This is a genomic window from Cytophaga hutchinsonii ATCC 33406, from assembly GCF_000014145.1.
Lineage (GTDB): Bacteria > Bacteroidota > Bacteroidia > Cytophagales > Cytophagaceae > Cytophaga > Cytophaga hutchinsonii.
The window spans coordinates 57,672-115,342 of the sequence record NC_008255.1 but is presented as its reverse complement, the minus strand read 5'-3'; the positions used below and the strand labels follow the sequence as shown (position 1 = coordinate 115,342).

Here is a 57,671-nt window from a genome sequence, read left to right as displayed (position 1 = left end):
CGATTGCCTGCCTTATGGCTGTTGACGAACAGGAAACGTTGTCTTGTATACTTCAGCTAAATTTACCTTCCTCCTTTATTATAGGTACAGGAATGCCTAAAGAATCCAGTAATTTATATGTAACAGGTTCCTTTCTGGCTTTAAGCGACTTCCCTATTGTGGCTTCGCCCACATTGACTACGTTATCTTATACTGTTCAGGATATTCCGTTTTATATTCATTCAACGGTTGATGCGTCTCACTTCCCGTCAACTATGGTTGATGACTTTAAACTGTTTACAGTTGCTCAGATCAACGACTTTGGGACGTTCCCCGAAAAGGAGTATCATTTTCAGTTGTTGATTGTGCCATACCAGCATTACCATGGTGTCGAACATCGAAATTCTACCGTAATCTGTTTGGGACCCGCTTCTGATGTGAAAGAAAAACTATATCCGGAATTGATCGGTATCTGTTCGCATGAACTATATCATACCTGGAACATATGTAAAATCAGGCCTTCCGAAATGCTTCCGTATAATTTATTTGAAGCGCAATATTTTAATACCGGTTTTGTAGCGGAAGGAATCACGACATATCTGGGTGATTTTTATGTTGCACTTACAAACGTTTTTTCTAAAAAATGGTATCAGGAAGAATTTAATATTTTACTGAAGCGTCATTTTTATTCTTTCGGTAATCATCATCTTTCCATAGCAGACAGTTCGTTTGATCTATGGGTTGACGGTTACGAAGCAGGCATTCCCAACCGTAAAGTTTCTATTTATGTAAAAGGTGCTATCGTTGCATTCCTTATGGATACAGCGATCCGTAAGGCGACAGCAAATGTCTCAACGCTGCGTGACATGATGCTGATACTATGGAATTCTTATAAAACTGACGGCAATGGCTATACTGAAGATTCCATTACAGCGCTTTTTCATTCCATTACTTCTAATCAATACGTTGAAAAATTCCCGCACTGGATCTATGGGCTGGGCGATTTAAAAGAAGATCTACTTGATGCTTTTGCTCATCTGCAAATGCCTGTAGATGAAGTTTCCCATAGTAATTTCTTTGCACGTCATTTTGGATTTCTTTGTGATACATCCTTCACAATTCAATCTGTTGATCCTGATTCTCCTTATATTCATTTACTGGGCAAAGGCGATAAAATTCTTCGTATAAATGATTTGCCGGCAACAGAATTTTCTGCGGAACAAATTCATGAACCTGCATCTGTTTTTATTGCCTATACGAATGGTATTCATATAAAGGAAATTGATCTGAATATTTCTGATGTGCTTTATTTTAAGACTTTGCAGATTGAACTTACAGAAGATTCGAAATTGGTTTAATAATCCATCCATTGAAAGGGACGGCAATGAAGCGCAACAGCGCCTATTATTCGACTTGCATGAACTTATTTTGCGAAATAATTGCCGTGTTGAAAACTTTTGAATATCTCTTTTTTGTTATTGGGTAACTTGGAGTTCTTACCCAAAATACGAATATGCCTGATTTCGCACATTTACATGTCCATTCACAGTTTTCTTTATTAGATGGTGCTGCCAGCATAAAAGGTCTGGTTGGCAAAGCGGTTAAAAATGAAATGAAAGCTCTTGCGCTTACAGATCATGGAAACATGCATGGCATTTTTCAATTTGTTGCCGAAGCGGTTAAAAATAACATCAAGCCAATTGTTGGTTGTGAATTCTATCTTGTTGAGGATCGTTTTAAGAAGAACTTTACGAAAGACAATAAAGATGTCCGTTATCACCAGTTACTATTAGCAAAAAACCCGGAAGGATATAAAAATCTGATCAAGCTTTGTTCTCTAGGCTACATCGAAGGTCAGTATGGAAAGTACCCGCGTATTGATAAAGAACTTATACTGCAGTATCACAAAGGTTTGATTGCGACTACGTGTTGCCTGGGAGCTGAAGTGCCGAGAACAATTCTGGCTAAAGGTGAAGAGGCTGGTGAAAAGGCTTTCAAATGGTGGCTGGATTTATTTGGTGAAGACTATTATGTAGAGCTGCAGCGCCACGATATCAAAGAACAGAATATTGTAAACGAAGTGCTGATCAAGCTTGCACGTAAGTATCAGGTACCAATTATTGCTTCGAACGATTCGCATTATGTGGATCAGAAAGATTCGAACGCGCACGACATTCTTTTATGTATCAATACCGGTGAAAAGCAAAGCACCCCGACCATGAAAGATTTTTCGGATGATGAATCGATGATGAAGGGTCGTCGCTTTGCATTTGCGAACGATCAGTTTTATTTCAAAACGAAAGAGGAAATGTCAACGCTATTCAGCGACATTCCCGAAGCGATCGACAATACGATGCAGATTGTTGACAAAGTAGAAATACTGAAGCTGAAGCAAGACATCCTTTTGCCTAATTATGAAATCCCTTCAACATTTTTAGACCAGGATAATTATTTACAGCATTTAACATACGAAGGTGCCCGCAACCGATACGTTGATGTAACACCAGAAATTAAAGAGCGACTGGATTTTGAATTACATACCATCCGCACGATGGGCTTTGCCGGCTACTTTCTGATCGTGCAGGATTTCATTAACAAAGGCCGCGAGATCGGTGTGTTAATCGGGCCTGGCCGTGGTTCAGCTGCCGGCTCTGCTGTTGCATATTGTATTGGTATCACCAACATTGACCCTATTAAATATAATCTCCTGTTTGAGCGTTTCCTGAATCCGGATCGTAAGAGCATGCCCGATATTGATACAGACTTTGACGACGAAGGCCGTCAGAAAGTGATTGATTATGTGGTAGAGAAATATGGCAAAAAACAAGTAGCGCAGATTGTAACCTATGGTACAATGGCAGCGAAGATGAGTATTAAGGATGTGGCGCGTGTACTGGATCTTCCGTTACAGGAATCAAATGCGCTGGCCAAACTTGTACCCGACAAACCAGGCATTGAATTGAACTGGGTAATGAAAGGCCCGATGAAGGCGTCGGATAAAAAGAACGAAAAAGACAAAACGCTTACAGAAGAACTAACGCCGGAAGATATAGAGAATGTAAAGAAGCTTCGTGAAATGCTGGATGACGAAGGCACACTTGCTTCTGACGTATTGAAGGAGGCATTGATATTGGAAGGCTCTGTACGCGGCACGGGTATTCACGCGGCAGGTATCATCATTGCGCCAAAAGACCTGTATGATATTATCCCCGTATTCACCGCAAAGGATTCGGAGTTGTTGGTTACACAGTTTGACGGCAAAGTAATTGAAGATGCAGGTGTAATCAAGATGGACTTTTTGGGTTTGAAAACCCTTACCATCATTCGTGATGCGTTAAAAATGATTGAAGAAAACCACGGTATAAAAATCGATATCGATTATATTCCGCTGGATGATGCGAAGACATTTGAATTGTACCAGAAAGGTGAAACAAACGCGACGTTCCAGTTTGAATCGGCGGGGATGCAAAAACACCTCATCAATTTAAAACCGGATAAGTTTGAGGATTTGATTGCGATGAACGCCCTATACAGACCGGGCCCGATCGAATACATTCCTAAATTCATTCAGCGTAAACTGGGCAAAGAAGAGATTGTGTACGACTTGCCGGAAATGGAAGAATACCTTGGTGATACGTATGGCATTACCGTTTACCAGGAACAGGTAATGCTTTTGTCTCAGAAGCTGGCTGGCTTTACAAAAGGGGATGCCGATGTACTGCGTAAGGCAATGGGTAAAAAAGACCGTGCCACGCTGGATAAAATGAAAGGCAAATTTATTGAAGGTGCGGTAGCAAAAGGACTTGATCCGAAAGTATGTGAAAAAGTATGGACCGACTGGGAAGCCTTTGCTCAATACGCGTTTAACAAATCGCACTCTACCTGTTATGCGTTTGTAGCGTATCAGACGGGTTATTTAAAAGCAAATTATCCTTCTGAATATATGGCGTCTGTGTTGACGCATAACTTAAGCAACTTTGATAAGATCTCTTTCTTTATGGAAGAGTGCCAGCGTATGGGCATGGCGGTTCTTGGGCCGGATGTAAATGAAAGTAGTTACCAGTTTTCTGTTAACAGCAACGGGCAGATCCGTTTCGGGATGGGCGCCATTAAAGGTGTGGGAGAAGGCCCGGTGCAGGCGATTGTTGATGAACGCAAGGCAAACGGACCATTCAAGGATTTCTTTGATTTTGTTTCCAGAGTTAATCTCCGTGCGGTAAGTAAAAAAACATTTGAATCGCTTGCCCTTGCCGGCGCACTGGATTATTTCACCGAACTGCACCGTGCACAGTATTTCAATGTAGCGGAACGTGAAACCATCACATTCCTTGAAAAAGCGATCCGTTACGGAAATGCTTTTCAGACGGAAGATGACAGCAATCAATCGTCGCTGTTTGGCGATAGTTCAAGTGCGAAACCTGCGCCGCCTAAAATCACGCCTTGCGAGGAATGGGGAAATATTGAAAAACTGAAAAAAGAAAAAGAGATTGTTGGTTTCTATATTTCCGGTCATCCGCTGGATCAGTTCAAACTGGAGATCGACAATTTCTGTAATTGTCCGTTGGAGAATGTCATGAGCAGTCCGCAGGGTAAAGACCTTACTGTAGCGGGTATTGTTACGAAAGTAAATGTACGCCAGAGCAAAAACGGAAAACCATTTGTACTCTTTACAATTGAAGATTACAGCGGCTCGCTTGATCTGGCTTTATTTGGCGAAGATTATCTGAAACACGCGCATTTTATCAATATTGGCGAATTCCTGTTTATGAAAGGCAGTTTGAAGCCTAAATGGGGCCGTGAAGGGGAATTAGACTTTAAAATCACCACTACGCAGCTATTGGCAGATGTACGTGCTAAATTATGTAAAAGCGTTAATATAAGTGTTAATCTGGACCAGATCAATGCTATTACCGTTGTTGAAATTGACAGGATCGTTTCGGAGCATAAAGGCAGCTGTTTGCTCTATTTAACACTGACTAAAAATACAAACGAGCATACAGTAAAAACATTCTCACGTAGTTACAGAGTTGACCCGAATAACGTATTTCTTAGCGAGTTGAACAAACTGGAAGGCATCTCGTACAAAATAGGTGCCTAAGGAACCATTTTTATTAAAATTTGATTAAGTTTACAGTATACAGTTAACACATTTTCAATTATGGGAAAAGCAGTAGAAATAACAGACGCGAACTTTGAAGAGATAATCAATACAGATCAACCAGTATTAGTAGATTTCTGGGCTGAATGGTGTGGACCTTGTAAAATGATTGGGCCAGTAGTTGAAGAACTTGCTGGTGATTATGCTGGTAAAGCAGTGATTGCAAAATTGAATGTAGATGAGAATCCGGTTGTATCAGCTAAGTTTGGTATCCGTTCAATTCCTACTTTGCTGGTATTGAAAAAAGGTGAGATCGTTGACAAGCAAGTTGGCGTTGTTCCTAAATCTGTATTGGCACAAAAAATTGATGCGCAGTTATAAATTAACGCTGTCAGTATACCTTCTTAAAAAGGCGTAATCAAATTGATTACGCCTTTTTTATGTCCAATTATTTCAACTCAGTATCGTTTTATATAAAATATACTGATTGATATTATTTCATCGATATAAAAACTTACTTCTGAAATAGCGTCTGCGTATAAGTTTTCATTTATAAGATTTATTATTTTTTCCATTTAGAATATCTGTAACCTTATAATACTGAACAGAAAACATTAAACCCTACAGATCGTCAGGGTGTGCACATCTTGCCTGCAACATTAATAATAGCTTAGGATTGAGGTAACGATATAGCAACACTATTTGTTGAATTTTGCAGTATCACTCCCGCTATGAATTGCCATGTACGGTATCCACTCATTCGACCCTGAATACATTAAACTTCATAATAAAAATGGCACACGGCATTTTTATTTAAGAAAATACATGCCTTCTAATTTTGTTAAAAGCTATAGGTTTTTACTTCGGATACGAAGAAAGAAATTATTCCAGGTGTATAAGGCCAGCCGCAATTTCTTTTCCAGATAAACCAGCATGCCCGCATTTTTAAATAACACAGGTCGGATATTTTGATGCCATTTTACAGAAAACAGAGAAAAAAAATAAGGGCGTCCGTCTGACGCCCATAAGATTAAAAAATTGAATAGCTCTGTTTTCAGCTTCAAAGGTACGTTACCAATGTTACCTAATGGCTACCTGTATATTATTGAATCTTTACTGAATTGTTAACTACTTGCCCGCTGCTTTGAGACTATCTTTCATTTGTTTTAAAAAATAGAATTCATTTTCAGCTCCCAGCTCCCATTTATGTGTTTGTTTATCATAAAATACACCCTTCTCCGGCCATTGAATCACAGTATCTTTATTTGCTGTTTGAAAAGAAAGTACGTCGCCGGTGTACAGATATGGAATCAGTGTTGGAAGCACCTTTGGAAAGTCTTCTTTACTGTATCTGATGGATATAAATTTTTCTTCAATAAATTCTGGTTTCTTCCCCCATATGTAACGCCCACCTAATAATCTGTAATTTTCAAAATCCCTTCCGAGTTCTTTGCGGCTAACAATATAATGTACTGTATCCTGAGACATAGAAGCGTATTCATACGCAACATCATAATCTGTTAAGCGACCAACCTTATATTTTGTCAAGCTGTCTGAGAACCATGCAGTATCGGATATTTCTGTTGGCTTTTTTATTATGTATGTAGATAAAAAATTCAAATGTTCCTGAACGTCTTTTCCTATTACCTCTTCTGGCTTTTTTAATGAAGAGTTACATGACCATGTTAGCGTCAGTATAAATATGATGAAGAATTGTATACCTGATTTCATTTAGAATTTATTTTTATTTATAAATAAGATAGAGCCAGGATATATGTATATCCTGGCTCTATTAAAATTACCAACTTTTTTTGTAAATAATTAGTATGCTGTGTTATTTGGTGCGAAGTTAATCCAAGCCTGGCCCCATGCCCAACCTGCATTAGCAGTAGTACCAAATGCGCCATAATAACTTTCAGCTGTAAATCCGCTTGCAGCTAAGCTTGGAGCTCCTGTAGCATAAGGAGAACCTGCTGCCTGAAGTGGATTTGGATTGTTGAAATACAATGCACTTGAAGATTCAGATTTATTTTTCTTAGAATCTTTACCTGTGAATACTGAGGTACCATAGATAGATTTTAAGATTCTGCTGGTGATCACTGTGTTGTCAGCAAATGTCCCTTTAGCATTGGCAGTTTTAACAACTAATGAATCGCGGCCATATAAAATGTTGTTTTTAACTTCAGAGTTATCGCCACCGTTCATGTTTACAGGAACTGTGAAACCTAAGATCATTGAGTTCCAAACTTTGATGTTTGAGCTTGTGTTGATCTCAATAGCGTTACCAAAGCTTGCTGCAATGTTAGCTGTTGATGAAGTATCTGCATAGATCCATGGACCAAGAATTGTAAAGTTTGCAAATTTACATTCAGAATCCGGATCAGCACCTGTAGCGTTTGAAGAAGATTCAAATGCTCTTGAAGTTGATTTATCCGCAATGTTGTTATCTCTTACAACTAAACCGTATTGGATACTTCCTGAATAACCGGCATCTGTATCAAAGTCATCATCAATTGTGCTGTAAGCAATAAGGTATTTGTGATTAATCGTTCCACCGAACCATTCATACGCATCATCATTTGCATAAGAAACCATGATGTTTTCAATTGTTGTTCCGCTTCCTACAGAACCAAATGTTAATGAATTCAATTCATTGTCATCAGAAAGAGGGAAACCAGCATATTCAATACGAACAAATTTCATTGTTCCTGAATTCTGTGTATTATCCGGAGTAGCGCCATTCGGACCATAGTAACCGTTAACACCACCTGTGCCCTGAATACCTTCAATCGGATTGTTTGAACCTTTGTTAGTTTGTGCATTTCCACAAATTACAATACCAGCCCAGTCACCTCTTTGTCTGTAACCTGCAGGTGCGTTAGACGTGAATACGATAGGATTTGAAGCTGTTCCAACTGCTTCGATTTTAGCGCCTCTGTTAATGATTAAAGCGCCTTGTGTAGTTTTATCGCCAAATATTACTGTACCAGCAGGGATTACAATTTTGTGACCAGACAATACATATACTTTACCTTTTAACAGATATTTTTTTGATGCATCTAATGTTTTATCGGAAGAAATTTCACCTTCTATCACTTCAACATTTGTATTTCCGCCATTTGAAGGAGCCGGATCATCTTTTTTGTCTTTACAAGATGTAACAACAAATGCTGCTGCTAACAAGATGTATAAAATACTTTTAACTGTTTTTTTCATGATTAGTTCAATAGTTATTTGTTATGCAAAGGTGCTTTTTAAATGTTAACTGATTGTTACTTGGATATTATGTTAGTATGATTCTTGTTTTAGAAATTATATACAAAACCAACATTGATATTCTGTCCGATTCTGTATTGAGAAATATTTTTATCAATATCTTTCTCATTCAATTTTCTATTGTTATTTCCATCTTCCTGCAGTCTGATTGAGGAGTTCAGAAGATTAGAAATACCAATTCTTAATTCTGTCTTCTTATTCAATTCATATGAATATGTTACATCTAAGGACGCACGTGGCATTTCATAGATCGTTCTGATCTGGCTATCACCTACAGAGAATATTCTTGGACCGTAAACATTATACAAGCCGCTTAGTTTTGTTTTTCTATAGCTGTAGTAAATACCAGCATTTACTACATATGGGCTTTGTCCTTGCATTGCTCTTTTCTGAATCAAATTGCTGTACGATGTTAAATCATTTCCAAAATTTATTTGAGAATAAATTAAAGAGCCGTTGAATAATAAAGAAAAGCGCTGCATGAATTCAACATTAGTAAACGATTCAAGAGATTTTCTTAATTCAAATTCAACACCATAAGATTGTGCTTCAGGCGCATTATCATAGATATAAACTAAGTTAGAAGCTCCTTGTAACAGATATGCTTCAATTGGATTTTTGAAGTGTTTGTAAAACACACCAACTGCAACCATTTCAGCTTCGGTCGGATAAAATTCCAATCTTGTGTCCAGGTTTATGATGTCACATACTTTCAGGTTTGGGTTGCCTGTTTTATCTGCAGGAATGTTAAAATCATAGAACGGGAATGGTGAAAGCTCTCTGAATTCCGGTCTGTTAATTGTCTTCATCGCACTACCTCTCAATACCCACTTTTCATGGAATCTGTAGGACAGGTTAAGGAATGGTAATGGAGTTAAAATTTTATTATCAATGATTACAGGTGTTCCATCAACAGCGGATTCAATCTGTTGTCTGTTATTCTCCATCCGTAGACCACCATCAATAGTAACTTTTGAGATAACGAAGTTGGCTCCTGCATATCCGGCAATCAATGTATTTGATGCATCATATCTATCCTGCGTTCTGGTACCTTCCTGTAATAACAAACCATTCGGGTAACCTAAATACTGTGATTGAAATAATTCATCCGGGCTAAGGAATTTTAACGACGGGTCAATACCTGCATCAGTCAGAGACATCCATCTCGCATAATACGTACGCTTTTTATATTCTGCATAATACCCAACTTTTAATGTTAATCTCACACGTGAAGAGTCGGTATGATTTAACATGTTTCTTGCATAGTCTACACTATTCATAACAACACCTTCTGTAAGTTTTGTAAAGAATGAGGCACCATCCTGCGCTGTAGGGCCAGGCTGAACGACCGTTCTGAAAGGATCTGAAGAGCCTAACTGACGTGTCTGGGATGCACGTTTCCAATCGGGCTCACTTCGTGTGATCTGAGAGAAACCAACAACCCATGTTAAATTATCTTTGTTTGAACGCATGCCATGTTCACCTTCAAGCTGTGAGCTGAAAATTGCGTTTGTTCCATAACGAAGCGACTGAAATAATAACTCCTGCGTTTTCTCATTATCATAACCGCTTCTGAATTGCGTTTCGTTAAATGCTGATCTGGTATAAAAATTTCTAAACGTAAGTATTTTTTTGTTTACACTTTTTGTAAAGTTTGCTGACCAGTTGCTCATTAAACCTAAGCGATAGCTGTTAACGCTGTATTGATCTTTGAATGCTAATTTTGTTTCACTTTTGCCTTCTGAATCATAGTTCCAATATCTGAAACGATCATTTTTGTAGCTTTGATAAACATTTGAATACGACAGGTTATTTATTGAGCTTATCTTAACACTTCCTGCATAAAAATTTCTGCCAACCAACAGATTCATTCTTAAGTCCGGCATTGCAGTAGTTTCTTTCGTGTTCCAGTTGTAATCCAGTTGTTTAGAATATTCAACAGATTTGTTATAATCAAAACCAAGATTTTTTAAATCTTTTGGAAAATCTGCCGGCAGCTCTCTCGCATTATTTCCGAAAGTTGTCCAGTCTGCATTATAGCCGCTTTGTCTTGTAAAGCTTTTAAACGTTGTAGCCGTTCTGTAGCCCAAGCTGATTCCTAATGAAGTAATGTTTTTATCTACATTCGCTTTTGTATATACTTTTATAATACCACCCGCAAAATCGCCCGGCATTTCTGCTGCACCGGATTTAAATACAAGTATTCTATCTATAACATTACTTGGTAAAATGTCGAATGAAAATGCCCTTGTTTCAGATTCGGACGATGGAGCAATTGCACCATTTAATAAAACGTTATTATAGCGTTCACTTAAACCTCTGATCATGATAAAACGACCATCTATTAATGTAACTCCAGGAATTCTGGAAATAACAGCTGCGGCATCTCTATCCTGAGATTTCGATATCTGCTCTGCAGAAATCCCTGAAACAACCTGATCCTGTGCTCTCACTTCCTGCACAACAGCCTGTTCTGTGTTGGTAGCTACTTCTCCCACAATTTCAATAACAGGTACTTCTTCATCTATCTTTATATTTATCGTTCCCAGATCTGTTGTCTGGCCTGCATTAACAACGATACCATTTAATAACACTTCTTTATATCCGATATAAGATATTTTGAAGTTATACGTTCCGGGTTTAATGTTTTGAATTAAGAAGTTCCCATCAAAATCCGACTGAGCACCGATGTTTGGAAACTCAGGGGATGAAATGATTGCTCCGAAAATCAATTCATTTGCTGTTGAATCGATTAATGTTCCTTTAAGAGAACCTGTCTGAGCTAAACTTGTAAAAGGGGCGGTAAATGAAAGTAATAGAAAAACAGCTGATAGGGACAACCATTTTGGAAAACGTAGAGTATTCATCACGAGCTTTATTGTAGTTTGATTTTTACAATGCAAAGCTACATGTATGCTATTACCCTATGTTTATCGTGCTGTTATGTCAAAATAAAGGGATTGTTACGGAATTGTTACCAAGAGACAATTTGATAACACAAAAGAAACATTTAAACGATACTGCGATAACATGCCGTGTTATTTTTCGTCCAGGTTTCCGGTCATACCTGCAGACACAATAAATTTCATTGCTTCTGCACCCGTGATATTTAAAGGAAGTACCTTGTCTTTGGGCACAAAAAGTATGTTGCCGGATATATTATATGAGTGCGGAAAATATACTGCCACTAATGTTTCCAGTTGCTTAACATTAAATTCATCTCGGGTAACAAAACCAATTCTGAATGTACCTGTCTCTCCACCACCTGTTTTTACCATTACCGGATGATCAAACCGTTTCTTCTCTCCAACAATAGCGCTTACAACATCTTTGGAAGAAGAATAAATAATATTTATGAATGGAATTTTATAGACATAGTTTTCTAAAAAACTAAATGCAGGCTTTACTAGCAGCATAGATGTGATGGATCCCGTAGTTGTTAAGAACACTACAACAATTAAAATGCCCAACCCTGGTGTCAGTTCTACATTGAATAAGGCTGGTATGATCCGGTCAAACACACTAAAAATAAAAAAAATAATGTACACCGTGATAAAGATCGGTGTCCAGAATAATAAACCCTGAATAAAATAGCGTATAAGTGTTTTCATCGGTATCGGTACTATATATAATTAATCAGGGGGTATTTATTTCTTTTATTAATTCCAGGAGTGTGCCTGTATATAGTTCTGCACTTTTTCCATCAGCCACATAGGGGTAGACGTTGCACCGCAGATGCCTACATTGTCTGTAGCTCTTATCCAGGAAGGTTCTATTTCTGTTTCATTTTCTACAAAATAACTCCGTTCGTTTTCCTGTTTACAAACGCCGTATAATGCTTTGCCGTTTGAGCTTTTTTTGCCGCTCACAAAAATAACAACATCAAATTCCTTTGAGAATTTTCTCAACTGAGGCTCTCTGTTTGATACCTGTCTGCAAATACTGTCATTGTATTCAAAGTTTTCGTCAACGTTTTTTCCTGCTTCTGCAACACGTGCTTCAATCAGGTCTTTCATTTTATAAAAACCCTGTGTACTTTTTGTTGTTTGAGAATACAAGGTTACAGGCTTTTCAAAATCAATCTTATCCAGATCTTTTTCCGTTGTAATAACAATTGCTTTATCTCCTGTCTGGCCTGCAATACCAATCACTTCAGCGTGACCTTCCTGTCCGTATATGACAATCTGCCCGTCTTTTGAATCAATAGCGTCAAACGATGCTTTAACTCTGTTCTGCAGTTTTAATACAACCGGACAAGATGCATCTACCAGTTCAATATTATTTTCTAATGCAAGCTGGTAGGTTTCCGGCGGCTCTCCGTGTGCACGGATTAAAACTTTACAATCTGAAAGTTTTTTTAATTCTTCCCGATCTATAATTTTCAATCCTTTTTTAGCTAACCGCTCTACCTCCATGCTATTATGAACGATGTCGCCAAGACAAAACAACGGCTCGCCTGTAGCCATTTCATCTTCCGCCATCTGAATAGCAAACTCAACGCCGAAACAGTAGCCTGAATTTTTATCTATAATTACATCCATTTCAGTATTTATTTGGGATAGTATATCCCGGGTTGAAATTATCTGTATTAAATATTTTCAATGTTGTATTCCAATTCAATCATCTTCCCGACTGCAATGTTCATAATACAATCTACCTGCTCTTCAACAGTTATGTAGGTTGTATCTATTTCATATGCATCAGAAGCTTTTCTTAACGGTGACTCTTCTCTTGTTGTATCCATCAAATCACGGCTTTCAATATTTTTGATGATGTCATCCAGGTCAATGATTTGTTTTCTTTCAAACAATTCCTGCTGCCTTCTGAATGCGCGTACATGCATGTCTGCCACCATGAATATCTTAAGTTCCGCGTCAGGGAAAACATGCGTACCGATATCTCTTCCATCCATAACAACGCCTCTTTTACGTGCCATTTTTTGCTGAAGTTCAACCATACGTTTCCTTACTTCCGGAATAGCGCTTACTTCACTAACCTTTTCAGAAACATACATTTTCCGGATTTCAGATTCAACGTTCAGACCGTTGAGATACGTTTCACATGTTTCTGTTTTATTATTATGAACAAAAGAAATGTGAATTTGGTTTAATGCTTCTGCAACAGCTTTAGGATTGGTGCTGTTTATGTAATGCTGAATGAAATATAAAGCAACGGAGCGATACATAGCGCCTGTATCTATGTATACGTAACCTAGTTTTGCTGCTAATATCTTCGCTGTTGTGCTTTTCCCACACGCCGAATACCCGTCAATAGCTACGATAATTTTTTTCATAAAGGAATCTCTGCTTTTCTATTTCAGTATTCTTTACAGATATAACTGCTTTTTAATTTAAGCGCGATAAATATTAACGATTGTGTCCGGGCTTTGGCTTTTTACCGGTTTTAGGATGCCACGACTGCTGAGATGCACCGCTGCTACATGACGAAAATATAAAAACGGCTAAAATAGTACTTACTGCTGCTACAAATACTGCTTTTTTCATGGAATTATTGATTTAATGTAAGGAGACCTATAATATATGTTAAATGTAAAGAATTTTCGTCTTTAATATCTCATCTAATGATGCTTTTTATGCTTCATCTTTGACTCCTTATGCGGTTTGAAGGGTTGACTTTTTGCCGCTTTTTTTTGCTGTAATGCGTAACATGAGACCATGCTTTGCATTATGATAATAACAATGCTGTAGATTATTATTTTCTTCATCTGCTTTAAAACATAACTAACTATATGACAAATATTTACTTTATTATCACAACAGTATTCTATGGAACTATGTTGTTCTGTTCATGCATGCAGGAAGATGCAAATATACGCAATCGACCTGTTGACGAACCATCTTACTCAAAACAAACAAACATTTTTGTTCGTTCTACCATTCTAGAACGCTTTCCATGCCCTCCGGGTTACTCAAGAAAATCGAATACTGAAAAAACATTTGCAGCCTGGCTTGAAACCATACCACTGAAAAAAGAAGGGGCGCCGGTACTGCTTTTTAACGGAGAACTTAAAAGCAATCAGCGTATACATGCCGCGGTGCTGGATTTTGACAGAGGCACAAGTGACCTGCAGCAATGTGCTGATGCAGTAATGCGTTTGCGGGCAGAATATCTATATCAAAAACACGCCTATGATTCCATTGCGTTTACATTTACGAATGGCAGCAAAGCTTCTTATTCAAAATGGAGAGAAGGCTACCGCCCTGTGGTAATAGGTAATTCCGTTGCCTGGACAAAATCTAAAAGCAGAGATACAAGCTATGCGTGTTTTCGCTCTTACCTGAATACAGTGTTTATGTATTGCGGCACCTATTCACTTTCAAAAGAACTGAAACCTGTTGATATTACTGAGATTGCAGAGGGCGATGTTTTTATTTACGGCGGTTTTCCCGGCCATGCCATGATTGTAATGGATGTTGCCGTACATGAAACATCCGGAAAGAAAATAATGATACTGACGCAAAGCTATATGCCTGCGCAGGATATTCATATTGTAAAAAACCTTTCTGATACTGAATTAAGTCCATGGTATGAAATTCCTGAAAGCGGAGAACTTATTACGCCTGAATGGAGCTTTGCTGTGAAGGATTTGAAGCGGTTTTGATTATATTACTTATTGCCGGCAAGCAGGTACAATACAGCCATGCGTACTGCCACACCGTTTTCTACCTGATCTAAAATAATGGAATGACCGCTGTCGGCTACATCGCTGCTTAATTCAACTCCTCTGTTGATCGGACCCGGGTGCATGATCACAATTTCCTTGTTCAATGAATCCAGCAATTGTTTGTTGATGCCGTAATACTGTGCGTATTCTCTCAGTGTAGGAAAATATTTGATTGTCTGACGTTCAAGCTGTATCCGCAACACATTTGCTACATCGCACCATTGAAGGGCTTTGCGCAGATCAAATTCTACCTTAACGCCTAACTCTCCGATAAACTTCGGAATCAATGTTGACGGGCCGCAAACCATCACTTCAGCGCCCTGCTTCTGCAAGGCAAAAATATTTGATAAGGCTACACGTGAATGCAGGATGTCTCCGAAAATACAAACCTTCTTCCCTGCTACGCCGCCTAATTTTTCTTTAATGGAAAAGCTGTCTAATAATGCTTGTGTCGGATGCTCATGTGTTCCATCTCCGGCATTTACAATATTTGCACTGATGTGTTTGGCTAAGAAATGCGGCGCACCTACACTTGCATGGCGCATCACAATCATATCCACTTTCATTGCCAGAATATTATTTACGGTATCTAAAAGTGTTTCTCCTTTTTTTACAGAACTTGCTGCCGCTGAAAAATTAATGGTGTCGGCAGACAATCTTTTTTGTGCTAATTCAAACGATAAACGTGTACGTGTTGAGTTTTCGAAAAAAACATTGGCAATGGTTACATCACGCAGGGAAGGTACTTTTTTGATAGGTCTGTTGATGACCTCTTTAAATTGACCGGCAGTTTCTAATATAAGCTCAATATCTTTTGTTGTAAGATCTTTTATTCCTAATAAATGCTTTACGGATAATTGGCTCATCGTTCTATTTATTTCTTTACTAACCAGATTAATTCTTTCTTATCTTCAACTTCGTTAATGTCTACAACTACTTTTTCAGATTCCAGACAAATAACTTCTCTCCCTACATAATTGGGCTGAATCGGCACATCACGACTGTACTTGCGATCAATCACTACCAACAGCTCTACATCTTTCGGCCTGCCAAAAGCCATCATGGCATCCATTGCAGCGCGCACCGTGCGGCCGGTGTATAATACATCGTCCACCAGGATCACACGTTTCCCTTCAATCAGAAACGGAATTTTTGTAGCGTTTGCTCTCAACGGACCATCGTGTCTTCTGAAATCATCTCTGAAAAAAGTCGCATCCAGGTAGCCCAGATTGATCTTCTTTTTTGTAGCCTTTTCTAATTTTTTATGAATACGCTGCCCTGTAGCAACTCCTCTGGGCTGAAGGGCTAAAATAACAGTATTGGAGAAATCGTCGTGGGACTCGATCAATTGCTGACAAAGCCGATCCAACATGACCTGCAGCAAATCGTTGTCGATTATAATGCGTTTGGACATAAACTTTGTCTTTAAATTTTACAAATATAGAATTTTATAGAATAGCGCAGGAGAAAGATTTCATTTTTTTATTCACCGGCCAATTCAAGCACAATATCAAACTCCTCTTTCCGAACCGGTTGTACAGATAAACGCATGAGTTTAACCAAAGCCATGTTTGCTAACCGTTTGTCTTTTTTAACCATTTCAAGTGTTACCGGATTTTTTAATTTTTTTACCGGCGCAACATCAACAACAACCCAGTTTGCATCATCTGTTGTTGGATCCTGATACGCCTCTTTTACAATTTTAGCAATACCAACAATTTCTTTTCCCTCGTTTGAATGATAAAAAAGTAATAAGTCACCCTTCTTCATTTCACGCAGGTTATTTCGTGCCTGATAGTTGCGCACGCCATCCCAGAATGTTTTTTTATCTGCAACAAATTGGTCAAATGAATATTTAAACGGTTCAGATTTGATAAGCCAGTAATTCATATTTCAAGTTTTATGTTCAAAGTTCTATGTTTTAAGGATAGTTACTTTAATACATTATTTGCATTAAAATTAATGAATTTAGTTTAGAGTTCCAGATTAAAACAGGTTTACCATACTTTATATCCTAAAACCTAAAAGATAAAACTTAAAACTTTTATCTTTACATATTCCAATTAAACCGATTACTTCTTTGACAAATCAAGAAATTGCTGATATACTTTTACTGACGGCTTCGCTTATGGAGCTGCATGACGAAAACTCGTTTAAAGTTCGTTCCATTCAGAATGCCGGATTTCAAATTGAAAAAACGGAAGTTGCTTTATTCGGCTTATCGCTTCCTGAACTGGAAAAGCAGGACGGCATTGGTAAAAGCATTGCGGCAAAAATAGTTGAGCTGAGCCAGACAGGTAAACTGACAGAACTTGAAACACTGAAGCTCAATACACCTGAAGGCATTGTTGAATTGCTGGATATAAAAGGCATTGGACCGAAAAAAGTAAAAACGCTTTGGAAAGAACTTAACATCACGTGTAAGGAAGAGTTGCTGGAGTCTTGTAAAACCAATGCTGTGGCTCAGCTGAAAGGCTTTGGCGAAAAAACGCAGGAAAATATTATACAGGTGCTTCAATTTGTAATGAAGCAGTCTGACAAACATTTGTATGGAGACATTGAAGCGCTTGCCTTTGAACTGGAACGTAAACTTAAGGCAGACATCAGCCCGCAGATTCAGCTGTGCGGAGATGTGCGCCGGATGATGGAAACAATTGACTGCATTTCTTTTGTTGTACCAAGTACCGATTTTGCTGAAACCGTTTCTGTCTTGCAAACGCTTTCTTATTTATCTGAAGATCCTGCTAAGTCTGGCTTATACAGATGGCGTGGAGCTGAACGTTTAAAAAACATTCCCGTTGAAATATATTTAACTACAGCAGAAAAATTCGGATCTGAATTATTCAAACATTCTTCCGGAGAAAAACATTTACGATTAAAAAGCCCATCCGGAAAAACATTTTTACATCTTGCAACAACAACTGCTTTTGCTACTGAAGCCGCATTGTATGAACATGTTAATCTTCCTGTTATTCCTTCTGAATTGAGAGAAGGTTACAGAGAAATGCAATTAGCGACGAATAATTTATTATCCGAACTGATTACCGATGCGGATATTAAAGGGAGCTTTCACAATCATTCCACCTATAGCGATGGCAAGCATACTCTGGAAGAAATGGCTAAAGAATGTATGGCTTTAGGGTATGCATATTTTGGCATTTCAGATCACTCAAAGTCTGCCTTCTATGCAAACGGCTTAGATGAAACACGCATTGCCAGACAACAGGCCGAAGTGGATGCCTTAACTATTTCATTGCCCGGCATTAAAATTTTCAAGGGTGTTGAATCGGATATTTTAAACGATGGCTCACTGGATTATGCAGATGAAGTATTAAAAACATTTGATTTTATTGTCGCTTCTATTCATTCCAACTTAAAAATGAATGAAGAAAAAGCCACGCAGCGTTTGATTACAGCGATCGAAAATCCCTATACAACCATGCTGGGTCATCCAACGGGCCGGCTATTATTAAAGCGCGAAGGATATCCGATTGACCATAAGAAAATTATTGATGCCTGCGCAGCCAACAATGTTATCATTGAGATCAATGCGCATCCATGGCGCCTGGATATGGACTGGCGACATATTGGATATGCCCTGGATAAAGGCTGCATCATCAGTATTAACCCGGATGCGCATGAAAAGATTGGTTTGCAGGACATGCACTTTGGCGTATGTGTTGCACGTAAGGCTGGTTTGTGCAAAGAACAGACATTTAATGCCTGGCCGCTGGAGAAAGTAAGCAGCTGGCTTGCATCAAAAGGAAAATAAGTATACGTGTACCAACATGAAAATTTTAATCCTTCGTTTTTCTTCCATTGGCGATATCGTTTTAACAACGCCGGTTATCCGGTGCCTGAAAAAACAAATCCCTAATGCTGAAATACACTTTGCAACAAAAGCTTCTTTTAAAAGTATTTTAGAAAACAATCCGTACATAGACAAGCTGCACCTGCTTGAATCTTCCACTGCTTCCTTTATAAAGCAGCTGAAAGCCGAACGGTTTGATGTTGTGATTGATTTGCATAGCAACATCCGCACAAAACGCATTAAGTGGGCGCTTAAGGCTAAAAGTTTCACGTTCGATAAATTAAATATCCGTAAGTGGTTTTATGTGAATTGGAAATGGAAAACCATGCCTGCAATTCATATTGTGGATCGGTATTTAGATACTGTCAAACACCTGGGTGTAAAAAATGACAATGAAGGCCTGGATTACTTTATACCGGAAAAAGATATTATTTCCAGAGACAGTCTTCCGCAGAAATATGCTGCCGGGTATGTTGCTATCGCTATTGGTGCTCAGCATGCTACCAAGCGGCTGCCGGAAGCAAAACTGATTGAACTTATCGGCAAGATATCCCACCCTATTATTTTACTTGGCGGAAAAGATGATACTGCTACAGCCGCGCGGCTTGTTGCGTATTTCCCGGACACAAAAAATATTCTGAATGCCTGCGGCACATATAATTTAAACCAATCAGCTTCAATTGTACATCAGTGCATGTATCTATACACACATGATACCGGCTTAATGCACATCGGTGCAGCACTTCAAAAAAGAATTATTTCTATTTGGGGCAACACAACGCCTGAGTTAGGCATGTATGCTTATAAAACCGAACATGTTAACTGGCAAAAAGAGGACCTCTATTGCAGGCCTTGTTCGAAAATCGGTTATAACAGCTGCCCTAAAAAACATTTCAGATGTATGAATGAACAGGTTCTTCCTGTTCATGAAATAGAATCCAGATGGAATTAAACTAAAAAGTCTTCACGCAAGATGCATGAAGACTTTCAAATGTGTTTAGTTAGGAAAGAAATTAGATTTTTTTCACTTCAACTGCATTAACACCTTTTTTACCTTCAACGATTTCGAATTGAACCTTATCGTCTTTAGTAATTTGTTCTTTCAGGCCAGAAACGTGTACAAAAATTTCCTTGTTACTAGCACTGTCTAAGATGAAACCAAAACCTTTGGTCTCATTGAAGAATTTAACTGTTCCCGTATTCATAATGGTATTGTAATTAATTGAATACTAAAGTTATGAATAATATTGATAATAAAAAGAAATTGCTGTTTTTTTTATAAGCTAGAGGTCTGCGCTTTATGTGAAATAATAATTATCTTCGCATTATCTAAGAAATTCTGAGATTACTGAGCATCTGATTTTGGTTTTACTGGATTTTAGCCAATGCCCCTATTTTATTAAGACTATTTTAAAAACTGCATAAACAAAATGCCCTGACATGATAGGCTTTGCTGCTACATAAAACATGGCTTATGTTCTGTTTTGTGATCTATTAAGCCTCTTATCAGCCATTATTACTCTTTTCAATACTATCTTACTATCCTCTACAATGAACTTTTCCTATACCGAATTTAAAAACCAACTAACTAAAAGGCCATTTATAGTACCTGTTATTATTTGTGTATGTCTTTTTCTGTATAAATTCCAATATTTAAACCTTGGCCCGTATTGGGACGAGTGCTGGGTATATTTCCCTGCGGCAAAAACCCTTGCAGCCACCTCTCCGACATTAATACCCGGCGAACTGGATCCGGCAGTCTACTCAGGACACCCGCTCCTGTTTCTGTTTCTTTCCTCGATCTGGGCAACCTTGTTTGGTGATTCCAATTTTACCATGCACTTATTCCCGCTTTTTATTTCTATGGGATTAGTCTTTGCTGTATTTTATTCCAGCAAAAACTGGTTCGGAATAAAAGTGGCAGTTTTTACTACAATCCTGTTTTCGCTTCAGGCAATCTTTCTTTCCCAAAGCAGTTTTTTGTTATTAGAAGTAATGGTAGGGCTTTTTGTACTGCTTACCTATTTCTTTTTCTTTGAAAAAAACTATTTGGCATTTGTTATTTGCGGCACACTGGCCTTATGGACAAAAGAAAGTGCTTATGTACTGATACCAGCATTAGCTCTCGGCTCTACGATTGAATTTCTACTCTTTAAAAAAGAGTTGAAAACATTTCTGCTTCAGCTTGGCCTTATCGGACTTGTATTTTTATTAGGTTTTTCCTTTTTCATTTTACAGAAAATCAACGTTGGCTGGTTCTTCTACCCGCTTCACATTGGCTACATCGATTTATCGTACGGAATGCTTACCTACAAGCTTTCTGTAATAAGAGATATTATTTTCTTTAATCAAGGTCGTTTATACATCACCTATCTGGGTTTGATTGGTATGGCATTCTTTGCACTGCGCTATAAAAAAATCCCACAGGCAGATCTGTTACGATTAATTCACCTGTCAATATTTATTTTTGGATTCATAGCTTTTGCTGCGATAAACTTCTTATCCAACAGGTATCTGATTGCTGCTATCCCAATGGTGATCATGATATTTGTATATGTTATCAGCACGCTGTTTAACAAAGCATACAATAACACACTTCTGTTATGTGCCCTTACAATCGTTGCTTTTTTCGCTACGGTAAGCAGCAAAAGCGATGGGCTTGGAGATACAGAATTAGCGTATTCTGACATGGTAAGTTGCCATGAAGATATGGTTAGCTTTTTAAATAAAAACCATGTCCCAAAAGATGCTGAAATAACTACGCACTATCTGATGAAATTTATCCTGTCCAATCCATACAGCGGATACAACGCCATACCATATACCAACCTTCAGGACAAACCTTCTGCAACAACAAACTATTATATTTTCTCTGCTATTGAATATGATCCGTTATATGATGCATACAAAAAAGATTCTTCACTAAAACTTTTGAAAAGAATTTCGAAAGGAAAAGCCTGGTGTGAAATATATTCTAAATAAAACCTGTTACTCTTTTCATAACTTTCATGTTTACATCTTTTATTTCGGAAACTAAAAACCGTTATTTTGTTTTAAGTTTATTCTGCTGCACGTTGTTCATTTTAGTCCAATGGGCAATCTTGCCAGCATCATACACCTCAGATACAGCAGATGGTGTATGGCATTATTTACTAGCACGTTATTCCTACTGGAATCCGGCGTTCGAACTGGACCTCTGGGCTAAACCCGTCTTTACCATACTTGCAGCACCATTTGCACAGTTTGGTTTAAAGGGAATTCATTTCATGCAGATTATCTGTTCCTTTCTAACAAGCATTATACTTTTAAAAATAGCCGATTTTTTTAATATAAAGCATTTGTGGCTCATTCCGATTTTATTATTATTCACACCTGTATATTTTCCGGAGCTTTTCAGCGGACTTACAGAAATTGTCTTTGCTTTTTTTCTTGTATGGGGCATCTACCTTGTTGTTATCAATGAATGGCTACTTGCCACTGTTTTATTTTCCTTCCTTCCATTTGTAAGACAGGAAGGTTATTTTATTTTCCCATTGATGGGCCTGCTGCTGCTGATTCAGAAAAAATATTTCTATATACCGGCACTATTAACTGGTTATATGTTAGTAACCATTTATGGTTACTCTACGCATCATTCTTTGATGTGGATTTCCGACAACAACCCATATAAAGGAGCGCAGGATATTTACGGAAAAGGCGACTTCTTTTTTTATATCAATGCACTGGATGAATTACTGGGTACGAGCCGCAAAGTGCTTTTGTACACAGGAGGAATCATTTCTCTGTACACGCTGATCCATGGCCTGTTTACATTTAAAAAGAATACTATTACAGAGAATAAATTATTTCATTTCCATTTTCTGACCCTTGGGTTTATTGTACTGTTCATCACAGCAGAATCCATATTCTGGGCATTTGGTCTTTTTGGTGCATTGGGTATGCATAGACTTATAACCTGCATTGTACCATTGGTTGTACTGATTATTATTTTTGGCCTTGATGTGATTTATACGTTTGCTTCTAAATATGGCTTCAGCAAAATATATATTCTTACTCTTTCTATATTCAGTATATTTTTTGTGAATATAATTTTCAAGATGCACTACTGGCCAATGGAATTGAAAGATGAAACCGTTGTTGTAGCTGATGCCTGCGCGTGGTACAAGACAAACAGCCCTGACAAAAAAGGCAAGGTATATTTTAGTCATCCGTATACAATTATCGGGTTAGATCTAAACCCATATGATTCTAAAAAAAGCCAGGAGACGTATGCAATTTCAGATAAACAACACCCGGAAAACAATATGCAGGAAGGCGATGTTATTGTTTGGGATGCGCACTTTGGTGCTAACGAAGGCAAATTACCTTTAACATCCTTTACACAAAACCCTAACTTTATACTTCTTAATCAGTTTTCACCGGAAAATGCTTTCAATGTTTTAGGCGATCAGCCTTTTGGTGTATATATATTTAAAAGAAAATAATATTCATGAAATCATTATCTGTTTCTAAGTTTGCACTTATTTTTATTTTATCCATTTCCCTTATTGTTACCGGAAACAGTCAAAAGTGGAAAGAAGGTGTTATTGAGTGGGATATTATTTCTTATTACGCGTACCTGCCCGGACTCATTATATATGAAGATCTGACTTTTAATTTTCTTGATAAAAACACGCCGGAAGGCGTGCGCATATGGACAGAGAATACGCCGGAAAATAAAAAAGTGATTAAGATGAGCAGCGGCCTTGCCATTTTATATTCGCCGTTTTTCCTCATGGCCCACGGTGTTGCAAAGCTGCAGCCTGAGATGTATGTGCCCAATGGCTATTCCATGGTGTATTCCTTGTTCTTAATCTTATCTGATATTTTCTATACATTCTTAGGATTTATCTTTCTAAGAAAAATTCTGATACGCTATTTTAGTGACATGGTAACAGGGATAACATTGCTGTGTGTATTCTTTGGCACCAATATGATTTTCTATTCCATGTTTGAAGTAATGGCGCATTGCTATTTATTCTGCCTGATAACAATGTTTGTTTATTATACCATTAAATGGCACGAAACACCCACTACACGTTTCAGTATTTATCTTGGCTTGCTATTCGGGCTAATCACCTTGATTCGCCCGGTTGACATCGTTGTAATCTTTTTGTTTGTGTTTTATGGTATACATTCTTTCAATAGCATTAAGCCGCGTATTACTTATTTGTGGTCTTTACGATCAAAAGTAATTCTTATCGGCGTAGTAGGTTTTCTGGTTTTCTGTATTCAGATAGCATATTGGAAATATGCTACAGGGCATTTCTTGTACTGGTCTTATACGAATGAATATTTTTTCTGGACCAAACCACACATCATTGAAGGTTTGATCGGATTTAGAAAAGGATGGTATATCTATTCTCCTATTATGCTGTTCGCTACAATTGGTTTGTTTTTTGTCCGTAAAAAAATCCCGCAATTCAGTGTGCCATTTATCCTGTTATTTGTTTTGTATACCTACATTATTTTTTGCTGGTGGTGCTGGTGGTATGGTGGTGGCATATCTTGCCGGCCAATGGTAGATCTATATGGTGTTATGGGTATCGGACTGGCAAGCTTTATTACGTACGTGATTGAACAAAAATACCTGGTTATAAAATATACAGTATCGTTATTCACGGTGTTATTTGTTTTATATGGAGCGCTTATCAATATTCAATATCTTAGAAAATCACTGCATTATGACAGCATGACGTTCGAGGCCTGGAAAATAGATTTCTTAAAGCTGGACCCGCAAGGCGGCTATTATGAAAGCCTTCAGGCACCCGATTATGACAAGGCATTGAAAACAGGCAGTGAAAAATAACCGAAAACAATTTTATATAAATAAAAAAGACTCCTTATTCAGGAGTCTTTTTTAATTTATATAAGTGAATTATGTTGGTCTCTTTTAAAGAGCCGTCAACAGAAACGATTTCAGTTTTTCAAAATCATTTTCAATAACAATAGATTCCTGTTTCTTATTGATCAGTTCTTTCAGTTGCGCAGGAATCTCTACATCTTTTTCAATGATATCATTTACGACTTCAATAAACTTAGCCGGATGTGCTGTAGCTAAGAATATACCTGTAGCATCTTTTCCGCTTTCTTCAAAGTATTCTTTTAAGCCTAAGTAACCAACGGCACCATGCGGATCCATCACGTATCCTGTAGCCTTATATACAGACTTAACCGCAGCTGCTGTCTCTTCATCTGTATATGCTTTACCAACTACATCTTTACGCAATGCATTGATATCTTTCCCGTATAATTCAATCACACGCGGGTAGTTGCTTGGATTTCCAACATCCATGGCATTGCTGATTGTTGCAACAGAAGGTTTTGCTTCAAATACTCCTGTATTAATGTATTTAGGCATAATGTCGTTTGCATTTGTAGAAGCTACAAACATATCAATCGGCAAGCCCATTTTCTTGGCAATCAAACCTGCGCATATATTTCCGAAGTTTCCGCTTGGCACAGAGAAAACAACTTTCTTTCCTAGCTTTTTCGCTTGTGCGTAGGCATAGAAATAATAAAACGACTGTGGAATCAAACGACTGATGTTGATTGAATTTGCAGAAGACAGGTTGATCTTAGATGTAATTTCTTTATCCAAGAACGCTTGTTTTACCATACGCTGACAATCGTCAAACGTACCCAGCACTTCAAGTGCCGTAATGTTTTTACCAAGTGTTGTAAGCTGCTTTTCCTGCAGATCACTTACCTTTTTGCTTGGATATAAGATGGTAACTTTAATACCTGCTTTGTCCAGAAAACCCTGTGCAACGGCGCTGCCAGTATCTCCGGATGTTGCTACTAAAATCATGATGTCTTTCTTTTCTTTTTGTAAAAAGTAAGACATCAGACGGGCCATGAAACGGGCACCGAAATCTTTGAATGCCAGCGTAGGGCCATGAAACAATTCAAGCACATAGATGTTGTTTTCAACCTTAACAACAGGTGCGTCAAACGTTAATACATCATCAACAATGCTTCTGATTTCTTTTTCCGGAACTTCATCACCGATCAATGCTTTGCATACTTCAAAGGCAATATCCTGAAAAGAAAGGGTATCAATGTTTTCAAAAAATGAAGCCGGCAATGTTGGAATATTCTCCGGCATATATAAACCGTTATCATCCGGTAAACCTTTGAATACTGCTTCTTTTAAATTTACTTCTGGTACCTGATGATTTGTACTGTATAGTTTCATTTCTTTTATGCTTAAGGCCTAAAGCTAAAAGCTGAAGGCGAATTTGTTTCTTTTTAAAACTAGATTTTTTCGCTTTAGGCTTTCTGCCTTCAGCCTTCGGCTTAGATAACCTTCGGTCCTTGCTGATTCACAGTCGACACATACACATCGCTGCCGATGTTGATTGCATCAAAGCCTTTTTTCATCGCCTGTCCGATTTTCTGAGCAGCTTCCTGACTGGTACTTAATGCAAAGATCGACGGGCCGGAACCAGAAATCGAGCAACCTAATGCACCTGCATCAAGCGCTGCCTTTTTTACATCATCAAAGCCTGGTATTAAAACAGAACGTGCCGGTTCAACAATATGATCCTGCATGGAACGTCCGATCAGGCTTGTATCGTTCATCAGCAAGCCCGCCACTAAGCCGCCTACATTCCCCCACTGCGCAACAGCCTGGCTTAATGCAATCTGTTTTGGTAAAATGTTGCGGGCATCCTTTGTCTGCACTTCTACATGCGGATGAATAATGGTTGCATACAAATTTGCAGGCACAGGAAGTTTAACAACATCCAGCGGATCGTAACTTCTTACCAATACAAAACCTCCATACAAACACGGTGCAACGTTATCGGCGTGTGCAGAACCGCAAGCTAAAAATTCTCCTTCCATCGCAAACGGAAGTAAATCTTTCACCTCCATTTTATTTCCCAGCAACTGATTGATCGCATATACACCTGCAACCGTAGAAGCTGCACTTGACCCCAAACCACTGCCTAACGGCATTTTTTTAGTCAGTTCAATTTCTATTCCCTGCTCAATACCCAATGTCTCTAAATAACGCAGAATAGAAATACTTACTGTATTCTTTTCAGCATCCTTTGGTAGACGGCCATCATCACCGGTTATAGAAGTAATGCGCACTCCTTTTTTATCAGACAAACGAAGCAATACTTCATCGCCCGGATTGTCTACAGCAAAACCCAACACATCGAAGCCGCAGGAAACATTGGCAACGGTAGCAGGCGCAAATACTTTTATACTATCTTTCATCTTTAAGTTCTATGTTTTAAGTTCTATGTTTTAAGACTGAAAAGATTGATAGGTGTGCTATATTCTTTTCTTATTACTTAAAACTTAAAACTTATTACCCCTTTAAGTAATTACTGATACGGATGATATCACCAAATACACCTGCAGCAGTAACTTCTGCACCAGCTCCAGGACCTTTAATTACCAATGGTCTTTCTTTGTATCTTTCCGTTGTATACGCAATCATGTTATCGCTTCCTGAAAGGGAGAAGAATGGATGCGTACTGTCTACCGATTGCAAACTTACTTCCGCTTTTCCGTTTTCAAGTTTTGCAATGAAACGTAATACTTTATTTGCTTTATCCGCTTCATCACGTTTCTTAGAGAATACATTATTATTTTTCTCTAATTCGACGAAGAACTCTTCAACTGTTTTCGCTTTCAGACAGGGTGCCGGCAGAATGTTTTCTACTACTACATCATCAAACTCTAGATTGAAACCCGCTTCACGTGACAGGATTAAAATCTTACGTGCAACATCTTTTCCATTTAAATCATCTCTGGGATCCGGCTCGGTAAAGCCTTTTTCCTTCGCTTCTTTAACAATATCGCTGAACTTTTTGTCGCCTTTGAAGTTGTTGAAAATGTATGATAATGTCCCCGATAAAACACCTTCTATGCGAATGATTTTATCACCGCTGTCTTTTAAATCGTTTAATGTATTGATAACAGGAAGACCTGCACCAACGTTCGTTTCGTACATTAACTTCACACCACGTTTAAAGGCAGTTTCCTGAAGTTTCTGGTAATCCTTATATAAACCTGAATTAGCAAGTTTGTTGGGTGTAACGATAGAAATGCTCTCATCCAAGATGTTGTGATAGAATGAAACCACATCTTTGTTGGATGTATTGTCAACAAAAATGGAGTTCCGAAGATTCAAATCAATCATTCGTTTTACAAATTCTTTCAGATTTGCTTTCTCTCCTTCGTCCAGTTTTTCTTTCCAGCTGGTCAATGCTACACCATTTTCATTGATAAGCATTTTTTTACTGTTTGCTAAACCAACCACATTGATCTTAAAGCCTTTTTCTTTCTGAAGATAGGTGGACTGTTTCTGCAGCTGTTTTAATAATGCACTGCCGATCAGACCTACACCTACTACAAACACGTTAATCGTTTTCACATCACTCAGGAAGAATGATTCATGAATAACATTTAATGCTTTTGTTAAATCTTCTTTTCCGATTACTACAGACAAGTTGATCTCTGAAGAGCCTTGTGCAATGGCAACAACGTTGATGCCATTTTTTCCTAAAGAAGAGAAGAGTTTACCTGCAATACCCGGTGTATGGCGCATGTTATCGCCAACAACTGCAACGATTGCCAGATTATCTTTTTCGTGCAGTTTATCTATTTTGCCTGCTTTGATCTCATGTTCAAACTCTTCTTCAACAGCATCTTTCGCTTTTGCCGATTCTTTTGAATCAATTACAAAGCAGATAGAATGTTCTGAAGATGCCTGTGTAATTAAGATAACATTGATAAAGTTACGTGCCAATGCCCCGAATAAGCGGCCGGATACTCCCGGTACGCCAACCATACCGCTGCCGGTAAGGTTCAGCATAGAAATATTTTCTATAGAAGAAATACCTTTTACGGAGTGATCCGTTGCACTTGTTTTCTCGTTGATCAACGTTCCTTCAAATGCTGTATTGAATGTATTTTTAATCCAGATGGGAATTCTTTTTTTGAATGCCGGCTGTAATGTTGGCGGATATATAACTTTAGCGCCGAAGTGCGACATTTCCATTGCTTCGATGTAGGACACCTGCGGAAGCGTAAATGCGCGTTTTACTTTACGCGGGTCTGCCGTCATGATGCCATCAACGTCTGTCCATATTTCAATGCCTTCGCTATCCAGCGCAGCACCAAAAACGGAAGCGGTATAATCCGAACCGCCTCTGCCTAATGTTGTCGTTTCACCTTTATCGGTTGAACCGATAAAACCGGTAGTTACGACACTGGACTTAATATCTTTGAAATAATCTTTGATCGCTTTGTCTGTTTTTTTGAAATCAACTTTCGCTGAACCAAAGCTGCTATCGGTAATAATTACTTTACGGGCATCCAGGAATGTAACGTCTACGCCTTCCTGTTTCAAGAACTCAGAAACCAGGTATGAAGAAAGCCTTTCGCCAAAACTTAACACAAGATCGTTAGAGCGCGGCGATAATTCTTTCAATAAATAAACGCCGTGTAATAAATCCTGCAGTTCGTTTAATATCAATTTCAGCTGCGCAATAACTTTGCCCTGATTCTTAACATCAATCAATGTCTTTGCCGTGCTTACGTGTTTCTGTTCAATCGTTTTTAAAACCTGCTGATAAGAAATATCTGTTGTAGATGCTTTCTGACCTACTTCAACAAGTAAATTTGTAATTCCTGACATGGCAGAAAAAACAACTACAAACTTTTCTTTCTTTTTGTATGAAGAAAGAATTTCTGCGACTTTACGGATACTCTCTACTGAACCTACTGAGGTACCACCGAACTTTAACACTTTCATAGTATTGGTATTATCTTAATAAAAATACCTGCAAAAATAGTGTTTTTTAGTGTTTTTCGAGAAGAAAAGGATAGTTAATTCGGCACAATCCGGTAAAAATCTGAATAATCTGTCCGGATTTCCCAACTACCTGATTCAGACCCATAAAAAAAGCCTTCCATACACTGAAAGGCTTTTAAAATATAAATACGCTCACCTGTTAAAAGAATTCTTTCATACGTTCGAAGAATGATTTGTCATTCTTACCCGGATTGGGTTTGAAGTTTTCAGATTCTTTAATGGTTGCCAATAATTCTTTTTCTTCTTTTGATAAAGTTTGTGGTGTCCACACATTAACGTAGATCAGTTGGTCACCTTTCTGGTAGCTGTTTACATCTTTTAACCCTTTAGAACGCAGACGTAAAATCTTTCCGCTTTGTGTTCCCGGTTCAATTTTGATCTTCACTTTACCATCAACCGTTGGTACTTCAACACTGGTGCCGAATACCGCATCAAAGAAGGTTACATATAGTTCGTAGATGATATTTAAACCATCCCGTTTTAATTGTTCGTCTTCAATTTCTTCGATCAGGATTAACAAGTCGCCGGCAACACCGCCTCTTGGAGGCATGTTCCCTTTTCCGCTCATAGACAGCTGCATGCCATCTACAACACCTGCAGGTATTTTGATCGTGATTGTTTCTTCTTTCTCAACCGTACCTTGCCCGTGGCAGCTGGTACATTTATCTTTAATCGTTGTGCCTTCGCCATTACACGTAGGGCAGGTAGTTGCAGACATCATCTGTCCAAGCATCGTATTTACCACACGCTTCACCTGGCCTGTGCCGTTACATGTACCACACTTCTGTACGGCACCATTTTTAGCTCCGGTACCGCTGCACTCGTCGCAGGCAACCTGGCGCTTAACTTTTATTTTCTTTTCACAACCATTTGCAATTTCTTCTAAGTTTAGTTTCAACTTAATGCGCAGGTTGGAACCTTTACGAACACCACGTCCTCTGCCGCCGCCACCGCCGCCAAAGAAACTTTCAAACGGAGAGCCGCCGCTGCCAAATACATCCCCGAATTGTGAGAATATGTCATCCATATTCATACCGCCGCCGTAACCGCCGCCGCCAGCAGCCTGATGACCGTATTGATCGTAACGCTGACGTTTTTCCGGCGTACTTAATACTTCATATGCCTCAGCAGCTTCTTTAAATTTTTCTTCTGCTTCAGGATTGTCTGGATTTTTATCCGGGTGAAATTTAATCGCTAACTTACGGTACGCTTTTTTAATCTCGTCTGCAGAAGCTGATTTTGTAATTTCCAGTACTTCGTAATAATCTCTCTTTGCCATTTCTTAAGCTCCAATAACAACCTTCGCGTATCTGATTACTTTATCTCCTAAATAGTATCCCTTCTCAACTTCATCCACTACTTTGCCTTTCAAATCTTCTGTCGGAGCAGGTATTTGTGTAATTGCTTCATGCAATTCACTATTGAATACTTCACCCTGCGCATTCATGGGTGTCAACCCTTTTTGCGTAAGTGTTTTGTTGAATTTATTATGAATCAATTCTACTCCTTCACGTAATGCTTTTGTATCTTCTGTAGCAGGAATATTTTTCAATGCACGGTCAAAATCATCGATAACAGGAATCAGACTGCTCATTAAATCTTCATTTGCTGTTTTAAGCAAATCAATGCGTTCCTTGCTTGTCCGTCTTTTATAATTGTCAAATTCTGCGTACAATCTGACATATTTATCTTTCCAATCAGCGGCTTCTGCCGTTGCTTTTTCCAGTTCTGTCAATTCAGGCGCCTTTTCAGAAGTTTCTGCAACTACTTCTTTTTCAGCAGAATTATCCATTTGTTCTTCGTTAATTTCTTCGTTTGCCATAAGTATGATATGATTTGACAAATAGGGGTTGTCAATAAGTTTGCCAAGCTGTTTTTCTGACAATATGACACCGCGCTATTTAATTAAGTTCTATTCCATAAAGTCGCTTTTAGGTTTATTCATGGTTGTCCATAATAAATCCTTCAGTTCCGTTAGCCCCTGGTTTAAGTATGAAGAGAAAAATACTGTCTCAACACCTTTAGGAAGTTCTTTTTTCAGTTCAGCTTTTAATTCATCATCAAGCATATCTGATTTAGAAATTGCTAGAATCCGATCTTTATGAAGCAACTCCGGATTGTATTTTTGAAGTTCGTTCAATAATATTTCATACTCTGCACGAATATCTTTTGAATCGGCAGCTATTAAAAACAATAAGATTGAATTGCGTTCGATGTGTCTCAGGAAGCGGATTCCCAAACCTTTTCCTTCCGCAGCACCTTCAATAATTCCCGGAATATCGGCCATGATAAATGAACGGTAGTCGCGGTATTTTACCACACCCAGATTTGGCGCCAGCGTTGTAAAAGCATAATCTGCAATCTCCGGCTTTGCAGCAGAAACTTTTGACAACAACGTAGATTTTCCGGCATTCGGGAAGCCTACCAAACCAACATCTGCCAGCACTTTCAATTCAAGTATTACCCAGGCTTCTATACCTGGCTCACCTGGTTGTGCATAGTGCGGAGCCTGATTGGTAGATGTTTTGAATTGCTCGTTTCCTAATCCGCCTCTACCTGCGGGAATCAGAATGATTTCCTGTCCGTCTTCGGTGATCTCTGCAATTTTTTCTCCCGTTTCAGGATCGCGTGCAATAGTACCAAGCGGTACTTCTACAATCTGATCTTTACCTTGCGCACCTGATGCCCGGTTTGTACCACCGCGCTCTCCGTCTTCGGCCATGATGTGTTTGGTATATTTCAAGTGCAGCAACGTCCATAACTGAACATTACCTCTTAATATAATATGTCCTCCACGCCCGCCGTTTCCGCCATCCGGACCACCAAGGGGCGTGTGTTTCTCCTTGCGGAAATGAACGGCGCCAGCGCCTCCTTTACCGGAGCGGCAGCATACTTTTACGTAATCTATAAAGTTGGAAGAAGCCACTTATTTTTTGCTTAAAGCGGAAAGCGGAAAGCTTAACGCCCGATGAAATTATATTTTTTTACAAAATGGTCTGCTTTGCAGAATGCCATTCAAATTCAATACGGCCCGCTCTGCATATATTACACGGAGATTGAATGGTATAGAAAACACCGTTTTATTTCAATAGAATGTGAAATAAAACGGTGTGGTATGGATTATTTTGCTGCATCTACAGCGTTGCAGATTTCAGTGAAGATTGTTTCAATCTCTCCGATACCCTGCACTTTCACTGCTTTACCTTGCGCTTCATAATACGGAAGTACGTGAACGGTTTTATTGAAATATTCGTCGATGCGCTTTAATACTTTTTCTGCATCATCATCTGCACGACCCGAAGTCTGCTTGCGGATCTCAATACGTTTTTTCAGTTCTTCTTCATTCACATCCAGCGCAACAACAGCATGGATTTTTGTTTGCAGTGTTGCAAGCATATTATCCAATACTTCTGCCTGATGCACCGTTCTTGGAAAACCATCAAAGATAAAACCTGTTGCACCTGCATTAGATTCAATAGCCGCTTTTAAGATGCCTACCGTTACTTCATCCGGCACCAGCAAACCATTGTCTATGTATTCCTTAACTTTTACGCCAAGTTCTGTTTTACGGGAAATGTGATCGCGAAAAATATCTCCTGTAGATAAATGTGCTAATTTATATTTAGCAATTAATTTTTCACTTTGTGTTCCTTTACCTGCTCCGGGAGGGCCAAATAAGACAATATTCAACATAAGGGGACTTAATTTTATTTGAAGGAACAAAAATACGCTTTTTCGGTGAAAGGGTAAGCATTGAAGGCAAAAAGCTTAACGCCTAAGGTAAAAGGCTTCGTTGTAAAATCCAATGTGCCATTTTAAGCGTTTAGCCTTTCGCTTTCAGCTTTATAACTTTTCCATCAAATACTTATATAACCCTACCATCGATTCAATATCCTTTTTATGTACGCATTCATTCGGCGTATGGGCATCTTTTTCGGGCGCGCCGATAAAACACCAGTCCCATGGATAAGGAGAAAGCTGCAGTTCACGTCCGTCACTGGCGCCGGCACCTTCTACCTCCAGTTGAAACGGAATATCCGTTTGTCTGGCCAGTTCAATAATACGGTTTACATATTTTTTACGCGGAATCATCCGGTCGCGCATGGAGATTGCAACACCTTTTCCTGCTTCCACGCCTTCTGTTACCCAGGTAATGTCACAGATCAGCGATTGTTTCACATGAAAGGTTTCATAGATCCAGCGCGCAAGGTATGCAACAGAACCGCCGCCGTGTTCTTCCCAGCACGTAAAAGCAATGATCCCGTGCTCCAGCGTTTTGGCCAGTTCCAATGCCGTCCATACACCAAGGCGGTCGTCCAGATAGGGTGTTAAAATAAAGTCACCTTCTTCTCTGAAGTCTGGTTTGAATGTTACTTCCGTTCCACGATCAATAAGGCGATCTGTTTCAAGCATCCATTCCTCATCAACAATTTTCAACACGCCTTCTATGTCTCCATTAGAATCTTTACCTACTAACCGGTAGCCTTCTTTTGCTGAAGGCGAACCAATCGGGTGCAGGTGGTTGTTATACGAAACAGTAAAACCAATTGAATCCATATGCGCAAATACAGCTGTTCGGGGGTTGCCAAAAACAAGTACGATACAATCCTGCAGATCATTATCCGCATATATTACCGGTTGATATGACCATGATCCTGCATTACTCCGTATATATTCAAGAATAAAATCCTTAAGCGGCTCTTCATTTCCTGAAGGAGCATGTATGGAGCATAGTTCTTTTAAAAGTTGCATATATTAAAATGTAGTAGATTGAATAAACTTACAATAGTTTTCGTTAAAATTATACTTTGATTGCGAATAGCTACAGGATAAAATGAAAAAAACACCGATAGTATTTATATTATTTCTTTTAAACTTTATTTGCCTTGGTCAGGCAGATACAACCATGCTGCTTTCAGACAAGGCTGTACAGATAGAAGGAACAGATGCTGTCAATGATTTATATAATTTCAAATTTGAAAAAGCGGAAGGTTATTTTTTATATCTGAAAAGCCAGCACCCCAATCACCCGATGCCTTATTTCTTAATGGCATTGAGTAACTGGTGGAAGATGATGCCTTATATTGACAACAATGATTACACCAATGCCTACGAAAAAGAGTTTCTTTACTACATAGATCAGACAATTGAAAAAGGCGAAGAGCAATTCAAAGCAGACGATCAAAATGTGGAAGCGGCCTTTTTCCTTTGTGCTGCGCATGGATTTAAAGGACGGTATTTTTCTGAAAATAAAGGATATGTAAAAGCTGCCTTTGCAGGCAAGAGTGCGCTGCACTACTTAACGTATACAAAAGGCAAAGGTGATCTGAATCCCGAATTTCTATTTGGCGAATCTATTTTCAATTATTATGCAGAATGGATAAAAGAAGAATATCCATTACTAAAACCATTGGTTGGACTTTTTCCAAAAGGAGATAAGGCTGTAGGGCTGGCGCAATTAAAAGAATGTGCCACTAACGCTTTTTATACGCGTATAGAGGCACAGTATTTTTTATTGAGAATCTATACCAATGAAGAAAATAATTCCAGAGCGGCGTATCCGTATGCAAAATACCTGTCAGAAAACTTTCCTGACAATCCTTATTTTCAACGGGTGTATGCACGTCTATCCTTCGAGTTAGGATATTATGCTCAGTGTGAAAAAATCTGCTACGATATTAATTATAAAGTAAATATTGAAATGCCCGGCTATGAAGTAAATACCGGAAGATATGCGGCGTATTTTTTAGGCCGCATATTATATGAAAAAAGTGATCTGGAAAAATCTAAATTTTATTTACTTAAAACCGCAGCCTTTGCAGAGTCCGGCAACATGAATAAAATGGGATATTCATTATCTGCTTATTATTATTTAGGGATGATTGAAGTTAAATCGCAGAATTATTCAGAAGCAGAAAAGTTCTTTTTGAAAGTAATTGATTTAGGTGAAGATAAGCAGGATAACAGTGCGGTTTACAACTATTCGTATGCATCCTATCAATTGGCTTCTGTATATGAAAAACAGCAAAACACGAAGCGGGCTGAATCGTTTTATAAGGATGCGATAAAACGTGTTAAAAAACTAGACGAAAAATCATACGCGTCTACAATCAAAGAAATTACAGCTAATTCTGAAGCAGGTCTGGAACGCCTTAAGCAGCCTAAGAAATAGGCATAACTTTAGAATCCTTGTATGTTGAAAGAATGATCATGGATTGCATGTTCCCTATCTCTTCAATATCAACCAATTTATCCAGAATTAGTTTCTGATATGAATTTATGTCTTTAGCTAAAATTTTCAGCAAAAAATCTCCTGAGCCGGTTATGTGATGACATTCCACAACTTCCGGAATAGCGTTCATCTGATTTACAAAAGACATGATCTGGTGCTTCTTATGCCCTGACAAGGATACTGAAACAAATACCGCTGTTCCGATTCCTAACAATTCTCTTTCTACTTCCGCATGGTAGCTTTTAATTATACCCAGATTTTCCAGTTTCCGCACTCTCTCAAGTGTTGGAGCAGGAGACAAACCAATTTCTGTAGCAAGCTGCGAATTGGTAATTTTAGCATTCGCTTGCAGAATTTCCAGGATGTTCTTGTCAATGGAATCTAATTTAATGCTCATTGTCGGTAGTTTTATTGTCCAAGATACAATTTATTCGTTAATTTCAAGAATATTAATAGGTATCCTCCTTAAATAATGGGTTTTCAAAAACTGTCGGCGTACGAACTTTCCATCAGCAAGAATTTAATCAGTTCCTACGAATACATTTTACTCCCTGTCTATATTTTCCTTTTTTTTGTTGCTACCCGTATCCTTGTAGAATTGATCTATAAAGATCAAACCATTCAAAAAACAATTTATAAAGGTTTATCACTGAAAATATTCGGAGGGCTGTTTGTAACCCTTATATTTAATTTTTATTACCAGGGCGGAGACATCGGCACGTATTACAACGAAGGCCGCATACTTACCAACCTCATCTTAGAAAACCCTGAATATTTTTTCAGAATTTATTTTTACAGTCCTTCAGGTGACGACACAGAACTTAAAAATCTTTTTACCGGTATGAATTACATGAATGCTGCGGACACCCGGATCATTCTGAAAATCACTTCCTTTCTTAATTTTTTCACCTTTAACTCCTATCTGGTTACAACTTTTCTGTATAGTTACATTTCTTTCTGGTGCATCTGGAAACTTGTATATTTATTGTTTACCATATATCCTGATCATAAAAAATTTATTACCTGGGGATTCTTTTTTGCGCCAAGTTTAATTGTGTGGGGAAGCGCTATCCTGAAGGATACTATTTGCTTTTCATCCTTATGTCTCATTCACTATTACCTTTACCAGGTTTTTATTAATAATAAATTCAAGCCCACCTATGTGATTTATATATTACTGACAGGCTATATTATACTTACCATAAAACTGTATATACTGCTTGCTTATGCTCCATGCTTTTCCTTTATGGTTACGCAGCAATACAAAAAAAATATTCAAAATGTTTTTTTAAGAGCCCTGATTGCTCCATTCATTATTGTTTTCAGCTTGGTGATCAGTTATGTTTTGGTGACACAATTAGGCGCACAAAAGGAACGTTTTTCGAGCGAAAAAATCATGCAGACAGCAAAGATACAGCGTGACTACCTGCACTCTGTATCGCTGAGGTCGCAAGGGTCTACATATGATCTGGGCGAAATGGATGATAACCTTATGAGCTACGTACTGAAATTGCCGGCCGGCATTAATGTATCCTTATTCCGGCCTTATTTATGGGAGTCCAGAAATCCGATTATGTTTTTATCTGCTATTGAATCTTCCTTCGTACTGTTTATTACCATCCGGCTTTTTTATAAAAGGAGATTAAAAAACACGCTTACTGTTTTATCGAAGGATATCAATCTGCAGTTTTTCCTTTTGTTTGGCTTGTTGTTTTCCTTTTTGGTTGGCGTAACAACATACAACTTTGGCAGTTTAGTGCGCTATAAAATTCAAGGCTACCCGTTTTATATTGTTGGCATCCTGCTGTTGTATTATCTGCAGGAACCGAATGATAAGAAAAAATTTAAAAAGAGAAAGGTTTTTTCAGCGGACAATTGATACTACAATCTTTAGATACTTATCCTTATTGGCTTCGATAGAAAATGTATCAGCTACTTTTTTTCTGGCAGCCAGTCCAAGTTCTCTTCTTAACGATGCATCGGTCAATAACGTCTCAAGTCCGTTTAGCCATTCTTCTTTTGTTTTAACCAGCATCCCTGTTTTACGATTCTCAATAACCCTTAAATTGGCGGCTATGCCTGTAGCTATTGTTGGAATTCCCAAGGCCATATATTGAAGTGCCTTCAATCCGCTTTTCCCATAAACCCATTGCTCATCTAACGGAAGCGGATAAACACCTATATCAATGCGCTGCAGTGTCGCAACTTCTGCCTGTTCACTAAACGGAACAACCTCAATCTGCAAACCGGTATCTTCGCATGTATGCACACCAAAAACAAGAATGTTGAATGTGTGTTTTTCCCGTAATTCGATTAATATATCTTTTAACAGGAAAAAATATTTCAATGTGCTGTGGCTGCCCGACCAACCTATTGTCAAGGTTTTTTCATTAGTATAAGTATTTACGGGAAGATACACTTCTGTATTTATTGTTGAAGAGATATCATCAACATTGTTGTTATACTTCCTTACAAACGCTTCCAGATAGGGTGTACAAACAATTACATGCTTCGCACGCTGCATCAGAAATGTGTATTTTTCAGGCCTTTTTAATAGTGACACCCATCTGTTCACTTTTGTTGTATTGCCTAAAAAAACCAGGTCGTCAATATCATAAATTATGTTCGGATTCATCCATATATACATCCTTTCCAGAAGCGGTTTTCCAAAGGGTGTAACATTCAGGAATATGTATACACCATCATAAAACGGCAGAAGGGGAATCAGGCATATTCTTTTTAAGTATCCGTACAGTGTCCAGAATATTTTTTCAAGGATATGTCCTTTTTTATATACGATATTCCAAAACCGATCTGACATAAACGGTTTCACATCTACTTCTATGCCGTTGTTTCTGAAATGCGTAAAATATTGTTCGTATTTCAAGCGCTGACCGGGAGCAACCCCTTCAGGATGCGGACAGATTACAACGATGCGCTTTTGTTTCATTTCTTTTTAGCGATTACTCTCCAAAATGGTGCATTATCAGCAAACACAATATCTGTACAGCCTGCGTGTATAAGCATGTCTGTAATTTGCTGCTTTGAAAACCGTTGTTCCAATGGCGTACCAAAGCGATCTAATGAATCATTACGGATTATATTGAATGATTTATCTGCATACCACGACAAGGGCACACGGGAAACAACTGAAGCTGCCAGATTCAACTTGATCAGTATACGGGATACGATAACAAAAGGCATGTAAATTACTATAGCAAGCAAATCGCAAACGAACCGCTTAATTGCTCCGGGTAGTTTGCTTACCATCCAGCGCAGCGAATTTGACAAATGAAAAAGTGTTTTAAAAATAAGCCCGCGATTTTCCAGATTGTAATAGAGATATAACAATATATGTCCATTCATTTTCAACTTCTGAACACAGGCATGTACAGCTTTTTTTGTATCAGGCACATGGTGCAAAACACCAAGACTAAAAACAAAATCAAATGTACCATCAGCAAATGGAATGTTGTCAACACCTGCCTTTGAAATACGGATGTTATTCTTACCGGACAGCAATGAAGATGCCGCAATCACGGCTTCACTGGGATCAATGCATTCTATAAACCCAACTTTTTCTGACAGGTAATAAGACCAACGCCCTGTGCCGCAGCCAACATCCAGCGCATTTGTTATATGCTTTAATATTGTTTCCGGTACAATATCAAAATAGTTATCGCCGGCATTATATATTTCAGTTTCATTAAACGAATCAAACGCCGTCCACTCTTCGCCAAAAGATTTTACCGTTTCATTGTCTACGTTTCCTTCAACAGAAAATACATCAATTTTTCTTTCTTTAGTTTGTAGTGTTGATACGGATGATTGGTTGTACGGTATCATGAAAACAGTTCGGAATAAATTTCAGAATATAACTGCACGCCATTTTTAAGAGAAAAATTATTTTCGACAAAATCTAATGCGTGCTCTTTTTTATAATATGCAGACAAATTGGTTTTAAGCTGTTTGCTCGTTTCTTTATAATCATCTGTATTGAATGTCTTTAATACAATGCCGGCTTTACTTTCAGTAACCTGTGTTTCTACATCACCAACGTTTCCATTACAAACTACAGGAACACCCATAGCCATGATCTCTGCAAGCTTTGTAGGCGAAGAGCTTTTTTTGGAGTAGGTTGGCTTTATGAAAAACAACGCATAATTGCTGAGTGCTAAATAATAAGGTACTTCTTTGCGTTCTGCCCGAACAACACGAATATCTTCTTTGGTTAAGCCGTATTGCTGAACAACCGTAAGAATATCTGATTCTTTTTCAGGTGTAATAAATAAAAATACAGAAGGATTAAATTCCTCTTTAAACAACAGATAAAACTCGATCATTTCATCGATCATATACCAGGTGCCGATGGATCCTAAATAGGATATGACTGTTTTTCCATCTGCCTGTATTTTCTCCGCATATCTTTTTATTTCATCGGGCACTAATTTCCCTCTGGAAAAAATATTCAGATCGGCACAACAAGGAATTATTTTAAACTTAATATTGCCGGTAACAAACTTCCAGGTTTTCATTTCTTCGTAACTATTATTGGTTAACGTAACCACATAATCAGCATGAAGCAGGCATTTTTTTTCAATCCACTTAAAAAATTTATAGACCAGATAAAAGACAGGATTTTTCAGATTCCATAATGCTCCATCAACCCGTTCATCTGCCCAGAAGCCGCGCATATCAAAAATAAATCCTGTACGATAAATCTTTTTGGAAAGCAGCCCCATGATTGCCGGAATGTAACTTCTGCAATGAACGCCGTCGAATCTATCTTTTTTATAAAGCTTGCAAATGAAGCGAAGCCCTATGTGCAGATCCCAAAGGGTGGCAAGGATGGAAAAACGTTTGTGATATGTATGCGGATACCACTGAATGTTTTTATTGGCAATAAGTGCGTGAATGATGTGTTTGTTGGAATCAATCTTTTCTGGTTTCTCAAAACTTAAAATAGAGAATCGGTAACCTTTTTCTTCCAGGCCTAAAATATACGGCAATACCTGCGACTGCCCTAAAAAATCTGTAAGTCCATCATATGTGATATAAAGTATGTGCTTTTTATTCATTCCCTATTTATCACCCATGATGAACATACAAACAAATTAATTTATACTGCTTTAAACGCTTCTTTATATACAGAAGTTATTCCTTCTTTTAAGCCTATTTTATATTTCCAGCCTAACTTTTCAATTTTAGAAACATCCATCAATTTACGCGGAGTACCGTCTGGCTTGGTAGCATCAAATACCAATTCGCCTTCAAAACCTACTACTTCTTTTACGAGAGTAGCCAATTCTTTTATGCTTAGATCAACGCCGCTACCAATATTTACGAAGCCTTTGTCGTTATAGCTTTCCATTAAAAACAAACACGCTTCTGCCAGATCATCTACATGCAAAAACTCTCTCAACGGGGAGCCTGAGCCCCAAACTTCTACCGTTTTTGTACCATTTACTTTTGCTTCATGAAATTTTCTCAGAAGCGCTGGTAAAACGTGTGAATTATTCAGATCATAATTGTCATTCGGACCATATAAATTAGTTGGCATAGCAGAAATAAAATTGCAGCCATATTGATCTTTATATGCTTCACACATTTTTATTCCGGCAATCTTAGCAATTGCATACGGTTCATTTGTTGGTTCCAGCACGCCGGTAAGCAATGCATCTTCACGCAACGGCTGCGGAGCCATTTTAGGATAAATACAGGAAGAACCTAAGAACAATAATTTATTGACTTTGGTCTCAAATGACTGGTGAATGATATTTGCCTCCATGATAAGATTATCATAGATAAAATCTGCGCGGTAAATGTTGTTTGCCTGAATACCCCCTACTTTAGCGGCTGCCAGAAAAACATACTCGGGCTTTTCTGCCTGAAAAAACAGTTTGACCTGCTGCTGATCTCTTAAGTCAAGTTCTTTGGACGTTCGGGTTATAATATTCTTAAAACCTTTTTTCTCTAACAACCGAACCAGTGCAGAACCAACCATACCTCTATGGCCGGCAACATATATTTTACTATTTACTTGCATGATTACTATTCAAATTGACTTAATGTTTTAAATCCACCTTTCTTAAGGTATTCGTCTTTTTTGAATAATTGCACATCTGCGTCAACCATTTCGTTTACAAGCATAGCAAGGTTGTACTTCGGTTTCCACTTTAAAATCTTTTTACACTTGGAAGGATCTCCGATCAGCAAATCAACTTCAGTTGGTCTGAAATAGGCTTTATCTACTGCAACAACAACAGTTCCTTTTTTTAATTGAAACTCTTTGTTTTTGCAAGATTTAACAACAGCTGTTTCTTTTACGCCACTGCCTTTAAATTCTACTTCGATACCAACACGGGCAAACGCCATTTTAACAAAATCTCTAACCGTTGTGGTAACACCCGTAGCAATTACAAAGTCTTGTGGTTTTTTCTGTTGCAGGATTAACCACATTGCTTCTACATAATCTTTTGCATGTCCCCAGTCACGCTTTGAATCAAGATTGCCTAAGTAAACTTTATCCTGTGCACCTAAAGCAATACGTGCTACGGCACGTGTAATTTTTCTTGTAACAAATGTTTCTCCACGTAATGGAGATTCGTGGTTAAACAAAATCCCGTTACAGGCAAACATGTTATATGCTTCTCTATAGTTAACCGTGATCCAGTATGCATACATTTTCGCAACAGCATAAGGAGAACGCGGGTAGAAAGGAGTTGATTCTTTTTGCGGAACTTCCTGTACCAAACCGTAAAGTTCAGATGTAGAAGCCTGATAGATTTTAGTCTTTTTTTCCAAACCTAAAATACGGATTGCTTCAAGGATACGCAGTGTTCCGATACCATCTGCATTGGCAGTATATTCCGGCGTATCAAAGCTCACTTTTACGTGAGACATGGCTCCTAAATTATATATTTCATCCGGCTGAACTTCCTGGATAATGCGGATTAAATTGGTAGAATCTGTTAAATCACCATAATGTAACTTGAATTTTACATTTTTTTCATGCTGATCTACATATAAATGATCTATACGATCTGTGTTAAACAATGAAGATCTTCTTTTAACGCCGTGAACTTCGTATCCTTTTTTCAATAAAAACTCGCTCAAATAAGCGCCATCCTGACCCGTTACTCCTGTAATTAATGCTTTCTTCATATGTTATTGTTTTTTCATTCTATATTAATCAGTATCGTAAAATATCTTCTGTAACTAATTTACAAAAAAACTATTTGTATTCCTGCTACTAATTTAGTTCATAAACTTCTTCCACCAAAATTGAAATGTAATAAGTGGCCAAATCTTTGATTCATCTAAATTACTATTTTTATCAATAGCGTTTCTAATATTCTTAATATAACTCCATTTAAAAACGTGTTGCTGTTCAATGAATTTCTGACTTAGCAGTTCGTCTAAAATCCACGCTTTTAACTCCTTACTAAATATTTTTGTTAGCGGAACATCAAATCCGTGTTTTGCTTTCGATAAAATTTCTGCAGGCAATTCATCTTTATAAGCGTGCTTTAATACTTGCTTGCCGCCGTTTTTATTGATTTTATAACTGGAAGGAAGTGTTGAAACATACTCTACCAACCGGTAATCAATCATCGGTTCCCGCACCTCCAGGCCATTTGCCATAGACATGGAGTCAACTTTATGCAGCATGTCACTGCCCAGCACCAGATTCAGGTCGGTGTATAAAATACGGTTCAAATCATATGGATTTTTTTTGAACGCATGTAAAATGCCACCCTTCCTGATTTTATATTCTTCGTTATCTGCAATATTTTCTTGGAACATTTCTTTATGTGCCTCTTCAGAAAATACCGAACACCATCTGTAGTATCTTTCCGCATCTGTTAACGTTAAGCCTTCGATTAATTTCTGAGCCTGTCGAATCTTATCTCCCATAGGTGTATTCCTGTTACCCGGCAATATTTTTACTACAGGCTGTATCAGTTGAGCAAAACGGATCTGCCAGTTGGGATTTTTAATTAACCACTCGGCTCTGTGTTTGTTGTAGCCGCCAAAAAGTTCATCGGCTCCATCTCCTGAAAGGATTACTTTCATGGAAGGTGCAACTTTTTTTGATAAAACAAATAAGGGCAAAGAAGATGTATCTCCGAAGGGTTCACTCATGCTTTCCAGACAAGGCAGTATATTGTCTGCAAGCTCTGTTTGGCTGAGTGAAAAAGTTGTATGGCTGGTGTTAAATGTTTTTGCTACAAGCTCAGCAGATTTCGTTTCATCATAAAAATCCGCTCCTTTAAAGCCAACTGAAAATGTATGTAGATTTTCAACGTGTTTAGACGCGCTTGCCACAACAATGGAAGAGTCCAGACCGCCGCTTAAAAACGCGCCGACAGGTACATCTGCAACAAGTCTGTCCTTAACAGATGCATCCACCAGTTCTTTTACGTGGGCAGCTGCCTGCTCAAATGAATGCTGATGCTTCGTTTGCGTACTGGAAGGTATTTCATAATATTTTTTAGAAATTACACCCGCCTTATTTATCAATAAATAACTTCCGGCTTCGAGTTTTTTAACGTCTTTAAAAATAGAATCCGGTTCAGGAATATAGCCTAAGGTAAAATACTGCTGCACAGAAACCCAATCAATTTCCTTTGGAACATTATAGGCCAGCACAGCTTTCATTTCAGAAGCAAAAATAAATTTGTCTTCATCTTTGTAATACAGCAAAGGCTTCACACCCATCCGGTCTCTGGCTACAAATATTTCATGTTTCTGTTTGTCGTAAATAGCAAAAGCAAAAAAACCATTTAATTTCAGCAGGCAGGCTTCGCCCCAATGTATATAGGCATTCAGCAATACTTCCGTATCAGAATCTGTTGTAAAGGTATAACCGGCTTCCTGAATGAGCTGTTCTCTGAGTATTTTATAATTAAATATTTCTCCGTTAAACGTTAGGACATATCTGTCTGTTGAATCATGCATAGGCTGGCGGCCATTGATCGTATCAATAACAGATAACCGTCTATGCCCAAGTGCAATAAGTTCTTCGACAAATGTACCACGGCCGTCCGGCCCGCGATGTGCAAGCAATTCAATACTTTTGCCAAGATTAATCATATAGAAGGCTCCTATTTGATTAAACGCAAAAATTCCCGTAATTCCACACATATAATTCTTAAATTAAAATTACAACTATTACCGATGCGTTATTCCCGGTTAGCCATTCTGTTTCTTTTCGTTGGTTTGTTATTGAGCTGCAGAAGTGCAAAACAAAAACGTGCAAAAGAAAATAACAAACAGCTTAAGACTGTTACAAAAGGAAATAATCATGAAAGTACAGAAAAAGCCGATAAAGTTATAACGGAGGCACGCTCTTATATCGGTACACCTTATAAATTCGGAGGAACGAGCAGAGCAGGTATGGATTGTTCGGGATTGATGCTGCTCTGCTTTAAGGAGGTTAATATTCAACTGCCGCGAACTTCTGCCGAACAAAGCAATGCAGGTACGGCCATTAAATACAGCGACCTGAAGCCTGGGGATATGGTTTTTTTTACCGATAAAAAAGGCGGATCCAAAGTTGTACATGCTGGCTTAGTCAGCATTGTAAAAGGACCGCGGGATGTAAAGTTCATTCATTCCTCTACGAAACTGGGGGTTGTCGAAAGCGATCTGTATGTGAGTTATTATGAAAGTATATTAATAAAAGCCAGACGTGTATTATAATTCCAGTAATACAGATATATTTGTATTCTTAAAGGGGGATTAGCTCAGCTGGCTAGAGCGCTTGGCTGGCAGTCAAGAGGTCATCGGTTCGAACCCGATATTCTCCACAAGAGCTCTTCAGGAATTTGAAGAGCTCTTTTTTTATGATCAGGGTATCCCTGGCTTGAATTTATTCGTATATTTATTTGTGACAACTTTTCAATACGATACGTTTAACTTTTGTCTGCTTTTATGAAAATTGTAAAAATTGTAGCACTAAGCTTTTTATCTCTTGTAGTACTCACATTTATATTTGCCTTCTTTGTTGACGGCCATTACGAAGTATCAAAAAGCATTCTTATCAATAGATCTTCGCCAGATGTTTTTGCTTATGTTTCTCACATTAAAAACCAGGAACATTACAGTGTTTGGGCTAAGCGAGACACAAACAGCATCAAGACATACAGAGGAAGGGATGGAGTAGTTGGCTTTACGGCTACCTGGAAAAGCGAGATGAAAAAAGTTGGACAGGGGGAACAGGAAATCAAAAAAATCATACCGAATAAACGAATTGATTTGGAATTAAGATTCTTCAAACCCTTTGAAGCGACAGATCATGTTTTCATGGAAACCATTGCACAGGATGAAGAAGAAACAAAAGTAGTCTGGGGCTTTGATGGCGAGATGGCATATCCTGTAAATTTCTTTCTGTTGTTTGTAGACATGGAGGATGTGCTGGGCGGTGATCTGGAGACAGGACTTGTAAACTTAAAAACAATTTTAGAAAGTAAATAGAAGTATAAAGATACTTCTATAGCCCTGTTTTAAGTGTTTTTAATGCAATTGATTGTGCATTAATATATTTACAATAACTAGATAATATTACCTTCTTTTGTTACTTTAGCTAGAACAAACATATACTAGTACCAAAAATTTGTATTGTTTAATTATTACTTTTCATGTCGAAGCTTAAAAATATCATTAAACAGCTGTCCACCAAAGATTACACAGCCATTTACGACTCTCTTATAAATAGCAATGCAGAAAAATCTGCTTATTTATTGAAATTTATGCGCGAGAAGCAGCTTTCAGATACACGTATCATGGAAGAGCTTGAAGTAAATAATAATGCATATTACACGCTTCGATCCAGGCTGAACCAAAAAATTGAAGAATACCTTCTTCAGGAAATGGAAAGTCCTCGTACTTCGCTGATCAAAAAAGTTGCTACCGTACACGACATTATCTTCACCAAGAAACGTGCGATTGCCATTGCTTCTTTAAAAAAGCTGGAAAAGGAATTACTGGATTACGATCTGTCAAATGAATTGACGATCATATACAAAACGCTTAAAAAGTTATTAATCAATTCTCCTGAAGATCATTTCTCTTATTCGCAGCTTTATAACCGCCATGTAGCTTACATGCTTGCGCTTGATAAAGCGGAGGATATGCTGGGGAATTACTTTAAAAAATACGGCGAATACTTTTTAACCGGCAGCGAGTCTGATAAAATAGGCCTGGAGTTAATGCGTAGTGAAATGAATAACATTGCGAACCTCTATCAATCACACCGGCTATTCGTTTTTCAATCGTTCATTAATATTTTTCACGAATTGAAAATTGATAAGGTTGCAAAACCGGAAATGGAATCTACCTTTGAATCGATTCAAACAATTTTTGATCAATACTATCTGGATGCAACCTATTATCATTTGATCTTAGTTCTTGATTATCTTAAAATTGAATACTTCAATTTAGTAGATAATGATGCGCGTTTGAAAAAAGCCATGGAAGATATCAGTGAATCCATGCCTGTCTTTGTTTCAAACTATACGCTTTACACCTTCTCTCCTGCATTGCTGCTGTCAAAGCAAACATTTTATTTAGCAGAACGCACGGAAAAGCTTATGTATGGCGAAGCAAAAGAATTGTTTGAAGATTATGAGATCAACAAACAAAACCTTCCCGAATACATTCTTTATATCAACTACAGAGTGTCTGCCTGCTTCTTCGCGGAAAAATACGATGAGGCTGCTAAATATCTGAATAACCTGTTAAATGAAACGGCGTTAAAAAAATATCCCAACACGTTTTTAGAAATTAAATTATTGCTTGCGCTTCAATATGTAATGATCAAGGAGCACGATTTATTTAATCAGTTGGTAAATAGCATTCAGCGCCAGATACGCCTGTTAGGTAAAGATGAGTGCGCACATGCTGTGATCATTATTAAGATTTGTAAGACGGCCTTGAATGAAGGTAAAAAAGCTAAAAAAGCTAAACTAAGCATTCTGGTAGACAAGCTTAATTTAGCTTTACCGAAGTATTATTCTCCGTTTAATTATTTAAATCTGAATCATCAGTTTATTGACAAACTTGCCGAAATTTAAGAAGTTAAATCTTTCTTAGATTATCCAGGGTCAATGGTTTGTTGATGTATTTAATGATGTGTTTATTCTTTTTTGCCTTCATTAAATCCTGTGGATTCAGTGAGGATGTAAGCATGATTACGTTGCATTGATCTTTTATCAGATCAGACATTTTTTCAAACTCTTCTAAAAATTGAAAGCCGTCCATTAAAGGCATATCAATGTCAAGAAAAATCAAATCCGGCAAATACAAATCCAATGACCCTTTAGCAAGTTTCTCTATATTTTTCAAAAATTCAATGGCGCTTCTTGCACCAGAGTGAACAAATATATGCGTACATATGCCGGCTGCTTCAATCATTTTTTGATTTATTAAGTTGTCGATTTCATTATCATCGACAAGCATGATTGAATGGTATTTGGTGTCCACGGCTGTTTCCATATTTTTCATAGGTAAAATAATAAAAAAGTTAGTTGGTATTAAATATAATTAATTCTATTCAAATGCAAAATGCAACATTCTGATTTATAAATCAAATTTTATCCCTTGAGCAAGAGGCAAGGTATTCCCGTAATTAATTGTATTCGTTTGGCGTCGCATATATGCTTTCCAACTATCAGAACCAGACTCTCTGCCTCCACCGGTTTCTTTTTCACCTCCAAATGCACCTCCTATTTCAGCGCCTGACGTTCCTATGTTTACATTGGCAATGCCGCAATCAGACCCTTTATTTGAAAGGAATCTTTCCATTTGTTGTAAATCTCCTGTAAAAATGGCGGAAGATAAACCCTGGCGCACGCCATTGTTCATTTTTATGGCATTTTCTACGTGTCCGGTGTATTTTGAAATATACAAAATCGGCGCAAACGTTTCTTCCTGAATGGATGGTATTGCACCGTCGGCTTCTAAAATAGCAGGCAACACATATGTTCCTTTTTCAAAACCTTTAGGCTGCATACGCTTGCCGCCTGTGACTAATACCGCCCCTTCCTTCTGAGCAGTCGCTATGCGTTTTTCATACAGTTCTACAGCTGTTTCATCAATCAACGGGCCAACCAATGTGTCTGCATCCAAAGGGCTTCCTATAGAAAGCTGTGCGTAAATACGTGTCAGATCATCAACAAGCTTTTTGTATATGCTTTCATGCACAATCAACCTGCGTGTCGTTGTACAACGCTGACCAGCCGTACCCACTGCCCCAAAAACAATGGCACGTGTTGCCATGTCAAGATTGGCTTTTTCTGTAACAATGATCGCATTGTTACCGCCAAGTTCTAACAAAACTTTGCCTAAGCGACCGGCAACAGCCTGATTCACTTTTTTACCCATTGCAACAGACCCGGTAGCAGAAACAAGCGCTACGCGTTCGTCATCCGCCATCCAGCTGCCTTGCGCGGCGGCTCCCTGGTAGATGGTGAATATTCCTTCCGGCAATCCGTTCTTCTTTATTACTTCTGAAACAACCGACTGACAGGCAATTGCCGACAAAGGTGCTTTTTCTGACGGCTTCCAGATACATACGTTACCACATACAGCGCCAATGATTGCGTTCCACGACCAGACAGCAGCAGGAAAGTTAAAGGCGGATATAATCCCGACAATCCCAAGCGGGTGATATTGTTCATACATTCTGTGATCAGGTCTTTCAGAGTGCATGGTTAAGCCATACAGCTGGCGTGACAAGCCAACGGCAAAATCGCACACATCAATAATTTCCTGCACTTCACCCAAACCTTCCTGTAAAAGCTTTCCTGTCTCTATTGTAATGAGCGCGCCTAATTCCTGTTTCTTTTCTCTGAATGCATCACCAATCTGCCGGATGATTTCACCACGTTTGGGAGCAGGCAATGCGCTCCATACAGGAAAAGCCTCCTGAGCTTTTTCAATCAATGCATTATACGTTTCTTTTGAAGCATACTCAACAGTTGCCAAAAGCTCTCCGTTAATCGGCGAACTTTTTAGAAACGTTTCATTGCTATGCCATGTTTGACCTGCAGACATAGCAGACGCATTTTGTTTTTGAATATTAAATGCGTCAAATATTTCTTTAACCGGTAGCTGAGTCATAATTTGTTTATACGTTTTTACATAAAAAAAGTGTTCTTTCGAACACTTTTTTTATTTTTTATCGCTGATCTGTTTTACCAACCAATGCCGTAGAATTCTTTTTTTCCATTCGGATAAATACCTTCCATCAAGATACCGCCATTGGTAGTAGATTCAAGAATGCGGACAACATCTTCCGGCGAGCTGACAGGTTTTTTATCGATGGAAGTAATAATAAATCCTTCTCTTACGCCTGCTTCTTTTAATTTACCGCTAAATAATTTTGCAACCTTTGCACCGCCGGAAATTTCCAGCACACTCATTTCACCACCCGATACCGGCTGTAAGTCTGCGCCAAGCTTCGTTTTAACAGAGTTGTCGTCTTTAGCAACAATGGCCATATCGCCTAATTTATTTTTTAAGGTAACCGAAGTTTCAAGTTCTTTTCCTTTGCGCACATACTTAACTTTCAATTTGTCGCCGGGTCTGTAGCGCGCCACTACTTCCTGCAATTGTGTTGTTGCGCCGATGTTGATGTCATTGATCTTTGTTACAATATCGCCTTCTTTAATACCTCCCAGGTCTGCTGCACTTCCCTGATTAACGGCACTCACATAAACTCCTGAAATAAAATCGATTGTTTTTTCCTTTGCTAAAGCAGGCGTCATATCCTGAATCACCACACCTAATAAACCACGTTGCACCTGGCCATAGTTCATGATGTCATCAATCACTTTTTTAACAAGAGATACCGGTACAGCAAACGAATAACCTGCATATGCTCCCGTAGGACTTGCAATAGCCGTATTGATACCAATCAGTTCTCCTCTTAAGTTTACCAATGCACCACCGCTATTGCCCGGGTTTACTACCGCATCTGTCTGCAGAAAAGATTCAATCGCCATGTTATCTTTATCTCTCAGGATATTGATGCTTCTTGTTTTAGCGCTGATAATACCTGCGGTAACCGTAGACGTTAAGTTAAACGGATTTCCTACAGCCAGTACCCACTCACCGATACGCACCTGATCCGAGTTGCCATACACTACAAACGGAAGATTTTCACCTTCAATTTTAATCAATGCCAGATCCGTTGTCGGATCTGTTCCGATCAGTTTTGCATCGTAGGTTCTTTTGTCATTTAATACAACCTGAATCTTAGATGCTTTATCAACCACGTGATTATTTGTTACGATATATCCGCCGCCGGTAACAATAACGCCGGAGCCGGAAGCTTCGCGCGGCTGGTTGTAATTTTCATACGGATCACCATAGAAGTACCGGAACAATTCTTCATCACGCGTTTTAGGGCGTGTAGTTTCAGGCATATACGTTGTTTTTATATGCACTACTGCCGGTGTAGTCAATTCTGCGGCATGAATAAAATTGAGACCCGCAGGCACTGCGATAGCAGATGTATCTGAAAAATTTGCAAAGGATGCGCGCTGCATCGATTCAATGGACGTAAATTCATTCTTTTTGACAAAATACTGGTAGCCGACTAAAGCTACAATGCCTCCAAAGATAGAAGACACTACCGCTAACATTCCTAGTTTCTTCAAACTCATAGTTGTAATACAATTATTTTACGTGTGCTAAATTAATACATTGTAAGAGGAAAATCCTCTTTATTACTTATTTTAAACGCATTTAGTTCCCCTTTTATTTTTCAGCGAAATTATATGTGCATATCATGCCTGCACCTGAGTTTTTCATGTATATAAGCGCATATTAAAGCTATTTATAATTTAATTTCACTCAGTATGAATAAGATGTAAAAAATTTCAGAATGAGAGTTGCATAATACAAAACAAACGCTTAATATTGCATTCCCAATTCGGAGACACTCCTCCTTAGCTCAGCTGGTTAGAGCACATGACTGTTAATCATGGGGTCCTTGGTTCGAGCCCAAGAGGGGGAGCCTGCTGTAAAAAGCCACTATTCGTAGTGGCTTTTTCTTTTTTATAGCTTGCTAATTCATTGAAATTCAAAAGCAAATTTTCGACAACACTATTAATTTGAGTGGTTCGATACTCGTTTTCGGAAAATTCTAATTTGCCCATGAATATCGAACCAAGAAGAGCGTTTTTAAACTCTATCGTTCCTTCTTTATACTTAACATCTAATGAATCCAAGAGGGTTACTCCTTTTAAATATTTTTCAAATTCAGACTTAACAACTTTAGAATCGAGCTCTTTATTTGTAATTGTATCCAGTATTTTCTGATACTTTTCTTTTACTCTTTGATAAGTGGTATTATCAAGCTCATTCGCGATATATTTTTCATCTGCATTATCAAGAAGATTTTGGGTTTTTAATTTGAGTGCCGCATCAGCTGCACTCAATTCCAACCTTTCTTTTACTTGTTTTGAGAATTCGTCTTTTAATACTTCTTTATACAAAAGAATAACATCTTCAGAAAAAGAAAACATTGAAAGAAACGTTTCGAATTTTTTATTTGCAACCTTAGCAGGAAATCTTACAGAACAACCATTTTGGCAGTGGTAGTAATAATGATAATTGCCATTTCTACTCCTTGACCTACTCCCTGTCAAATTACTGCCACAACTGCATTTTAAAAAGGGCCGCAATGGAAGTTCAGGATCAAGTTTTTTATGAGGTTTGTTAGGTGTAGAAGTTCCGTTTAATATACGCTGTACTTTTTCGAATAGCTCCACACTTATCAAAGGCTCATGAATTCCGATGACAATTTCTTCTTTCTCTTCTTTCCACTCATCGATTCTTATCTTCCCACAATAAATAGGATTTTTAAGGATATTTGGAAATTGATTCTCTGATACTTTTAGACCACGTGCATATAAGACCTTCCTTAATGATTCTGTAGAATGATTCCCTTGAGCAAACTCTGTAAATGCTTCTATAATTAACGTTGAATATTGATTCGGTGTCAATATTTTTTTTCCTGTAGAATCGGGTATAGATTTGTAACCTCTTGGGGGTGTACCAACCCAACGCCCTTCACGTTTAGCTTGGCGCATACCCTTCTTTGTTCTTTCGCTTAACCTTTTATTCTCCAATTCAGCTATTCCAAAATTTAGCAAGTAAGGTATAATGTTTTCTGCAATTGAAAGGTCTAAATTATTTTCTACATATTTAACTGTCACACCAAGTTTCTCTAGATCATGAACTGAATTCAATGCTAATCTTGTATCTCTTGAAAACCGATCCTGTTTCAGGCAAACAAAATAGTCAACCTTGATTCTTTTACTTTTTACATCTCTTAAGAATTGCTGAAACTGTGGTCTATTAAAATCCTTTGCACTATGATCGTCTTGATAATGATGCACAACTTCTAAGTCATTTTTCTCACAAAATAATCTTAAACATCGTTCCTGATCCCTTAGACTGTAACCTAATTGTGCCTGCTCATCAGTTGATACCCGAGAATAAATTACCGCTTTTTTCATATATGTGTTTTTTTTAGTGACTCTTGAAATAAAATTCATCCAACTCCAATTGAGCTAGATGATATAAAAAAGATATTAGTTGCAAAACCTGTTCATCAGAAAAGTTCTTATCTCCTTTCAATTTCTTCCTACACATACTTACTGTTACCATGATATCACAAATAGATTATTAGACAATATTCTTCCATCTCTGCTTTTCTTCTTTATTTTCTAATGAAGAAAAGACATAGTTTTTCTGTTCAGGAATTTTATACTTCCTGTTGTAGCCTGATTTACCTAGATGAGTGGATGAGATCTATTGGGCGGGAACAAATAGAAAAAGTTTCTTGATTATGAAACCTTATTGTTCTATTTTAGTATTACCAATAAAAAAGAAGGGTCGAAATTTCTTTTTCATCACTCACCAGTTGGATTCGTCTGACTGGTTTTTTTTATTTTATTTTTATTTATTCATTTTTATTTATTCAGTAAACTAAATGTAACCTATACTTCAAAGTCTTCGTATTAGTCATGCTGTTTTAGTTATAAACGAATAACTCATTTCAAAGTTGCAAATCTATAATTTGTCAATTCTTTATTTCAATTATTATTTTCATAAGAGACATGAGAAGTCAAATTCAATTATATCTGCATTACACATTCGGTGCATTTTTTCGTGTGACAGATAATGAACAAAAACTTCTCTACCTTGTACCCCTCAACACTACTACAATTCCTGCATCAGCTTTTTTACTCGTTGAATAGTTGGAGTTGATAAATCATTCAACTTTGCCACCTTTCTTATTGAGATTCCACTTTTCAAATCTCTTACAACTGCTGCATATTTTTTCAATACAGCTTCCTTACTCTCAAATGTATTGAATGGACGTCCAATTTTTTTCTTACTGTTCTTTTGTCCTGAACGAATTCGATTTACAATCCAACTTCTCTCAATTGAACTAAAATGAACTGCTGTGCTTAGCATCAAATCTATAAATCCGTTTCTATTTCCACCTTCATCCAAAGTCTCAAGGTTCATGTTTTGAACCACAACTGAAATAGAAAGCTCTGCCAATTCTTCAATCACACGTTGAACCTGAAATGGATTTCTTCCTAACCTTGAAATCTCCTGAACAATTACTTTTTGAAATTCTTTCTTTCTGGCCCTTTTTAAAAGTTCTTGAATCCCGTTTCGTTCTTCATTTCGTTTTGTGCCTGAAACTTTTTCAGAGATAAAATCTACAATTACAAAATCTCTGGCCTGACTGTATTTTGTCAAATCAGAAATCTGTCTTTGGTAATCCTGGTCTTGTGTACTCACACGAACCAGACATATTACTTTTGTCTTCATATTTTATAAAGTCTAAGTGTCCGTTAAGTATAAATTTATGTTAAAACTTATTCTTATACACTTTCCTCTAATTACACCCTTTCAATATTGAAATTTGAAGGTCTTATTCGAGAGGACTTAATCTTACACAGCAATTGAATTTCTATTTGTTTTTATAATATTAGTTCCTTCTACTTTATTATCCTCTTCTTCTACTTTCTCTATGTATTCTTATGTGGGTACAGCTTTATCACATATTGAAAAAAAATATTTCTTTGATTCCTTGATTCTTTGAAAGCAAACCATTATTGTTTTTAATATACCTCTTATACAATGGAAGCAAGGATTCTGATCTGTTAATCTTGCCTTGCTTCCTCTAAGAGACTAAACTAAGATTAACAGGAAAAACTAAAAGATTAACAGACATGAAAAAAGCGGTATACTTCTATATCCCCTCTTCCCTTTGCAGTTTCCCAATGGTACTTACTTCTATTGGTCGGGAAGAAATGATCTCCCACCACATCGACAAGTTCTTGTATATTATACATGAATTGTATGTTTCCAGGTTCCTGGATAAATCACTCGGCAAAGATTCATTTATACCATTGTCATCTAAGATGCTCCGTAAGATTCTTGGCAAGAGATATGTTAAACCTATACTTAATATTCTCACTACTGAACTTGGCATCATTGAATGTGACGGAATCTACCACCACCATACAGGAAAAAATAAAGGCAATGGCAAATGTTATGGTTATAGACTAACCGAAAAATATAGAAATGAAATCTTCAGGCAAATCATGAGCGATGATACAAAGTTCTCAAACAAGATGAGACTTAATTACTATTCTACTAAAGATAAGCTATTAACTCATTTATATAATCTATTATTCAAGTTGGAATTAGACATAGTAAATCAGGTTTTAACCAGTAAGAGCAAAATAGCATCATCATACGACATATCTCTTATAGATACATCTTGCTGGGATTTCTCTTATCCAGAGTATATTCTTTCAGATGATCTTTCTTCTTTAGTTATTTATTATCCTACTCCTTATTGTTCTAACTACTACTATCCTTCTACTGTATATTCTTATGTGGATACAGCTAATATAGAGTTTAAAAAGTGTTCTGTTTATAAATATACTAGATCATCTTCTTATTTCTTATCTTCTTCTACTTCCTCTTATTTGTATTCTTATGTGGGTACAGCTTTATCCCAGGTTGAAAAGAATCTTTCCCTTTATCAGATTGACCTTACAGATAAGGAAGAAATAAAATACACCTGGAATCAGTTTAAATCAGACATGCTTTCTATCCAGAAAATTGAACAACAAGATTACTTCTTTAAAGAAAGAGAAACCAGGATATTCCACAATATCAGCTCTCTTAGAAAAGAAATCAAAAAAGGATTAATGGTAAATGGAAAGTTATTGAAAGAATCAGATATCAAGAATAGTCAACCGTTACTGTTTGCTATTGTATTGATGCAGGAGTTAAGAGATAAAGGAATTGATATTGATTCATCGCCTGATGTTTCCAGCTATATTAATCTATGTGAAGAAGGTATGATCTATGATTACTTGATGTTGAAAATGAACCTTGATCCAAAAAATGAAGATCTGAGAAAAACATTTAAAACTGATTTCTTCCATTATATCTTCTACTGTAAAATTCCCAGAGGCTGGATGATCAGGAAAACACCGCTGCTGCAACTGTTTGTAAGCGAATTCCCGAATGTATATTCAATTCTTTGTGACATAAAAAAAGAAAATCATGCAACCTTAGCTAAACGAATGCAGATCCTGGAAACGGATATAATCACTAGAAGAGTACTTGGTATTTTAACAGAAAAATATCCTAAAGAGGTTTTTGTTAGTATACATGATTCTATTCTTTCTTCAGAGGATTTACAAAAGGAAGTGCAGGCAACAATCATTTCGGAAATTAATAAAGAAGGCGTAAATGTTGCTCTTTCGGGAAATACTTCAGAAACATCTGCTATAAGCATATATTGAATCCAGAGATAGTGAATAAAAAACCCAAGGTGCTTTTGTCTTGGGTTTCGTTTAATTCTTTTTTGGGGATCCAATCTCACAGAAAGACCCGTTTTCATTCAAATCAGTTTTCTTGCTTTTCATATTGTGCCTCATTCCATCATTTGTTTGTATGATATAACAAAACTTACAAGGTAAAGGACAACCCATCTTCAATCGAATAATAGAATCCCAAGGAGGGATTTGCTGATTGTCAAATTCCACAAGTAATTTTTCACCTGCATAAATCTGTACTAATTCAATTTGTTCTTTCCCTTCAACCTTAATCTGCAATTCTTTTCTTTCCTGATCGTAGTAGAGTTCAATCCTAGTCTTTATCAAATCAAGCATACCTGTTGGCTTGTTATTACATACAAATCCATTTGCAATTACAAGGCAGCTTACTATCAGTATTAATTTAATGATAAATTTCATAGGTCTTTTATTTCAATAAAGCAGGTTCATTGTAAAAGTATAATTTCAATAAATGTTTATGTGTTTTATTATCAAAACAAAAAGGCGATCCGTAGATCGCCTTTCTAATTAGTTTATTAGTTTTTATACTGACAATAGACTGTAAAAGATCCTTTTGTTGCACCGCATTCCTCATATACCATACGTGGCCCACTTGTTGGTTGCACTTGTTCTAATGTTACAGTACCAGCTGCTGATATGGTGAAGTAGCCATCAATTATTACTGTAGATGATGCTGCATTACCACTTTTAATCTGGTAGTGATATCGGCTACCATATATCAAATTACTCATTACAGTATAAGAAGCAGGATCATAGCAAGCTGAAGTTGAATTTGAAGGTCGAACAGACCCGTTCAAAGTAC

At 37.7% G+C, this 57,671-nt stretch carries 48 protein-coding genes and 2 tRNA genes (2 of these 50 cut by a window edge); 17 read left to right on the top strand and 33 right to left on the bottom strand.

Annotated features, from left to right (window positions below; genetic code table 11):
- The 3 genes from CHU_RS00480 to trxA form a co-directional block, all read left to right on the top strand.
- Window positions 1-1,337: the 3' portion of a protease gene (locus CHU_RS00480; protein WP_011583505.1), read on the top strand. The gene continues 346 nt to the left of window position 1, outside the view; the window shows 1,337 of its 1,683 coding nt (coding positions 347-1,683); the start codon falls outside the window, past its left edge; the stop codon is at window positions 1,335-1,337.
- A gap of 155 nt (window positions 1,338-1,492) precedes the next feature.
- Window positions 1,493-5,077 (top strand): DNA polymerase III subunit alpha, encoded by a 3,585-nt coding sequence (gene dnaE, locus CHU_RS00475; RefSeq protein WP_011583504.1) that lies wholly within the window; start codon window positions 1,493-1,495, stop codon window positions 5,075-5,077.
- A 60-nt stretch (window positions 5,078-5,137) separates the two neighbouring features.
- Window positions 5,138-5,458 carry a thioredoxin gene (gene trxA / locus CHU_RS00470; RefSeq protein ID WP_011583503.1) on the top strand — a complete coding sequence of 107 codons (321 nt, stop codon included), beginning with the start codon at window positions 5,138-5,140 and terminating at the stop codon, window positions 5,456-5,458.
- Window positions 5,459-6,205: 747 nt separating this feature from the next.
- Here the strand turns inward: trxA and CHU_RS00460 are convergent.
- The 7 genes from CHU_RS00460 to CHU_RS19500 all read right to left on the bottom strand — a co-directional run bounded on the left by CHU_RS00460 (window position 6,206) and on the right by CHU_RS19500 (window position 13,857).
- On the bottom strand, window positions 6,206-6,808 hold the full coding sequence (locus CHU_RS00460; RefSeq protein WP_011583501.1) for a hypothetical protein: 603 nt from the start codon (window positions 6,806-6,808) through the stop codon (window positions 6,206-6,208).
- A gap of 90 nt (window positions 6,809-6,898) precedes the next feature.
- Window positions 6,899-8,293 carry a hypothetical protein gene (locus CHU_RS00455; RefSeq protein ID WP_011583500.1) on the bottom strand — a complete coding sequence of 465 codons (1,395 nt, stop codon included), beginning with the start codon at window positions 8,291-8,293 and terminating at the stop codon, window positions 6,899-6,901.
- A gap of 89 nt (window positions 8,294-8,382) precedes the next feature.
- The gene (locus CHU_RS00450; protein WP_041932099.1) at window positions 8,383-11,220 is read right to left on the bottom strand and encodes a TonB-dependent receptor plug domain-containing protein; all 2,838 of its coding nucleotides are present in this window, start codon (window positions 11,218-11,220) and stop codon (window positions 8,383-8,385) included.
- A gap of 171 nt (window positions 11,221-11,391) precedes the next feature.
- On the bottom strand, window positions 11,392-11,964 hold the full coding sequence (locus tag CHU_RS00445; protein WP_011583498.1) for a DUF502 domain-containing protein: 573 nt from the start codon (window positions 11,962-11,964) through the stop codon (window positions 11,392-11,394).
- Between the two features lie 48 nt (window positions 11,965-12,012).
- The gene (locus CHU_RS00440; RefSeq protein ID WP_011583497.1) at window positions 12,013-12,894 is read right to left on the bottom strand and encodes a 4-hydroxy-3-methylbut-2-enyl diphosphate reductase; all 882 of its coding nucleotides are present in this window, start codon (window positions 12,892-12,894) and stop codon (window positions 12,013-12,015) included.
- Window positions 12,895-12,941: 47 nt separating this feature from the next.
- Entirely contained in the window at window positions 12,942-13,646 is a 705-nt protein-coding gene (gene cmk / locus CHU_RS00435) for a (d)CMP kinase (RefSeq protein WP_011583496.1), read from the bottom strand.
- 73 nt (window positions 13,647-13,719) lie between these two features.
- Window positions 13,720-13,857 (bottom strand): hypothetical protein, encoded by a 138-nt coding sequence (locus CHU_RS19500; protein WP_177254162.1) that lies wholly within the window; start codon window positions 13,855-13,857, stop codon window positions 13,720-13,722.
- A gap of 245 nt (window positions 13,858-14,102) precedes the next feature.
- On the opposite strand from CHU_RS19500, the gene CHU_RS00430 reads away from it, so the two are divergent.
- Window positions 14,103-14,975, top strand: a complete 873-nt coding sequence (locus CHU_RS00430; protein WP_011583495.1) for a DUF4846 domain-containing protein — start codon at window positions 14,103-14,105, stop codon at window positions 14,973-14,975.
- Between the two features lie 5 nt (window positions 14,976-14,980).
- On the opposite strand, the gene CHU_RS00425 is transcribed toward CHU_RS00430, so the two are convergent.
- The 3 genes from CHU_RS00425 to CHU_RS00415 form a co-directional block, all read right to left on the bottom strand.
- The gene (locus CHU_RS00425; RefSeq protein ID WP_011583494.1) at window positions 14,981-15,904 is read right to left on the bottom strand and encodes an aspartate carbamoyltransferase catalytic subunit; all 924 of its coding nucleotides are present in this window, start codon (window positions 15,902-15,904) and stop codon (window positions 14,981-14,983) included.
- Between the two features lie 8 nt (window positions 15,905-15,912).
- On the bottom strand, window positions 15,913-16,452 hold the full coding sequence (pyrR, locus tag CHU_RS00420; protein ID WP_011583493.1) for a bifunctional pyr operon transcriptional regulator/uracil phosphoribosyltransferase PyrR: 540 nt from the start codon (window positions 16,450-16,452) through the stop codon (window positions 15,913-15,915).
- 68 nt (window positions 16,453-16,520) lie between these two features.
- Window positions 16,521-16,928, bottom strand: a complete 408-nt coding sequence (locus tag CHU_RS00415; protein WP_011583492.1) for an EVE domain-containing protein — start codon at window positions 16,926-16,928, stop codon at window positions 16,521-16,523.
- A gap of 190 nt (window positions 16,929-17,118) precedes the next feature.
- Between CHU_RS00415 and CHU_RS00410 the strand changes: the two genes are divergently transcribed.
- Both CHU_RS00410 and CHU_RS00405 read left to right on the top strand, forming a co-directional pair.
- Window positions 17,119-18,810 carry a DNA polymerase/3'-5' exonuclease PolX gene (locus CHU_RS00410; protein ID WP_011583491.1) on the top strand — a complete coding sequence of 564 codons (1,692 nt, stop codon included), beginning with the start codon at window positions 17,119-17,121 and terminating at the stop codon, window positions 18,808-18,810.
- 16 nt (window positions 18,811-18,826) lie between these two features.
- The gene (locus CHU_RS00405) at window positions 18,827-19,801 is read left to right on the top strand and encodes a glycosyltransferase family 9 protein (RefSeq protein WP_011583490.1); all 975 of its coding nucleotides are present in this window, start codon (window positions 18,827-18,829) and stop codon (window positions 19,799-19,801) included.
- A 61-nt stretch (window positions 19,802-19,862) separates the two neighbouring features.
- Here the strand turns inward: CHU_RS00405 and CHU_RS00400 are convergent, their stop codons facing one another.
- The gene (locus CHU_RS00400) at window positions 19,863-20,054 is read right to left on the bottom strand and encodes a cold-shock protein (RefSeq protein WP_011583489.1); all 192 of its coding nucleotides are present in this window, start codon (window positions 20,052-20,054) and stop codon (window positions 19,863-19,865) included.
- A 346-nt stretch (window positions 20,055-20,400) separates the two neighbouring features.
- Between CHU_RS00400 and CHU_RS00395 the strand changes: the two genes are divergently transcribed.
- The 3 genes from CHU_RS00395 (at window position 20,401) to CHU_RS00385 (ending at window position 24,697) form a co-directional block, all read left to right on the top strand.
- Entirely contained in the window at window positions 20,401-21,831 is a 1,431-nt protein-coding gene (locus tag CHU_RS00395; protein ID WP_041932098.1) for an ArnT family glycosyltransferase, read from the top strand.
- Window positions 21,832-21,950: 119 nt separating this feature from the next.
- The gene (locus CHU_RS00390) at window positions 21,951-23,333 is read left to right on the top strand and encodes a hypothetical protein (RefSeq protein WP_143144074.1); all 1,383 of its coding nucleotides are present in this window, start codon (window positions 21,951-21,953) and stop codon (window positions 23,331-23,333) included.
- Window positions 23,334-23,338: 5 nt separating this feature from the next.
- Window positions 23,339-24,697 (top strand): hypothetical protein, encoded by a 1,359-nt coding sequence (locus tag CHU_RS00385; RefSeq protein WP_011583486.1) that lies wholly within the window; start codon window positions 23,339-23,341, stop codon window positions 24,695-24,697.
- 84 nt (window positions 24,698-24,781) lie between these two features.
- Here the strand turns inward: CHU_RS00385 and thrC are convergent, their stop codons facing one another.
- The 8 genes from thrC to CHU_RS00345 form a co-directional block, all read right to left on the bottom strand.
- Window positions 24,782-26,086, bottom strand: coding sequence for a threonine synthase (gene thrC, locus CHU_RS00380; RefSeq protein WP_011583485.1), 1,305 nt, complete (start codon window positions 26,084-26,086; stop codon window positions 24,782-24,784).
- A gap of 101 nt (window positions 26,087-26,187) precedes the next feature.
- Entirely contained in the window at window positions 26,188-27,117 is a 930-nt protein-coding gene (locus tag CHU_RS00375; RefSeq protein ID WP_011583484.1) for a homoserine kinase, read from the bottom strand.
- 94 nt (window positions 27,118-27,211) lie between these two features.
- Window positions 27,212-29,665 carry a bifunctional aspartate kinase/homoserine dehydrogenase I gene (gene thrA / locus CHU_RS00370; protein ID WP_011583483.1) on the bottom strand — a complete coding sequence of 818 codons (2,454 nt, stop codon included), beginning with the start codon at window positions 29,663-29,665 and terminating at the stop codon, window positions 27,212-27,214.
- Between the two features lie 199 nt (window positions 29,666-29,864).
- A complete protein-coding gene (dnaJ, locus tag CHU_RS00365; protein WP_011583481.1) occupies window positions 29,865-31,004 on the bottom strand; it encodes a molecular chaperone DnaJ in 1,140 nt (379 codons plus the stop codon).
- A 3-nt stretch (window positions 31,005-31,007) separates the two neighbouring features.
- Window positions 31,008-31,547, bottom strand: a complete 540-nt coding sequence (locus CHU_RS00360) for a nucleotide exchange factor GrpE (RefSeq protein ID WP_011583480.1) — start codon at window positions 31,545-31,547, stop codon at window positions 31,008-31,010.
- Window positions 31,548-31,637: 90 nt separating this feature from the next.
- Entirely contained in the window at window positions 31,638-32,651 is a 1,014-nt protein-coding gene (gene obgE, locus CHU_RS00355; RefSeq protein WP_011583479.1) for a GTPase ObgE, read from the bottom strand.
- 194 nt (window positions 32,652-32,845) lie between these two features.
- Entirely contained in the window at window positions 32,846-33,418 is a 573-nt protein-coding gene (locus CHU_RS00350) for an adenylate kinase (RefSeq protein ID WP_041932097.1), read from the bottom strand.
- 150 nt (window positions 33,419-33,568) lie between these two features.
- Complete coding sequence (locus tag CHU_RS00345) at window positions 33,569-34,477, bottom strand: M20/M25/M40 family metallo-hydrolase (RefSeq protein ID WP_011583477.1); 909 nt, start codon at window positions 34,475-34,477, stop codon at window positions 33,569-33,571.
- An 82-nt stretch (window positions 34,478-34,559) separates the two neighbouring features.
- Here CHU_RS00345 and CHU_RS00340 point away from each other — a divergent pair, with 82 nt between their 5' ends.
- Entirely contained in the window at window positions 34,560-35,897 is a 1,338-nt protein-coding gene (locus tag CHU_RS00340; protein ID WP_011583476.1) for a tetratricopeptide repeat protein, read from the top strand.
- Here CHU_RS00340 and CHU_RS00335 read toward each other — a convergent pair.
- Complete coding sequence (locus CHU_RS00335) at window positions 35,887-36,354, bottom strand: Lrp/AsnC family transcriptional regulator (protein WP_011583475.1); 468 nt, start codon at window positions 36,352-36,354, stop codon at window positions 35,887-35,889. The genes CHU_RS00340 and CHU_RS00335 overlap by 11 nt on opposite strands.
- Before the next feature lie 75 nt (window positions 36,355-36,429).
- Between CHU_RS00335 and CHU_RS00330 the strand changes: the two genes are divergently transcribed.
- Window positions 36,430-37,836 (top strand): hypothetical protein, encoded by a 1,407-nt coding sequence (locus CHU_RS00330; protein WP_011583474.1) that lies wholly within the window; start codon window positions 36,430-36,432, stop codon window positions 37,834-37,836.
- On the opposite strand, the gene CHU_RS00325 is transcribed toward CHU_RS00330, so the two are convergent.
- From CHU_RS00325 to asnB, 6 genes are all read right to left on the bottom strand, one after another.
- Window positions 37,822-38,907 carry a glycosyltransferase family 4 protein gene (locus tag CHU_RS00325; protein ID WP_011583473.1) on the bottom strand — a complete coding sequence of 362 codons (1,086 nt, stop codon included), beginning with the start codon at window positions 38,905-38,907 and terminating at the stop codon, window positions 37,822-37,824. The genes CHU_RS00330 and CHU_RS00325 overlap by 15 nt on opposite strands.
- Window positions 38,904-39,803 (bottom strand): class I SAM-dependent methyltransferase, encoded by a 900-nt coding sequence (locus tag CHU_RS00320; RefSeq protein ID WP_011583472.1) that lies wholly within the window; start codon window positions 39,801-39,803, stop codon window positions 38,904-38,906. Before CHU_RS00320 ends, CHU_RS00325 begins: the two co-directional genes overlap by 4 nt.
- Window positions 39,800-41,035 (bottom strand): glycosyltransferase, encoded by a 1,236-nt coding sequence (locus CHU_RS00315; protein WP_011583471.1) that lies wholly within the window; start codon window positions 41,033-41,035, stop codon window positions 39,800-39,802. The genes CHU_RS00320 and CHU_RS00315 overlap by 4 nt, the downstream gene beginning before the upstream one ends.
- Window positions 41,036-41,076: 41 nt before the next feature.
- Window positions 41,077-42,003 (bottom strand): GDP-L-fucose synthase, encoded by a 927-nt coding sequence (locus CHU_RS00310; protein ID WP_011583470.1) that lies wholly within the window; start codon window positions 42,001-42,003, stop codon window positions 41,077-41,079.
- A 5-nt stretch (window positions 42,004-42,008) separates the two neighbouring features.
- Window positions 42,009-43,121, bottom strand: a complete 1,113-nt coding sequence (gmd, locus tag CHU_RS00305; RefSeq protein ID WP_011583469.1) for a GDP-mannose 4,6-dehydratase — start codon at window positions 43,119-43,121, stop codon at window positions 42,009-42,011.
- A gap of 93 nt (window positions 43,122-43,214) precedes the next feature.
- Complete coding sequence (gene asnB, locus CHU_RS00300) at window positions 43,215-45,104, bottom strand: asparagine synthase (glutamine-hydrolyzing) (protein ID WP_011583468.1); 1,890 nt, start codon at window positions 45,102-45,104, stop codon at window positions 43,215-43,217.
- Between the two features lie 33 nt (window positions 45,105-45,137).
- Here asnB and CHU_RS00295 point away from each other — a divergent pair, with 33 nt between their 5' ends.
- The 4 genes from CHU_RS00295 (at window position 45,138) to CHU_RS00280 (ending at window position 48,034) form a co-directional block, all read left to right on the top strand.
- Window positions 45,138-45,662 (top strand): C40 family peptidase, encoded by a 525-nt coding sequence (locus tag CHU_RS00295; RefSeq protein ID WP_011583467.1) that lies wholly within the window; start codon window positions 45,138-45,140, stop codon window positions 45,660-45,662.
- 33 nt (window positions 45,663-45,695) lie between these two features.
- Window positions 45,696-45,769: transfer RNA gene (locus tag CHU_RS00290), tRNA-Ala, on the top strand.
- Window positions 45,770-45,893: 124 nt separating this feature from the next.
- Window positions 45,894-46,436 carry an SRPBCC family protein gene (locus CHU_RS00285; protein WP_041932096.1) on the top strand — a complete coding sequence of 181 codons (543 nt, stop codon included), beginning with the start codon at window positions 45,894-45,896 and terminating at the stop codon, window positions 46,434-46,436.
- Between the two features lie 164 nt (window positions 46,437-46,600).
- Window positions 46,601-48,034 carry a hypothetical protein gene (locus CHU_RS00280; RefSeq protein WP_011583465.1) on the top strand — a complete coding sequence of 478 codons (1,434 nt, stop codon included), beginning with the start codon at window positions 46,601-46,603 and terminating at the stop codon, window positions 48,032-48,034.
- Window positions 48,035-48,038: 4 nt separating this feature from the next.
- Here the strand turns inward: CHU_RS00280 and CHU_RS00275 are convergent, their stop codons facing one another.
- From CHU_RS00275 to CHU_RS00265, 3 genes are all read right to left on the bottom strand, one after another.
- Window positions 48,039-48,464 (bottom strand): response regulator, encoded by a 426-nt coding sequence (locus tag CHU_RS00275; protein WP_011583464.1) that lies wholly within the window; start codon window positions 48,462-48,464, stop codon window positions 48,039-48,041.
- A gap of 75 nt (window positions 48,465-48,539) precedes the next feature.
- Window positions 48,540-50,081, bottom strand: coding sequence for an L-piperidine-6-carboxylate dehydrogenase (locus tag CHU_RS00270; RefSeq protein ID WP_011583463.1), 1,542 nt, complete (start codon window positions 50,079-50,081; stop codon window positions 48,540-48,542).
- A gap of 74 nt (window positions 50,082-50,155) precedes the next feature.
- Window positions 50,156-51,628, bottom strand: coding sequence for a Do family serine endopeptidase (locus CHU_RS00265; protein ID WP_041932095.1), 1,473 nt, complete (start codon window positions 51,626-51,628; stop codon window positions 50,156-50,158).
- A gap of 279 nt (window positions 51,629-51,907) precedes the next feature.
- On the opposite strand from CHU_RS00265, the gene CHU_RS00260 reads away from it, so the two are divergent.
- Window positions 51,908-51,981 (top strand) — tRNA-Asn (locus CHU_RS00260).
- On the opposite strand, the gene CHU_RS19065 is transcribed toward CHU_RS00260, so the two are convergent.
- Window positions 51,947-53,488: a recombinase family protein gene (locus CHU_RS19065; RefSeq protein WP_011583461.1), complete on the bottom strand. Its 1,542-nt coding sequence runs from the start codon at window positions 53,486-53,488 to the stop codon at window positions 51,947-51,949. The two genes, CHU_RS00260 and CHU_RS19065, sit on opposite strands and share 35 nt — an antisense overlap.
- A 706-nt stretch (window positions 53,489-54,194) precedes the next feature.
- Complete coding sequence (locus tag CHU_RS00250; protein WP_011583460.1) at window positions 54,195-54,818, bottom strand: recombinase family protein; 624 nt, start codon at window positions 54,816-54,818, stop codon at window positions 54,195-54,197.
- 404 nt (window positions 54,819-55,222) lie between these two features.
- Here CHU_RS00250 and CHU_RS00245 point away from each other — a divergent pair, with 404 nt between their 5' ends.
- Window positions 55,223-56,815, top strand: coding sequence for a hypothetical protein (locus CHU_RS00245; protein WP_011583459.1), 1,593 nt, complete (start codon window positions 55,223-55,225; stop codon window positions 56,813-56,815).
- A 51-nt stretch (window positions 56,816-56,866) separates the two neighbouring features.
- Here the strand turns inward: CHU_RS00245 and CHU_RS00240 are convergent, their stop codons facing one another.
- Together CHU_RS00240 and CHU_RS00235 are read right to left on the bottom strand one after the other, a co-directional pair.
- Window positions 56,867-57,268: a hypothetical protein gene (locus CHU_RS00240; RefSeq protein WP_011583458.1), complete on the bottom strand. Its 402-nt coding sequence runs from the start codon at window positions 57,266-57,268 to the stop codon at window positions 56,867-56,869.
- Window positions 57,269-57,384: 116 nt separating this feature from the next.
- A protein-coding gene (locus CHU_RS00235) for a hypothetical protein (protein ID WP_143144072.1) crosses the window boundary here: on the bottom strand, window positions 57,385-57,671 show its 3' portion. It continues 220 nt past the right edge of the window; the window shows 287 of its 507 coding nt (coding positions 221-507); its start codon lies off the right edge, out of view; its stop codon occupies window positions 57,385-57,387.

Bases quoted from the DNA above. Each gene is read 5' to 3' on its own strand.
- CHU_RS00275 (WP_011583464.1), bottom strand. From the start codon at position 48,464: ATGAAAAATATGGAAACAGCCGTGGACACCAAATACCATTCAATCATG.
- CHU_RS00295 (WP_011583467.1), top strand. From the start codon at position 45,138: ATGCGTTATTCCCGGTTAGCCATTCTGTTTCTTTTCGTTGGTTTGTTA.
- CHU_RS00415 (WP_011583492.1), bottom strand. From the start codon at position 16,928: ATGAATTACTGGCTTATCAAATCTGAACCGTTTAAATATTCATTTGAC.
- CHU_RS00335 (WP_011583475.1), bottom strand. From the start codon at position 36,354: ATGAGCATTAAATTAGATTCCATTGACAAGAACATCCTGGAAATTCTG.
- thrA (WP_011583483.1), bottom strand. From the start codon at position 29,665: ATGAAAGTGTTAAAGTTCGGTGGTACCTCAGTAGGTTCAGTAGAGAGT.
- CHU_RS00330 (WP_011583474.1), top strand. From the start codon at position 36,430: ATGGGTTTTCAAAAACTGTCGGCGTACGAACTTTCCATCAGCAAGAAT.
- CHU_RS00450 (WP_041932099.1), bottom strand. From the start codon at position 11,220: ATGAATACTCTACGTTTTCCAAAATGGTTGTCCCTATCAGCTGTTTTT.
- CHU_RS00385 (WP_011583486.1), top strand. From the start codon at position 23,339: ATGAAATCATTATCTGTTTCTAAGTTTGCACTTATTTTTATTTTATCC.
- CHU_RS00340 (WP_011583476.1), top strand. From the start codon at position 34,560: ATGAAAAAAACACCGATAGTATTTATATTATTTCTTTTAAACTTTATT.
- CHU_RS00325 (WP_011583473.1), bottom strand. From the start codon at position 38,907: ATGAAACAAAAGCGCATCGTTGTAATCTGTCCGCATCCTGAAGGGGTT.
- asnB (WP_011583468.1), bottom strand. From the start codon at position 45,104: ATGTGTGGAATTACGGGAATTTTTGCGTTTAATCAAATAGGAGCCTTC.
- CHU_RS00445 (WP_011583498.1), bottom strand. From the start codon at position 11,964: ATGAAAACACTTATACGCTATTTTATTCAGGGTTTATTATTCTGGACA.
- dnaE (WP_011583504.1), top strand. From the start codon at position 1,493: ATGCCTGATTTCGCACATTTACATGTCCATTCACAGTTTTCTTTATTA.
- CHU_RS00400 (WP_011583489.1), bottom strand. From the start codon at position 20,054: ATGAATACGGGAACAGTTAAATTCTTCAATGAGACCAAAGGTTTTGGT.
- CHU_RS19065 (WP_011583461.1), bottom strand. From the start codon at position 53,488: ATGAAAAAAGCGGTAATTTATTCTCGGGTATCAACTGATGAGCAGGCA.
- trxA (WP_011583503.1), top strand. From the start codon at position 5,138: ATGGGAAAAGCAGTAGAAATAACAGACGCGAACTTTGAAGAGATAATC.
- CHU_RS19500 (WP_177254162.1), bottom strand. From the start codon at position 13,857: ATGAAAAAAGCAGTATTTGTAGCAGCAGTAAGTACTATTTTAGCCGTT.
- CHU_RS00395 (WP_041932098.1), top strand. From the start codon at position 20,401: ATGAACTTTTCCTATACCGAATTTAAAAACCAACTAACTAAAAGGCCA.
- CHU_RS00310 (WP_011583470.1), bottom strand. From the start codon at position 42,003: ATGCAAGTAAATAGTAAAATATATGTTGCCGGCCATAGAGGTATGGTT.
- CHU_RS00440 (WP_011583497.1), bottom strand. From the start codon at position 12,894: ATGGATGTAATTATAGATAAAAATTCAGGCTACTGTTTCGGCGTTGAG.
- CHU_RS00360 (WP_011583480.1), bottom strand. From the start codon at position 31,547: ATGGCAAACGAAGAAATTAACGAAGAACAAATGGATAATTCTGCTGAA.
- CHU_RS00345 (WP_011583477.1), bottom strand. From the start codon at position 34,477: ATGCAACTTTTAAAAGAACTATGCTCCATACATGCTCCTTCAGGAAAT.
- CHU_RS00280 (WP_011583465.1), top strand. From the start codon at position 46,601: ATGTCGAAGCTTAAAAATATCATTAAACAGCTGTCCACCAAAGATTAC.
- CHU_RS00270 (WP_011583463.1), bottom strand. From the start codon at position 50,081: ATGACTCAGCTACCGGTTAAAGAAATATTTGACGCATTTAATATTCAA.
- CHU_RS00250 (WP_011583460.1), bottom strand. From the start codon at position 54,818: ATGAAGACAAAAGTAATATGTCTGGTTCGTGTGAGTACACAAGACCAG.
- CHU_RS00245 (WP_011583459.1), top strand. From the start codon at position 55,223: ATGAAAAAAGCGGTATACTTCTATATCCCCTCTTCCCTTTGCAGTTTC.
- CHU_RS00285 (WP_041932096.1), top strand. From the start codon at position 45,894: ATGAAAATTGTAAAAATTGTAGCACTAAGCTTTTTATCTCTTGTAGTA.
- CHU_RS00430 (WP_011583495.1), top strand. From the start codon at position 14,103: ATGACAAATATTTACTTTATTATCACAACAGTATTCTATGGAACTATG.
- dnaJ (WP_011583481.1), bottom strand. From the start codon at position 31,004: ATGGCAAAGAGAGATTATTACGAAGTACTGGAAATTACAAAATCAGCT.
- gmd (WP_011583469.1), bottom strand. From the start codon at position 43,121: ATGAAGAAAGCATTAATTACAGGAGTAACGGGTCAGGATGGCGCTTAT.
- CHU_RS00350 (WP_041932097.1), bottom strand. From the start codon at position 33,418: ATGTTGAATATTGTCTTATTTGGCCCTCCCGGAGCAGGTAAAGGAACA.
- CHU_RS00320 (WP_011583472.1), bottom strand. From the start codon at position 39,803: ATGATACCGTACAACCAATCATCCGTATCAACACTACAAACTAAAGAA.
- thrC (WP_011583485.1), bottom strand. From the start codon at position 26,086: ATGAAACTATACAGTACAAATCATCAGGTACCAGAAGTAAATTTAAAA.
- CHU_RS00425 (WP_011583494.1), bottom strand. From the start codon at position 15,904: ATGAGCCAATTATCCGTAAAGCATTTATTAGGAATAAAAGATCTTACA.
- CHU_RS00315 (WP_011583471.1), bottom strand. From the start codon at position 41,035: ATGAATAAAAAGCACATACTTTATATCACATATGATGGACTTACAGAT.
- CHU_RS00460 (WP_011583501.1), bottom strand. From the start codon at position 6,808: ATGAAATCAGGTATACAATTCTTCATCATATTTATACTGACGCTAACA.
- CHU_RS00455 (WP_011583500.1), bottom strand. From the start codon at position 8,293: ATGAAAAAAACAGTTAAAAGTATTTTATACATCTTGTTAGCAGCAGCA.
- CHU_RS00405 (WP_011583490.1), top strand. From the start codon at position 18,827: ATGAAAATTTTAATCCTTCGTTTTTCTTCCATTGGCGATATCGTTTTA.
- cmk (WP_011583496.1), bottom strand. From the start codon at position 13,646: ATGAAAAAAATTATCGTAGCTATTGACGGGTATTCGGCGTGTGGGAAA.
- CHU_RS00265 (WP_041932095.1), bottom strand. From the start codon at position 51,628: ATGAGTTTGAAGAAACTAGGAATGTTAGCGGTAGTGTCTTCTATCTTT.
- CHU_RS00375 (WP_011583484.1), bottom strand. From the start codon at position 27,117: ATGAAAGATAGTATAAAAGTATTTGCGCCTGCTACCGTTGCCAATGTT.
- CHU_RS00240 (WP_011583458.1), bottom strand. From the start codon at position 57,268: ATGAAATTTATCATTAAATTAATACTGATAGTAAGCTGCCTTGTAATT.
- pyrR (WP_011583493.1), bottom strand. From the start codon at position 16,452: ATGTCCAAACGCATTATAATCGACAACGATTTGCTGCAGGTCATGTTG.